The 57,671-nt window shown below is 71.5% G+C and carries 46 protein-coding genes and 1 tRNA gene (1 of these 47 running past the window's edge); 31 read left to right on the forward strand and 16 right to left on the reverse strand.

Translation table 11 applies throughout. From position 1 onward, the window contains the following. Nucleotides 1-103 precede the first annotated feature (103 nt). The 3 genes from dapC (at nt 104) to FM119_RS05950 (ending at nt 3,440) form a co-directional block, all read left to right on the forward strand. Nucleotides 104-1,219 (forward strand): succinyldiaminopimelate transaminase, encoded by a 1,116-nt coding sequence (gene dapC / locus FM119_RS05940; RefSeq protein ID WP_087136773.1) that lies wholly within the window; start codon nt 104-106, stop codon nt 1,217-1,219. A gap of 211 nt (nt 1,220-1,430) precedes the next feature. Then, complete coding sequence (locus FM119_RS05945) at nt 1,431-1,865, forward strand: DoxX family protein (RefSeq protein WP_087136774.1); 435 nt, start codon at nt 1,431-1,433, stop codon at nt 1,863-1,865. 270 nt (nt 1,866-2,135) lie between these two features. Then, nucleotides 2,136-3,440, forward strand: a complete 1,305-nt coding sequence (locus FM119_RS05950; protein ID WP_087136985.1) for a citrate synthase — start codon at nt 2,136-2,138, stop codon at nt 3,438-3,440. A gap of 100 nt (nt 3,441-3,540) precedes the next feature. Here the strand turns inward: FM119_RS05950 and dapD are convergent, their stop codons facing one another. Beyond that, nucleotides 3,541-4,503, reverse strand: a complete 963-nt coding sequence (dapD, locus tag FM119_RS05955) for a 2,3,4,5-tetrahydropyridine-2,6-dicarboxylate N-succinyltransferase (RefSeq protein ID WP_087136775.1) — start codon at nt 4,501-4,503, stop codon at nt 3,541-3,543. A 58-nt stretch (nt 4,504-4,561) separates the two neighbouring features. On the opposite strand from dapD, the gene dapE reads away from it, so the two are divergent. From dapE to FM119_RS05975, 4 genes are all read left to right on the forward strand, one after another. Further along, nucleotides 4,562-5,671 carry a succinyl-diaminopimelate desuccinylase gene (dapE, locus tag FM119_RS05960; RefSeq protein WP_087136776.1) on the forward strand — a complete coding sequence of 370 codons (1,110 nt, stop codon included), beginning with the start codon at nt 4,562-4,564 and terminating at the stop codon, nt 5,669-5,671. A 28-nt stretch (nt 5,672-5,699) separates the two neighbouring features. Then, a complete protein-coding gene (locus FM119_RS05965; protein ID WP_245827313.1) occupies nt 5,700-6,935 on the forward strand; it encodes a hypothetical protein in 1,236 nt (411 codons plus the stop codon). Nucleotides 6,936-7,059: 124 nt separating this feature from the next. Beyond that, entirely contained in the window at nt 7,060-7,233 is a 174-nt protein-coding gene (locus FM119_RS05970) for a DUF3117 domain-containing protein (RefSeq protein WP_087136777.1), read from the forward strand. Between the two features lie 233 nt (nt 7,234-7,466). Then, complete coding sequence (locus FM119_RS05975) at nt 7,467-7,733, forward strand: GlsB/YeaQ/YmgE family stress response membrane protein (RefSeq protein WP_087136778.1); 267 nt, start codon at nt 7,467-7,469, stop codon at nt 7,731-7,733. Nucleotides 7,734-7,946: 213 nt separating this feature from the next. Here FM119_RS05975 and FM119_RS05980 read toward each other — a convergent pair whose 3' ends face one another. Continuing rightward, nucleotides 7,947-8,579: an O-methyltransferase gene (locus FM119_RS05980; RefSeq protein WP_087136779.1), complete on the reverse strand. Its 633-nt coding sequence runs from the start codon at nt 8,577-8,579 to the stop codon at nt 7,947-7,949. Nucleotides 8,580-8,659: 80 nt separating this feature from the next. Between FM119_RS05980 and FM119_RS05985 the strand changes: the two genes are divergently transcribed. After that, nucleotides 8,660-9,100, forward strand: a complete 441-nt coding sequence (locus FM119_RS05985; protein WP_087136780.1) for a twin-arginine translocase TatA/TatE family subunit — start codon at nt 8,660-8,662, stop codon at nt 9,098-9,100. Between the two features lie 5 nt (nt 9,101-9,105). On the opposite strand, the gene FM119_RS05990 is transcribed toward FM119_RS05985, so the two are convergent. Continuing rightward, a complete protein-coding gene (locus tag FM119_RS05990; RefSeq protein WP_245827315.1) occupies nt 9,106-10,269 on the reverse strand; it encodes an Mrp/NBP35 family ATP-binding protein in 1,164 nt (387 codons plus the stop codon). Then, nucleotides 10,266-11,537, reverse strand: a complete 1,272-nt coding sequence (locus tag FM119_RS05995) for a magnesium transporter MgtE N-terminal domain-containing protein (RefSeq protein ID WP_087136782.1) — start codon at nt 11,535-11,537, stop codon at nt 10,266-10,268. The genes FM119_RS05990 and FM119_RS05995 overlap by 4 nt, the downstream gene beginning before the upstream one ends. A 115-nt stretch (nt 11,538-11,652) precedes the next feature. Here FM119_RS05995 and FM119_RS06000 point away from each other — a divergent pair, with 115 nt between their 5' ends. Then, on the forward strand, nt 11,653-12,168 hold the full coding sequence (locus FM119_RS06000; protein ID WP_179205233.1) for a YflT domain-containing protein: 516 nt from the start codon (nt 11,653-11,655) through the stop codon (nt 12,166-12,168). Between the two features lie 66 nt (nt 12,169-12,234). On the opposite strand, the gene FM119_RS06005 is transcribed toward FM119_RS06000, so the two are convergent. Next, nucleotides 12,235-13,641 (reverse strand): aminopeptidase P family protein, encoded by a 1,407-nt coding sequence (locus tag FM119_RS06005; protein ID WP_087136783.1) that lies wholly within the window; start codon nt 13,639-13,641, stop codon nt 12,235-12,237. A 94-nt stretch (nt 13,642-13,735) separates the two neighbouring features. Here FM119_RS06005 and FM119_RS06010 point away from each other — a divergent pair, with 94 nt between their 5' ends. Beyond that, nucleotides 13,736-14,614, forward strand: a complete 879-nt coding sequence (locus FM119_RS06010) for a PHP domain-containing protein (RefSeq protein WP_087136784.1) — start codon at nt 13,736-13,738, stop codon at nt 14,612-14,614. Between the two features lie 207 nt (nt 14,615-14,821). Here FM119_RS06010 and FM119_RS06015 read toward each other — a convergent pair whose 3' ends face one another. Further along, a complete protein-coding gene (locus FM119_RS06015) occupies nt 14,822-16,303 on the reverse strand; it encodes a DEAD/DEAH box helicase (protein WP_087136785.1) in 1,482 nt (493 codons plus the stop codon). Between the two features lie 153 nt (nt 16,304-16,456). Between FM119_RS06015 and FM119_RS06020 the strand changes: the two genes are divergently transcribed. Further along, complete coding sequence (locus FM119_RS06020; protein ID WP_087136786.1) at nt 16,457-17,296, forward strand: ferritin-like fold-containing protein; 840 nt, start codon at nt 16,457-16,459, stop codon at nt 17,294-17,296. Here FM119_RS06020 and FM119_RS06025 read toward each other — a convergent pair. Further along, a complete protein-coding gene (locus tag FM119_RS06025) occupies nt 17,277-17,564 on the reverse strand; it encodes a hypothetical protein (RefSeq protein WP_087136787.1) in 288 nt (95 codons plus the stop codon). The genes FM119_RS06020 and FM119_RS06025 overlap by 20 nt on opposite strands. A 1-nt stretch (nt 17,565) precedes the next feature. After that, a complete protein-coding gene (locus FM119_RS06030; protein ID WP_087136788.1) occupies nt 17,566-17,790 on the reverse strand; it encodes a DUF3107 domain-containing protein in 225 nt (74 codons plus the stop codon). A 120-nt stretch (nt 17,791-17,910) separates the two neighbouring features. Between FM119_RS06030 and FM119_RS06035 the strand changes: the two genes are divergently transcribed. Together FM119_RS06035 and FM119_RS06040 are read left to right on the forward strand one after the other, a co-directional pair. Further along, nucleotides 17,911-21,162 carry a UrvD/REP family ATP-dependent DNA helicase gene (locus FM119_RS06035; protein ID WP_087136789.1) on the forward strand — a complete coding sequence of 1,084 codons (3,252 nt, stop codon included), beginning with the start codon at nt 17,911-17,913 and terminating at the stop codon, nt 21,160-21,162. Further along, a complete protein-coding gene (locus FM119_RS06040; protein WP_179205235.1) occupies nt 21,159-24,398 on the forward strand; it encodes an ATP-dependent DNA helicase in 3,240 nt (1,079 codons plus the stop codon). The genes FM119_RS06035 and FM119_RS06040 overlap by 4 nt, the downstream gene beginning before the upstream one ends. Before the next feature lie 125 nt (nt 24,399-24,523). On the opposite strand, the gene ptsP is transcribed toward FM119_RS06040, so the two are convergent. Together ptsP and FM119_RS06050 are read right to left on the reverse strand one after the other, a co-directional pair. Next, nucleotides 24,524-26,260 carry a phosphoenolpyruvate--protein phosphotransferase gene (gene ptsP, locus FM119_RS06045; RefSeq protein WP_087136790.1) on the reverse strand — a complete coding sequence of 579 codons (1,737 nt, stop codon included), beginning with the start codon at nt 26,258-26,260 and terminating at the stop codon, nt 24,524-24,526. A gap of 227 nt (nt 26,261-26,487) precedes the next feature. Beyond that, nucleotides 26,488-27,792, reverse strand: a complete 1,305-nt coding sequence (locus FM119_RS06050) for a protein kinase family protein (RefSeq protein ID WP_087136791.1) — start codon at nt 27,790-27,792, stop codon at nt 26,488-26,490. A gap of 58 nt (nt 27,793-27,850) precedes the next feature. On the opposite strand from FM119_RS06050, the gene nudC reads away from it, so the two are divergent. Continuing rightward, entirely contained in the window at nt 27,851-28,825 is a 975-nt protein-coding gene (gene nudC, locus FM119_RS06055) for an NAD(+) diphosphatase (protein WP_087136792.1), read from the forward strand. Then, entirely contained in the window at nt 28,822-30,546 is a 1,725-nt protein-coding gene (locus FM119_RS06060) for an ATP-dependent helicase (protein WP_087136793.1), read from the forward strand. The genes nudC and FM119_RS06060 overlap by 4 nt, the downstream gene beginning before the upstream one ends. Before the next feature lie 826 nt (nt 30,547-31,372). Here FM119_RS06060 and FM119_RS06070 read toward each other — a convergent pair. After that, on the reverse strand, nt 31,373-32,794 hold the full coding sequence (locus FM119_RS06070) for a zinc-dependent metalloprotease (RefSeq protein ID WP_245827316.1): 1,422 nt from the start codon (nt 32,792-32,794) through the stop codon (nt 31,373-31,375). Between the two features lie 137 nt (nt 32,795-32,931). On the opposite strand from FM119_RS06070, the gene FM119_RS06075 reads away from it, so the two are divergent. The 7 genes from FM119_RS06075 (at nt 32,932) to FM119_RS06105 (ending at nt 42,883) form a co-directional block, all read left to right on the forward strand. After that, nucleotides 32,932-34,089: a YlbL family protein gene (locus tag FM119_RS06075; RefSeq protein ID WP_087136795.1), complete on the forward strand. Its 1,158-nt coding sequence runs from the start codon at nt 32,932-32,934 to the stop codon at nt 34,087-34,089. A gap of 74 nt (nt 34,090-34,163) precedes the next feature. Next, nucleotides 34,164-37,121: a UPF0182 family membrane protein gene (locus tag FM119_RS06080; protein ID WP_179205236.1), complete on the forward strand. Its 2,958-nt coding sequence runs from the start codon at nt 34,164-34,166 to the stop codon at nt 37,119-37,121. A 38-nt stretch (nt 37,122-37,159) separates the two neighbouring features. Beyond that, nucleotides 37,160-37,921, forward strand: coding sequence for a class I SAM-dependent methyltransferase (locus FM119_RS06085; RefSeq protein ID WP_087136796.1), 762 nt, complete (start codon nt 37,160-37,162; stop codon nt 37,919-37,921). A gap of 110 nt (nt 37,922-38,031) precedes the next feature. Beyond that, a tRNA-Met gene (locus tag FM119_RS06090) sits at nt 38,032-38,108 on the forward strand. 244 nt (nt 38,109-38,352) lie between these two features. Further along, the gene (locus FM119_RS06095) at nt 38,353-40,083 is read left to right on the forward strand and encodes an ABC transporter ATP-binding protein (RefSeq protein ID WP_087136797.1); all 1,731 of its coding nucleotides are present in this window, start codon (nt 38,353-38,355) and stop codon (nt 40,081-40,083) included. A gap of 2 nt (nt 40,084-40,085) precedes the next feature. After that, nucleotides 40,086-42,053, forward strand: coding sequence for an ABC transporter ATP-binding protein (locus FM119_RS06100; protein WP_087136798.1), 1,968 nt, complete (start codon nt 40,086-40,088; stop codon nt 42,051-42,053). A 20-nt stretch (nt 42,054-42,073) separates the two neighbouring features. Next, nucleotides 42,074-42,883, forward strand: coding sequence for a nitrilase-related carbon-nitrogen hydrolase (locus FM119_RS06105; RefSeq protein ID WP_087136799.1), 810 nt, complete (start codon nt 42,074-42,076; stop codon nt 42,881-42,883). Here the strand turns inward: FM119_RS06105 and FM119_RS06110 are convergent. Beyond that, on the reverse strand, nt 42,880-44,094 hold the full coding sequence (locus FM119_RS06110) for an aminotransferase class I/II-fold pyridoxal phosphate-dependent enzyme (RefSeq protein ID WP_087136800.1): 1,215 nt from the start codon (nt 44,092-44,094) through the stop codon (nt 42,880-42,882). The two genes, FM119_RS06105 and FM119_RS06110, sit on opposite strands and share 4 nt — an antisense overlap. A gap of 228 nt (nt 44,095-44,322) precedes the next feature. Here FM119_RS06110 and FM119_RS06115 point away from each other — a divergent pair, with 228 nt between their 5' ends. The 4 genes from FM119_RS06115 (at nt 44,323) to FM119_RS06130 (ending at nt 48,975) form a co-directional block, all read left to right on the forward strand. Next, a complete protein-coding gene (locus FM119_RS06115) occupies nt 44,323-46,086 on the forward strand; it encodes a S1C family serine protease (RefSeq protein WP_087136801.1) in 1,764 nt (587 codons plus the stop codon). 117 nt (nt 46,087-46,203) lie between these two features. Next, nucleotides 46,204-47,274 (forward strand): glycosyltransferase family 2 protein, encoded by a 1,071-nt coding sequence (locus FM119_RS06120; RefSeq protein WP_245827317.1) that lies wholly within the window; start codon nt 46,204-46,206, stop codon nt 47,272-47,274. Next, on the forward strand, nt 47,271-48,086 hold the full coding sequence (locus FM119_RS06125) for a CDP-alcohol phosphatidyltransferase family protein (protein ID WP_087136802.1): 816 nt from the start codon (nt 47,271-47,273) through the stop codon (nt 48,084-48,086). The genes FM119_RS06120 and FM119_RS06125 overlap by 4 nt, the downstream gene beginning before the upstream one ends. Beyond that, on the forward strand, nt 48,079-48,975 hold the full coding sequence (locus FM119_RS06130) for a glycosyltransferase family 2 protein (RefSeq protein ID WP_245827319.1): 897 nt from the start codon (nt 48,079-48,081) through the stop codon (nt 48,973-48,975). Before FM119_RS06125 ends, FM119_RS06130 begins: the two co-directional genes overlap by 8 nt. Nucleotides 48,976-49,020: 45 nt before the next feature. Here FM119_RS06130 and FM119_RS06135 read toward each other — a convergent pair whose 3' ends face one another. The 3 genes from FM119_RS06135 to FM119_RS06145 form a co-directional block, all read right to left on the reverse strand. Beyond that, nucleotides 49,021-49,851, reverse strand: coding sequence for a hypothetical protein (locus tag FM119_RS06135; protein WP_087136803.1), 831 nt, complete (start codon nt 49,849-49,851; stop codon nt 49,021-49,023). 106 nt (nt 49,852-49,957) lie between these two features. Beyond that, nucleotides 49,958-50,650, reverse strand: coding sequence for a phosphocholine cytidylyltransferase family protein (locus FM119_RS06140; RefSeq protein WP_087136804.1), 693 nt, complete (start codon nt 50,648-50,650; stop codon nt 49,958-49,960). Between the two features lie 185 nt (nt 50,651-50,835). Next, nucleotides 50,836-51,864 (reverse strand): hypothetical protein, encoded by a 1,029-nt coding sequence (locus tag FM119_RS06145; RefSeq protein WP_179205237.1) that lies wholly within the window; start codon nt 51,862-51,864, stop codon nt 50,836-50,838. A gap of 13 nt (nt 51,865-51,877) precedes the next feature. Here FM119_RS06145 and FM119_RS06150 point away from each other — a divergent pair, with 13 nt between their 5' ends. Genes FM119_RS06150 through FM119_RS06160 form a run of 3 tightly spaced genes read left to right on the forward strand, consistent with a single transcriptional unit; the run spans nt 51,878 to nt 54,903 of the window. After that, entirely contained in the window at nt 51,878-53,020 is a 1,143-nt protein-coding gene (locus tag FM119_RS06150; RefSeq protein ID WP_245827320.1) for an ABC transporter ATP-binding protein, read from the forward strand. After that, on the forward strand, nt 52,996-54,564 hold the full coding sequence (locus FM119_RS06155; protein WP_143822636.1) for a hypothetical protein: 1,569 nt from the start codon (nt 52,996-52,998) through the stop codon (nt 54,562-54,564). The genes FM119_RS06150 and FM119_RS06155 overlap by 25 nt, the downstream gene beginning before the upstream one ends. Nucleotides 54,565-54,615: 51 nt before the next feature. Then, the gene (locus FM119_RS06160; RefSeq protein WP_087136807.1) at nt 54,616-54,903 is read left to right on the forward strand and encodes a DUF3039 domain-containing protein; all 288 of its coding nucleotides are present in this window, start codon (nt 54,616-54,618) and stop codon (nt 54,901-54,903) included. A gap of 134 nt (nt 54,904-55,037) precedes the next feature. On the opposite strand, the gene FM119_RS06165 is transcribed toward FM119_RS06160, so the two are convergent. Next, nucleotides 55,038-56,348: a nicotinate phosphoribosyltransferase gene (locus tag FM119_RS06165; protein ID WP_087136808.1), complete on the reverse strand. Its 1,311-nt coding sequence runs from the start codon at nt 56,346-56,348 to the stop codon at nt 55,038-55,040. Between the two features lie 58 nt (nt 56,349-56,406). Here FM119_RS06165 and murI point away from each other — a divergent pair, with 58 nt between their 5' ends. Beyond that, nucleotides 56,407-57,249 (forward strand): glutamate racemase, encoded by an 843-nt coding sequence (murI, locus tag FM119_RS06170; protein WP_087136809.1) that lies wholly within the window; start codon nt 56,407-56,409, stop codon nt 57,247-57,249. A 10-nt stretch (nt 57,250-57,259) separates the two neighbouring features. Beyond that, nucleotides 57,260-57,671: the 5' portion of a ribonuclease PH gene (rph, locus tag FM119_RS06175; protein ID WP_087136810.1), read on the forward strand. Its footprint extends 317 nt past the window's final position; only the first 412 of its 729 coding nucleotides appear in the window; its start codon is at nt 57,260-57,262; the stop codon falls past the right edge of the window.

Raw genomic sequence — 57,671 nt, forward strand, 5'->3', positions numbered from 1 at the left:
CTGCCACCCCAGACGGCACACTGACCCCCACCCGCTTCCCGCCGTTCGTCGGGAGGCCAACGCCGACGGTCGATGGCCGTCCCGAACCGTCCGGAGGATGTGCATGGCACTCGGAGCTCTCCCCGACTACCCCTGGGACACGATCGCGCCGTACCGCGCCCGGGCCGCCGCGCATCCCGGCGCGCTGATCGACCTCTCGATCGGCTCGCCGGTCGACCCGACCCCCGAGCTCATCCGGCGCGCCCTCGCCGAGGCGACGGACGCCCACGCCTACCCGAGCACGGTGGGCACTCCCGAGCTGCGGCGGGCGATCGTCGACTGGTTCGCCCGACGTCGCGGTGTGCCGGGGCTCTCCGTCGACGAGGTGCTGCCGACGATCGGGTCCAAGGAGCTCGTCGCGCTCCTGCCGTTCATGCTCGGGCTGGGGGAGGGCGACATCGTCGTGCACCCGGCGGCCGCCTACCCCAGCTACGCGATGGGGGCGGCGCTGTGCGGCGCGAGCGCCGTCGGCGTCGACGACCCGGCGGACTGGCCGGAGGGCACCCGCCTGGTGTGGATCAACTCGCCCGGCAACCCGGACGGTCGTGTGTGGAGCGTCGACGAGCTGTCGGTCGCCGTCCGCAGGGCGAGGGAGCTCGGGGCCGTCATCGTGGGCGACGAGTGCTACGCGGAGCTCGGCTGGGTCGAGCCGTGGACGGGGGAGGCAACGCCGAGCGTGCTGGACCCGCGGGTCGTGGGCGACTCGCGCACGGGCGTGCTCGCCGCCTACTCGCTGAGCAAGCAGTCCAACCTGGCGGGCTACCGCGCGGCGTTCGTGGCCGGCGACCCCGCCATCGTCGAGCGTCTGACGACGGTGCGCAAGCATGCGGGTCTCATGCTGCCGCAGCCCCTGCAGCACGCGATGACCGTCGCCCTCGGCGACGACGGGCATGTCGCCGAGCAGCGCGAGCGCTACCGTCGACGGCGCGAGGTGCTCGTTCCGGCGGTCGAGGCGGCCGGCTTCCGGATCGATCGCAGCGAGGCGGGGCTGTACCTGTGGGTGAGCGACGGCTCGGACTGCTGGGAGACCATGGGCTGGCTTGCCGACCACGGCATCCTCGCCGGGCCCGGCGTCTTCTACGGCGAGGCGGGCGCGCGGCATGCGCGGTTGTCGCTGACCGCGACCGACGAGCACATCGCGGCGGCCGCCGCGCGGCTGACGGAGTCGCCCCGGGACTGATCGGCCGGCCCCGAATCGGTCGCCCTCGACGGGCCGGTGCGATCGTCCGGTGCGGTCGTCGGGCGCTGATCGTCGGGCGCTGGTCGGCGTGGAAGCTGGGAATGTCCGCAGGGCTCGGGCCTCTGAACGGCCGTTCGGATGACGGCGGGCGTGGAGCGTGGTTAACCTCGAAGACCATCCCTCCCGACGACCCCGCAAGGAGCGCATCCGTATGTCTTCATCAGGCCACGCGACCTCACCCGGCCACGCGACCTCCGCAGGTCTCCTCCTGCTCCGTCTCGCCCTTGCCGGCGTCATGCTGGCCCACGGCCTGCAGAAGCTGTTCACCTGGGGCGTCCCGGGCACGCAGGAGTCCTTCGCGGCGATGGGTGTCCCGGCCGCGGAGACGGCGGCGATCGTGGTCATCGCGATCGAGACGGTCGGGGCGGTGCTGCTCGTCCTCGGCCTGGGCACCCGTGTCGTCGGTGTGCTCGCCGCGATCAACATGGCCGTCGCCGTCGTGCTGGTCCACCTCGCCGCCGGCTTCTTCGTCGCGGACGGCGGCTACGAGTTCGCCCTCCTGCTCGCCGTGCTCGGTGTCGTTGTGGCGCTCACGGGGCCGGGGCGCTACTCGCTCGACGCCGTCATCTCCGCACGTCGGCGCTGATCGGGTCCCCTCCCTCCCGGCGCGGCCGGACCGCGAGGGCGGCCCCGCCCGGACGACTGGCCGTGCGGCGGCGGTGGGCTCCACCGCCGCCGCCGGCGGCGAGGCGACTGTGGTCTCCGCCAGCGGGGGACGGCGATCCTTGGCGGGTTTCACGATGGGCCTGATCGGGGTCTAGGCTGTATCCGACGACTCAATGACGGTCACCTCCGTCAGGTCGCCGTCCGTCACAAGGAGAGTCGAGGAGGCGCCGTGGGCGACGCCGGGCAGAACATGCACCAGAAGACAGCCGGATCAACCGAGCCTCAGACGGCGCGACTGAGCTATCCAGGGGGAGAAGCCGAGTTCCCGATCGTGACGGCGGTCGACGGTGCCGACAGCATCGACATCTCGACGTTGACGAGGAAGACCGGCCTGACCGCGCTCGACTACGGCTTCGTCAACACCGCCGCGACCGCGTCGAAGGTCACCTACATCGACGGCGACGAGGGGATTCTGCGCTACCGCGGCTACCCCATCGAGCAGCTGGCGGAGAACTCCACCTTCCTCGAGGTCGCCTGGCTCCTCATCTACGGCGAGCTGCCGAGCGCGGACGAGCTGGCCGCCTTCGACGAGCGGATCCGCCGGCACACGCTGCTGCACGAGGACCTCAAGCACTTCTTCTCCGCCCTCCCGCACACGGCGCACCCGATGGCGGTGATCTCCTCGGCGCTCTCGGCGCTGTCGACCTACTACGAGAACGGCTCCTCGAGCAACGATCCCGAACAGGTCGAGCTGACGACGATCCGGCTGCTGGCCAAGCTGCCCGTCATCGCCGCCTACGCGCACAAGAAGTCGCTCGGCCAGGCCTTCCTGTACCCGGACAACCGGCTCGGCTTCGTCGACAACTTCCTCCGGCTCAACTTCGGCACCATGGCCGAGCCCTACGAGTCGAACCCCGTCCTCACCCGCGCGCTCGACCGGCTGCTGATCCTTCACGAGGACCACGAGCAGAACGCCTCGACCTCGACGGTGCGGCTGGTCGGCTCGACCAAGGCCAACCTGTACGCCTCCGTCTCGGCGGGGATCAACGCCCTCTCGGGTCCGCTGCACGGTGGCGCGAACGAAGCCGTCCTCCAGATGCTGGCGCAGATCCGTGACTCCGGCGAGAGCGTGCAGCGCTTCGTGGAGCGCGTCAAGAACAAGGAGGACGGGGTGAAGCTCATGGGCTTCGGGCACCGCGTCTACAAGAACTACGACCCGCGCGCCAAGCTGGTCAAGGACAGCGCCGACGAGGTGCTCAAGGACCTCGGCATCTCCGACCCGATGCTCGACCTCGCCAAGGAGCTCGAGCAGATCGCCCTCGAGGACGACTACTTCAAGGAGCGGCGCCTGTACCCCAACGTCGACTTCTACACCGGCGTCATCTACAAGGCGATGGGCTTCCCGACGCGGATGTTCACCGTCCTGTTCGCCATCGGACGGCTCCCCGGCTGGATCGCCCACTGGCGTGAGATGAACGCCGACCCGCAGACCAAGATCGGTCGCCCGCAGCAGCTCTACACGGGCTCGGCGGTCAGGGACTTCCCCCGCCGCTGACCGCTCGCACGCCGCGCCGGGGGCGGACGAGGCCCGGAACGAAAGCGAAACGGGCGGGGAGGGAGAGCATCGCTCTCCCTCCCCGCCCGTTCGGCATTGCCTAGGCGTGCAGCGCGGCGTTGAGCGTGATGCCGGTGCCGCTGCGGGGCAGCACCTCCACTGCACCGGTGAGCGAGTTGCGGCGGAACAGCAGGTTGGCGACGCCGGAGAGGTCGCGCGCCTTCGCCGTGCGGGCCTCGCCGCCGTCGATGATCGACACCTTGGTTCCCGCGGTCACGTACAGACCGGCCTCGACCACGGTGTCGTCGCCGATGGAGATCCCGATCCCGGCGTTCGCACCGAGCAGGGCCCTCGCACCGATCGTGACGCGCTCCGTGCCCCCGCCCGACAGCGTTCCCATGATCGACGCGCCCCCGCCGATGTCGCTGCCCTCGCCGACGACGACGCCCTGCGAGATGCGCCCCTCGACCATGGAGTTGCCGAGCGTCCCCGCGTTGAAGTTGACGAAGCCCTCGTGCATGACGGTGGTGCCGGGCGCCAGGTGCGCACCGAGTCGGACACGGGAGGCGTCGGCGATGCGCACCCGCTCGGGCGTGACGTAGTCGAGCAGCCGCGGGAACTTGTCGATGCCCGTCACCTGGATGCCGTGGCGCTGCAGGCTCGGCCGCAGCCGGGTCGTGTCGTCGGGGTGGACGGGGCCGGCGTTCGTCCACGCGACGATCGGCAGATGGCCGAAGATGCCGTCCAGGTTGATCGTGTTCGGCGCGACGAGCAGGTGTGAGAGCAGGTGGAGGCGCAGGTAGGCGTCGGAGGTGGAGGCCGGTGCCTCGTCGAGCGCGATCTCGACGGTGACGACGTCGACCGTCACGGCACGCCGCTCGTCGGCCGCCGCGAGCGCCTCGATCTCGGCGGGGGCGATCCAGCGGTCACGGCCCTCCGGGATCCGGCCGAGCACGGGCTCGGGGAACCAGGTGTCGAGGACGGTGCCGTCGGACGCGACGGTGGCCAGGCCGTAGCCCCACGCGTGCGTGGGCGTGCCGGAGGATGCGGTGGTGGTGGTCATGCCTCAAGGGTAGCCAGTGGCGGAGGGCCCGCGCGTGCCGCGGTCGTAGACTGTCGTCATGGCCGATCCTGCGTTCACCGCCCTCGACCCCCTCGCCGACTCCGTGGAGCTGACGCGAGCGCTGTGCGACATCCCCTCCGTGTCGGGCGACGAACGGACCGTCGCCGACGCGATCGAGGAGTTCCTGCGGGGCAGCGCCCACCTCGAGGTCGTCCGGCACGGGAACTCTGTCGTCGCCAGGACACGGCTGGGGCGTGAGCGGCGCGTGGTGATCGCCGGCCACATCGACACGGTCCCGATCAACGACAACGTGCCCAGCAGACTGATCCCTGCCGACGTCTCCGACGAGGGCATCGAGATGCTCTGGGGCCGCGGGACGGTCGACATGAAGGGCGGCGTCGCCGTGCAGCTTCGTCTCGCCCGCGACCTCGTGGACCCGAGCGCCGACATCACCTGGATCTGGTACGACAACGAGGAGGTGTCCGCCGAGCTCAACGGTCTCGGCGTGCTCGCCGCGGCGCACCCGGAGCTCGTCGTCGGCGACTTCGCGATCCTCGGTGAGCCGAGCAACTCGACCATCGAGGGAGGCTGCAACGGCAGCGTGCGGATCGAGGTGCGCACCTTCGGACGGCGCGCGCACTCCGCGCGGGCCTGGATGGGCGAGAACGCGATCCACGCGATCGCCCCGGTCCTGCAGCGCCTCGCCGAGTTCGAGCCCGCCACCGTCACCGTCGAGGGGCTGGACTACCGTGAGGGGCTCAACGCGGTCGGCATCTCGGGCGGGGTCGCCGGCAACGTCATCCCCGACGAGTGCATGGTGCACATCAACTACCGCTTCGCGCCGAACCGGTCCAGCGAGCAGGCGATCGCGTGGCTGCGCGAGTACTTCGACGGCTTCGACGTGACGGTCGTGGACCGTTCGGAGGGCGCGAGGCCCGGCCTCGACGCGGCGCTGGCACGCGAGTTCGTCGCTGCGGTCGGCACCGAGCCCGCCCCCAAGTACGGCTGGACCGATGTGGCCCGCTTCTCCGCGCTCGGCATCCCCGCCGTCAACTTCGGCCCCGGAGACCCGAGCCTGGCCCACGCCGACGATGAGCGCGTCTCGACCGCCCAGATCCGCGAGTGCGAGCGGAGCCTGCGTGCGTGGCTGAGCCACGACGATGGCTGAGCCGGTTCCGGCACCGACGCGTCGTCCCGTGAGCCCCGCCACCGGCGGCTCCGCCCGTCGCGGTCCGGTCTCGCGTGCCGTCGCGGCCGTCGCCCTGTGGCCGTGGTGGGTGCAGCTCGGCCTGATCTGGCTGGGCTCGCGCGTGCTGACCACGGTGATGCTGCTCGGATTCGCCCGCGACCAGGAGGTCAACCCCTGGACGGGGGCCTCCCCGTCGTACGCCGACTTCGCCGCGATGTGGGATTCGCGGTGGTACCAGATCGTCGCCGCCAGCGGGTACCCCTCGGAGCTGCCGATCACCGACGACGGCCACGTCGGCGAGAATGCCTGGGCGTTCATGCCGGTGTATCCGATGGTGGTCAGGGCGCTGACGGGTCTCACCGGGCTGGGCTGGGCCGCCGCGGCGGTGGTCGTCTCCGTGGCCTGCGCCACAGCTGCGGTGTTCGTGCTGTACCGCCTGCTCCGGCTCCGCCTCGACCACGGCACCGCCCTGGTGGGCGCCACACTGTTCTCGGTCGCCCCGGTGTCGCCCATCCTGCAGCTCGGCTACGCCGAATCGCTGCATGCGCTGCTGCTGGTCTGCTCGCTTCTCCTCGTCATGCGGCGGAATTACCTCGCCGCGGCGCCGCTCATCGTCGTCGCCTCGTTCACCCGTCCGACCGGTCTCGCGTTCTCGCTGTTCCTGCTCCTGCTGTGGATCGTACGGATGGTCAGGAGGGCGAGGGCCGGCTTCCCCGTCAGGGAACGGTGGACCCTGGCGGTCACGGCGGCGCTCAGCGGTGTCGCGGGACTGGCCTGGCCGGCGATCGCCTGGGCCGTCACGGGGTCCGTCACGGCCTACACGGACACGGAGTTGGCCTGGCGCAGCGTGTACATCGGCCACCAGCACCTGGTCCCCTTCGCCGCCTGGTTCCAGGGGCTGGACTGGTGGACGCAGCGCTGGGTCGGCGTTCCGCTGGGCTGGCTCGTGGTCCCGGCGCTGGTCGCGCTCGGCGTCTGGGGGCTCCGCTCGCGGGCCGGCGCCCGGATGGGCATCGAGGTCCGGCTCTGGCTGCTCAGCTACGGCGTGTACCTGCTCGCGGTGTTCTTCCCCCAGTCGTCGACCTTCCGGCTGCTGCTGCCGCTGTTCCCTGTCGTGGGGATGCTGGCCGTGCCCCGCTCCGCCGCCTATCGCACGGCGTTGATCGCCGCGTGCATCGTCCTGCAGTGGTGGTGGATCGATGCGTGCTGGCGCGTCGACGGCGCCGATTGGACGCCGCCGTGATCGACCCGACCCGTCGCTCGGGCGTCGGCGCCCCGACGCGGCGTCGCGCGTCATCTGGGCGTCTCGGCCGGGTCGCGGCCCGGTTTTCCGATACCATGGGAGGACAGCCAGAAAGGGGAGCCGCATGGCAGCGATGAAGCCAAGGACCGTCGACGGACCGATGGAGGCCGTGAAGGAGGGCCGGCTCATTATCGTTCGGGTCCCACTCGAGGGTGGGGGCCGTCTGGTCGTCTCCGTGAGTGACGACGAGGCGAAGGAATTGCACGAGGTACTCGGTGCGGTGGTCGCGGCGGGCTAGTCCGACCGCGATCCGGTGAACGGGCCGGACGGGAGATCATTCTCCCGTCCGGCCCGTCTCTCGTTGTCGGGGGAGCGCACCTCGACGGCGTGCCACGCCCGGGACGCCCGGGTACCCCGGATGTCGAGGGGGCACGGCATACTGGGAGAACCAGGCGGGGTGCCTGCGAAAACACCGCAGTGTCGCTTCGTCACCGTGTCCTGAGTTGGGGACCTTGCACGAGAGGAACGAACATGGGATTTTTTGCATTTCTGATCCTGGGGCTGATTGCCGGAGCGATCGCGAAGGCGATTCTGCCGGGTAAGCAGGGCGGCGGCATCATCGTCACCCTGATTCTCGGTGTCGTCGGCGCGATGCTCGGAGGCTGGATCGGCGGAATCGTGTTCAACGCAAACCTGAACGAGTTCTGGTCGTTGAGCACCTGGGCCCTCGCCATCGGCGGGGCGATCATCGTCCTGCTGATCTATGGGGCGATCACGGGGCGCAAGTCCACCAAGTGAGATGACGCAGCAGGAGGCGGGCGGGGACATGGTCCCCGCCCGCCTTCGTCGTCCTCGGGGCCGCGAGTGCCCTCGGGCGCCGTCCGCCCGCGGAACACGCAGCATCATTCTTGGCGCGTTGGCGCGTTGGCGCGTTGGCGCGTTGGCGCGTTGGTGGGCCCGGGCAGGGATGAGGCCGCTCCCGCGCCGACACGGCACGGCGCGACGCGCGACTCAGTCGGCGCGCGTGCTGATCTGCAGCAGACCGTCGCCCGCGGGGGAGAGCGCGCCGATGACCGCGTCCGATGCAGCGATCTCCTCCACCAGGACCCGGTACTGCACGGTGAGCTCATCCCGCTGGGCGGGGTCGGCGACGCGTCCGTGGCGCAGCACATGGGGGACGAGGACGAGGCCGCCCGGCCTGATCAGGCGCAGGCCGTGCTCGACGTACTCGATGACGTGCTCCGGGTCGGCGTCGACGAGGACGAGGTCGTAGGAGTCGTCGTTCATGCGGGGCAGCACCTCGAGGGCCCTGCCATTGATCAGTCGGGTCCTGCTCGCGGCGATGCCGGCCGAGACGAAGGTCTGCCTCGCCAGCTGGAGGTGCTCGGGCTCGTTGTCGATGCTCGTCAGCACTGAACGCTCGGACACCGCTGTGAGGTACAGCCCCGACACGCCCGTCCCCGTGCCGATCTCGACGACGCTCCTGGCCTGCCCGGCGGCCGCGAGGACGGAGATCTGCGCCCCGAGCGACGGCGACACCGCCTCGATGCCGAGCTCGAGCGCGTGCTGGCGCGCGTTCCGGTACACCTCCGACTCGTCGACGACGTCGTTGATGTAGCGCCAATTGGCGTCGTGTTCGCTCACCCAAGCTCCTCCGTGTGTCCCTCCAGATTAGTGGGGTGACGCGCAGACGCCGTGCGGCGCACGGCCTGTATCCTTGCGGGGTGGGCCTCACCTTCGACAAGCTGCTGATCATCGGCGTGATCGCCGCGTTCCTGATCGGCCCGGAGAAGCTCCCCGGTTACGCCGCCAAGCTCGCGGAGCTGGTCAAGTCGGTCAGACGGATGGCGCGCGGCGCGCAGGACCGGATGAAGGACGAGATGGGTCCTGAGTTCACCGACATCAACTGGAAGCAGATGGACCCGCGCCAGTACGATCCCCGCAGGATCATCAGGGATGCGCTGCTCGAGGAGGACGGTGCCACCCCGGCGCGCGAGCCCGCGGCGGGTGCGAACGGCATCGGGTCCAGCGGTGCGGCGGGGGCGGCGGCCGCGGTGGCCGGCAGCGCGGGCAGGGCGCTCGACGAGGACTACCTCGCCCGGGTGCGACGGCGACGCGCGGGCCAGGCGACGGGGCCCGTGCCGTTCGACGACGAAGCCAGCTGAGCAGATCAGCGCGGCGACAGACCGAGCGATCGCCCGCTCAGACCGCGTCCCCGCCTCGAGAGGCGCTCGGCGATCGCCCTGAGCGCGCGCGCAGCGGGATCGGCGGGGGCGCCCAGCACGACGGGGGAGCCGGTGTCGCCGCCCTCGCGAAGTACGGAGCTGAGCGGAACGCTGCCGAGCAGCGCGACCGGCTCGGTGCCGGGCGATGCGCTGCTCAGCCTCTCGGCGACCCGCGCACCGCCGCCGGAACCGAACAGCTCGAGGGTGCTGCCGTCGGCGAGGACCACGGGGGACATCGTCTCGACCACGCCGACGACCGTCTGGCCGCTCTGCCTGGCCACGGTCCCGCTGCGCACCGCGACGTCGGAGGCGGCGTGCTGCGGCGTGGTCACGACGACGACCTCGGCGTTGGGCAGCAGCTGACCGAGCGAGATGGCGACATCGCCCGTGCCCGGCGGCAGGTCGATGAGCAGGACGTCGAGGTCGCCGAAGTGCACGTCGCCCAAGAACTGCTCGATCGTGCGGTGCAGCATCGGGCCGCGCCACGCCACGGCGGCGGCCGGGTCCTCGAGGAACATGCCGATCGAGATGACGGCGACGCCGTGAGCGCGTGGAGGCACGATCATGTCACCGACCCGGGTCGGCGGGGTCGCCCGTCCCGACGCGTCGACGAGGCCGAGCAGCCCGGGGATGGAGAAGCCGTGCACGTCGGCGTCCACCAGGCCGACGTTGAGGCCGTCAGAGGCGAGGGCCGCGGCGAGGTTGGCCGTCACGGTGGACTTCCCGACGCCGCCCTTGCCGCTGGTGACCGCGATCACGCGCGTCAGGCTTCCGGGGCCGAACGGCATCCGCCGTGTGGCCCCGCGCAGGCGCTCGGTCAGGGCGGTCCTCTGCTCCGGGGTCATCACGCCCACCTGGATGACGGCGTTGCCCTCACCGACGACCCCCTCGACGGCTGAGGTGACGGCGCGCTCGATCGTCGTCGCCGCGGGACAGCCCACGATGGTGAGCCGGATCTCGACGGTGACCGCGCCGTCCCGTGCCGTCACCTCGCCCACCATGCCCAGTTCGGGGAGCGGGCGGCGCAGCTCCGGGTCGATGACCGTGCCGAGCGCCGCCGTGACCCGCTCGACGAGCTCGGCGTCCGAGGGCTGCCGCGTGTCCGTCACGGGGCGGGGTTGCGCGGCGGACGGGACCCCGGCGCGGGTTCGGCGTTGCGCCAGTCCTCCGGCAGCAGGAAGTCGAGGACGTCGTCCACAGTGACCAGCCCGATCAGCCGTCCCACCGTGTCGACAACGGGGACGGAGACGAGGTTGTAGCTGGCCAGCACCCGCGCCACCTCCGCGGCGGGCGCCGTCGGCAGCACGGGGGCGACGTCGGTGACGACGAGGCTCGACAGCCGCTCGTGCGGTGCGTAGCGCAGCATCTGCTGGAAGTGCACGATGCCGAGGAAGCGGCCCGTCGGCGTCTCGTACGGCGGAAGCGTGACACAGACCGCCGCGCCCAGTGCGGGGGCGAGCTCCTGACGCCGGATGACGGCGAGACCCTCGGCGACGGTGGCGTCGCCGGAGAGGATGATCGGGTCGGTGGTCATCAGACCGCCGGCCGTGTCCGGCTCGTAGCTGAGCAGGATGCGCACGTCCTCGGCCTCGTCGGGCTCCATCAGGCCAAGCAGACGCTCGGTCCGGGTCTCGGGGAGCTGCCCGAGCAGGTCGGCGGCGTCGTCCGGCTGCATCCTGTTCATCACCTCGGCGGTCCGCTCGTCGCTCAGCCCGGCGACGACGCGCAGCTGGTCGGCCTCCTCCATCTCCTCGAGCGCGTCGGCGAGGCGCTCGTCCGGCAGCTGCGCCGCCGCCTCGCGCATGCGCCGCTCGGGCAGATCAAGCAACGCATGGGCGAGGTCGGCCGCGCGCAGGTCGCTGAAGGTCGCGACCAGCCGCTCGGCCGACTGCGCCTCCGACTGCCCGGAGCGCTCCCTGATCTCCGACCAGTCGGCGAAGCCGGTGCTGCCGCGGCCGAAGCGCGCGCCGCCCGTGCGGGGCCGGCGGACGAAATACTGCGAGACCTCCCACGCGCCCGGCGTGCTCGGCTCGATCGCGATGTCCTCGATGACGCCCTCGCCGCTGCCGTCGACGAAGTCGACCTTGCGGCCGAGCAGCTCGGCGATCGCCCTGACCTCGCCGCCTCGCTGCTGGAACCGCCGCAGGTTGACCATGCCGGTGGTGATGACCTGGCCACCGGCGATGGAGATGATGCGGCCGATCGGGACGAACACCTGACGACGGCCGGGGATCTCGACGATGAGGCCGAGGACGCTCGGCGGCGCCGAACGGCGGTTGATCAGCAGGACGTCCCTGACCTTGCCGACGCGGTCGCCCGCCGGGTCGAAGACGTTGCATCCGACGAGACGGGCGAGGAAGACCTTGGGAGAGCTCACCCGTCCACGCTACAGCGCTTACCCGCTCCCCGCCTGGCGGGGCCGCGGGGCCGTGGCCCCGGGTCAGCCGCGACACCGGGGGTGCGATCGCGGCGCGGAGTGGGATGATGGGGGAGTGAGCACACCGCAGAACACCCGACGCCTTCGCGGCCTGGATGCCCAGCGTCTGCCCGAGGGCGAGACCGTTGCCAGCTTCGCCACCTACTCCGACGCCCTCCAGGCGGTCGACCGGCTGGCCAAGGCCGAGCTCCCCGTCGCAGGGCTGAGCATCGTCGGCGACGGGTTGAAGAGCGTCGAGCGGGTGACGGGGGCGCTGAGCTACGGCAAGGCCGCGGCCGGAGGTGCGCTGTCCGGCGCATGGCTGGGACTGTTCCTCGGGCTGATGCTCATCATCATCAACCCCGCGACCAACCTCGTCTACCTGGGCGCGGCCGTCGCGATCGGCGCCGCATTCGGCATCCTCTTCGCGCTGGTCAACTACTCGATCAGCCGTCGTCGGCGCGACTTCACCTCGACGATGCAGGTCGTCGCCAGCAGCTACGTGATCATCGCCGAACGTGGCGTCGGCGAGCAGGTGCGCCGTGCTCTCGCCGCCGACGCGGGCAACACGCTGGAGCGCCCCGCGCTCTGAACGTCCCCGGCCCCGGCATCTCGATGATGCCGGGGCCGAACGCTGTGCTCAGGACGGGCGTCGTCCTCAGCGGGACAGCCAGTCCTCGATCTCGGCGACGGTGCGGGGGATCGCTGCGGAGAGGTTCTCCGCCCCGGTCGCGGTCACGAGGATGTCGTCCTCGATGCGGACGCCGATGCCGCGGAGCTCCTCGGGGACCGTGAGGTCGTCCGGCTGGAAGTACAGCCCCGGCTCGATCGTGAAGACCATGCCCTCCTCGACGACGCCGTCGTAGTACATCTCCCGCCGGGCCTGGGCGCAGTCGTGGACGTCGAGCCCGAGGTGGTGGCTCGTCCCGTGCACCATGTACCTGCGGTGGTACTGCAGCTCCGGCAGGAGCGACTCCTCCGCGCTCACCGGCAGCAGCCCCCACTCCGCCGTGCGTGCGGCGATAATGCGCATCGCGGCCTCGTGCACCTCGTGGAAGCGGATGCCGGGCCGGACGATCGCCAGCGCCGCGTCCGCGGCCTCGAGGACCGCCTCGTACACGCGGCGCTGCACGTCGCTGAACCGCCCCGAGACGGGGAGCGTGCGGGTGATGTCCGCGGTGTAGAGGCTGTCGACCTCGACGCCCGCGTCGAGAAGGACGAGATCGCCGGCGTCGACCCGTCCGTCGTTGCGGGTCCAGTGCAGGATGCAGGCGTGGTCGCCGGCGGCGGCGATCGTGTCGTAGCCGGTCTGGTTGCCCTCCAGCCGGGCGCGGCTCGCGAAGGCGCCCTCGATGACGCGCTCGCCGCGCGCGCGGCCGATCGCGTCGTCGACCGTTGCGACGACGTCGCCGAACCCCGCCGCGGTCGCCGCGACGGCGGCACGGAGCTCGTCGATCTCGAAAGCGTCCTTGACCAGGCGCAGCTCGGAGGTGACGCGGGCGAGCGCTCCGTCGGCGTCGTCGAGCGTCACGTCGCCGCGCTCCGGGGTGAACTCGGCCAGCTCCCGCGTCTGCACGCCCAGCTCGGTCGCGACCTGCGCCAGGCTCGGCCGGGGACCGATCCAGAATTCGCCGACCGTGGCGTTGGCGTAGAACTCGGTGGAGTCCCTGCCCGCCGGGCCGCGGAAGTAGAGAACGTCGGAGCGTCCCCCGTCGCGGCTGTCGATCACGAGCACGGAGTCCGGCTCGCTGGCAGAGCCCCAGCCGGTGAGGTGGGCGAACGACGAGTGCGCCCGGAACGGGTAGTCGCAGTCGTTGTTGCGGGGCTTCAGTGCCCCGGCCTCGACGACGACGCGAACGCCGGGGAACGCCGCCGCCACCGCGTCACGGCGGGCGAGGGAGAACGCCGCGACGGGGTTCGCCTCGGCGGACACAGCCTCCCGGTCGGCCCAGCCGGAGCCGATGAACTCCTGGAAGGCGGTGGAGGAGGGGGTGGTGGAGCGGTTGCGGTTCTCCGCAGCGGTGTCGTCGCTCGTGCTGGTCTGGTCTCGTGTCGCCTCGGTCATGCCTCCATTGTCTCACCGTCGGGCCGCGCCGATGTCGCGGGAGGAGGGCGAGGCCGCGCACCGCCTCGGCCGGGCGCAGATCTAAGATGAGGGGATGCGCACAGGGTCACCGGCGGGCGTTCCCGCCGATCTGCACACCCACTCGGTGGTGTCCGACGGTACCGAGAGCCCCGATCGGCTCGTCGAGTCGGCGGCGGCGGCCGGTCTGGCGACCGTGGCGCTCACCGACCACGACTCCACCGCCGGCTGGGCGGAGGCGGCCGCCGCGGCGCAGCGCACCGGGCTGACGCTCATCCCCGGCATGGAGCTGAGCACCGCCGACGGTCCCGCGAGCGTCCATCTGCTCGCCTACCTGTTCGACCCGGCGGACCCCGACCTGGTCGCCGAGACCTCCCGTATCCGGGACGCCCGGCTGCACCGGGCGGAGACGATCGTGCACCGGCTGGGGAAGGACTACGCGCTCAGCTGGGAGGACGTCCTCGCCCAGACCACGCCGGGCGCGACGGTGGGGCGGCCGCACATCGCCGACGCGCTCGTCGCCCGCGGCTTCGTCCCCACGCGCAGCGACGCCTTCGCGAGCATCCTCCACCCGCGTGCGGGGTATTACATCCCCCACTACGCGCCCCCGATCGAGCAGGGCATCGAGCTCGTGCGGGCGGCGGGGGGCGTACCCGTCATCGCCCACCCCGCCACTCACGGACGTAGCAGGATGACGGACGAGCGGCGGCTGGGCGCGCTCGTCGACAGGGGCCTGGCCGGCGTCGAGGTCGATCACAGGGAGAACACCCCCTCCGGCAGGCTCCGGCTCATCGAGCTCGCCCAGCGGTTCGGGCTGATCATGACCGGGTCGAGCGACTACCACGGCGAGGGCAAGCCCAACCGGCTGGGCGAGAACACCACCTCGGCCGCGGCCCTCGCGGAGATCATCGTGCAGGGGACGGGGTCCTCGCCCGTGTTCCCCCCGCTTGGCTGATCAGCGCTGACCGCTGCTGGCCGGCGTTGACCGGTACGGACCGGCACTGTTCGGCGCGGCCCGCCGCGCGGCCGGCGCCCCGGCCGGCCAGAGGACAGGAACCGCGCGCCGCGCGCGAGTGCTCGTGGGCGGAAGCGACGACGAACGCCCGCCGACCGGCGGAACCGGACGGCGGGCGTCGTGACTGGGGGCGTAGTCCCCGATGGGTTAGGCCTGGGTCTGCTCGCCCTGCGTGCTCGTCCCGCCGACCTGGGTCTGCTCGCCCTGCTGGCCCCCGCGGCGCCGGGTGCGGCTGCGGCGACGGCGGGAGGAGGACGAGGACGAGCCGTGCGGCGCCTCGCCACCGTCCGTGGCCGCTGAGGAGGACCGGGCGCCGGTGGGGGCGTCGTTCCTCGCCGTCTCGGAGCCGGTCGTGCGGCCACCGGAGTGGTTCCGCGAGCGTGAGGCACCGTCCGACCCGCGCGAGCCCTGGCTGCGCGACCCGGTCCCCGCCGTCGCCGACCGGCTGGGGATCAGCCGGCCCTTCGTCCCCTCGGGGATGTTGAGGTCGGTGTACAGGTGCGGCGACGACGAGTAGGTCTCCGTCGGCTCCGGCTGTCCGAAGTCCAGCGCCTTGTTGATCAGGGCCCACTTGTGCAGGTCCTCCCAATCGACGAAGGTCACCGCGATGCCCGTCTTGCCGGCGCGGCCGGTGCGGCCGACACGGTGCAGGTAGGTCTTCTCGTCGTCGGGGATGGTGTGGTTGATCACGTGCGTGACGTCGTCGACGTCGATGCCGCGCGCGGCCACGTCCGTCGCGATGAGCACGTCCTTCTTGCCCGCCTTGAACGCCGCCATCGCGCGCTCGCGCTGCTCCTGGCCGAGGTCGCCGTGGACGGCCGCCGCGTTGAAGCCCCTGTCGCCGAGTTCCTCGACGAGGCGGGCGGCGGCGCGCTTGGTCCGGGTGAAGATGACCGTCTTGCCCCTGTCCTCGGCCTGGAGGATGCGGGAGATGACCTCGTCCTTGTCCAAGGAGTGGGCACGGTAGATGAGGTGGTTGATGTTCGCCTGCGTGAGCCCCTCGTCGGGGTCACTCGCCCTGATGTGCACGGGGCGCGTCATGAAGCGCCGCGCGAGCGTCACGATCGGGCCGGGCATGGTCGCCGAGAACAGCATGGTGTGCCGAACGGCCGGAACCTTGGCGAACAGCGTCTCGATGTCCGACAGGAAGCCCAGATCGAGCATCTTGTCCGCCTCGTCGAGCACCATCTCGGTGACGTGGCTGAGGTCGAGCAGGCGCTGACGCATGAGGTCGATGAGGCGCCCCGGCGTTCCGACGACGACCTGCGCACCGGCCTTCAGCTGCTCGATCTGACCCTCGTAGGCCTTGCCGCCGTAGATCGAGGCGATCGCCGTGGAGCGATTCGACGCCGCCAGCTCGATGTCCTCGGTCACCTGGACGGCGAGCTCGCGGGTCGGCACGACGATCAGCGCGACGACGCCGGGGGCCGGGTCGGCGCCGATCCGCTGGAGCAGCGGGATGCCGAAGCCGAAGGTCTTGCCTGTGCCGGTCTTGGCCTGGCCGATGATGTCCTGCCCGGTGAGGGCGAGGGGGATGGTCTGTTCCTGGATGGGGAAGGGCTCGATGATGCCCTTGTCTGCGAGCGCGTCGACGATGTCGGCGTCGACCCCGAGATCACGGAAAGTCACGGTGATGTACTGCCTGTCTGGAAAGAAGCGGCCTACGCCTTGCTTCGTTCCTCCGGCGTAGCACCCCGATCCGTCGCCGGGGCTGGCTGCAACACTAGCGCAGCACGCGGTGCATTCCCTGGAGGCGGGCCGGGGTGCACGTAGACTGACGCCGTGAAATCCTGGTTTCGGCGCGCCACGCGTCAGAGCACTCCCCGTCTCCCCGGCGTGAATACGCCGACGACACGGGTCGACGTCGCCGAGCTCGCGCCGGACACGGGCGCGTACCTCGGCCAGCTCGCCTACGCGCAGCTGGCGTTCTACCAGTTCGTCACCGAGACGGCCAGGCGGACGGAGCCTCTCCTCGACACCCAGATCATCTCGAGCGCCGCGGCGAGGGCGCTGCGCATCCACCAGGACATCTGCGCCGAGATCACGTCGCGCGGGGACGACCCCGTCGAGCAGATGGCGCCCTTCGTGGCCAGAACGGACGCGTTCCTTGACATCCTCAGGGGCAGCAGGGGGATCGAGGGAGTGCTCACGGCGTACATCGTCTTCGGCTTCCTCAACGACGTCTTCGTCGCCGTCGCCGAGGGCATGGGCACGGCGCCCGGCCGGCGCTATGCGGCCGCGATCACCTCGAACAGGGACGACGGTGAGCTCGCGGACGTGCTCATCCGCCGCATCGACGCCGAAGAGCGCAGGGCCCACATCCTGGCGCTGTGGGGGCGCAGGGTGCTGGGGGACACGATCTTGTTCGCGCACGCGATCGTCCGCGACCCCGGCGACGTCGCCGGGGGCGGGTCGAGCCGGTGTTCACCGAGATCATCGCGCGCCACTCCCGCCGGATGGACGTGCTCGGCCTCACCGCCTGAACGTCAGGGGGCTGCCGGCGCCGGTTCTCCGGTGCGGGCTCCGCGACCCGGTTGCCGCGCACGACGACGCGGGCGGGACGATCGCTCGTCCCGCCCGCGTCAGCGCCGTCGATGGTGCCCTAACCGGCGACGGTGCTGAGCAGCGCCGCGTACTCGCGTTCACGTCGACGCGAGAGGGCCAGGGCGATCCCCGCCGGGACCGCGACGGAGAGCACGAGTGCGATGATCCAGAGCAGCGGGTTGTCCCAGCGCAGCCCCGCCAGCTCGAGCACGGCCGCCGACAGCGTCGCCGCGGCCGTCCCCGTCGCGACCGTGACCGTGACGCCGTAGTTCTCCCTGAGCGGGAGCACGTACCGCACCGCCGCGCCGAGGACGGCGCCGATCACCGCGACGAAGAACAGCTCCATGTCAGGCGACGAAGCCGACGCGGCGCGACTCCTCGCCGCCGAGCTCGACGTAGGCGAGGGCGGCCGTGGGGACGAGGAAGCTGCGGCCCTTGACGTCGCTCAGGGTGAAGTAGGAGCTGCCCTCTCCCAGTGCACGGGCGACGGTCTCCTCGACGTCCTTCTTGGACTGCTGCGACTCGAAGGCCAGTTCGCGAGCGCTGTTGGTGATGCCGATCCGAATATCCACGGTGGGTGCCCTTCTGTTGACTACCCCAAGCCTAGGGGAGCGGCCTCGGCGCACGCGCACCCGGCCGCCTCGCCCTCAGCGAACAGCGGCGCTGTCGGCGCCGGCCGCTAGCGTGGGGACGTGGCCCAGATCCTCTTCTCCTCACCCTCGGCGGAGGCCGAGGCGCTTCCCGCGGCCGACGAGGCCCAGCGCAGGGTGCTCGCGCTCGCCGCGGGCGGCGGCTCCGTCGCCGTGCAGGGTGCCCCCGGCTCGGGCAAGACGGCGCTCGTGCTCATGCTGGCCCGTCAGCTGGTGACCGAGCAGGGCATCGCCCCCGACGACCTCGTCGTCATCGGCGCGAACCGCCGGTCGGCCACGCGGCTGCGCGACCGCGTGGCCCGGATCGTCGCCGTGCCCACCTCGGGCCCCCTGGCGCGCACCGTCGCCTCGTTCGCCCACCGTCTCGTCGCCCAGAACGCGGACGGGGCCGGGCGCGAGGCGCCCCGGCTTCTGACCGGGGCGGAGCAGGACGGGATCATCGCGGAGATCCTCGCGGGGCACGCGCTCGACGGCAGCGGACCGCAGTGGCCCGAGCCGCTCGACGCCGCCGTGCGCTCGCTCACCGGGTTCCGCACGGAGCTTCGCGAGCTCATGATGCGGGTGACGGAGGAGGGGCTGCGTCCCGACGACCTCCGCCGGCTCGCCGCCGTGCATCGCCGCCCCGAGTGGTCCGCCGCGGCCGAGCTGATCGAGGAGTACGAGGAGATCGTCGACAGCTATCCTGTGCGCTTCCTCGATTCGGCTGAGCTGGTGAGCGAGGCGACACGGACGGTCAGGGACGGCGAGGGTCCGCTGCCGCGCGTCGTCCTCGTCGACGATCTGCACGAGCAGGGGCCGGCATCCCTGCGCCTGCTCGCCGCGCTCGCGGGACGCGGCGTGCAGATCATCGCCACCGGCGACCCCGACGTGGCCGCGGCCACCTTCCGGGGCTCGGAGCCGGGCGCGATCGCCCGACTGAGCCAGGTGCTCGGCGTCAGGGCCACCGGTGTCGTCCTCGGGACCGTCTACCGGCACGGACCCGAGATCCGTGCCCTCGTGCGCGAGGCGAGCGAACGGGTGGGCGCCTCCGGCGGTGTCGCGCACCGCGCGGCCGAGTCGTCCCGTTCCGCGTCAGCCGAGGCGAAGCGGTCACCGCTGGAGCGGCTCATCGCCCCGACCACGGCGCGACTGCAGCGCTCGCTCGCCCGTGCGCTCAGGGAACGTCACGTCCGCGACGGAGTGCCCTGGTCCCGCATGGCCGTCGTCGTCCGTTCGGGCGCCCAGGTGGCATCGCTCGAGCGCGCACTGGCCCTGTCGGAGGTGCCGACGGCGGCGACCGCCGCGGTGTCGCCCGCCGAGCGCGCGCTGCCGGCCGAGCTTCTGCGCCTGGCGGCTGTCGCGCTCGGCAGGGAGAGCCTCAGCGGGGACGAGGCGAGCACCGTGCTCACCGGTCCACTCGGTGGCCTCGACCGGCTCGGGCTCCGTCGGCTGCGTCTCGCGCTCCGGCACGAGGAGCTCGCCGGAGGGGGGACACGGCTGGCCGACGAGCTGCTCCGCGACGCCATCGCGCACCCCGCCGGCTTCGACACGCTCGACCTCGCCCCGGCCCGCAGAGCCCGCCGCGTCGCCCGAGCGATCGCCGCGGCGACGGATCTCGCGGCGGAGGGGGCCAGCATCGAGGAGCTGCTCTGGCAGCTGTGGGAGTCGCTCGTCGACGCGGAGGCGCTGCGCACGCAGGCGCTGGGGACCGGTGTGCTCGCCGAGGACAGCAACAGGCAGCTCGACGGGGTGATGGCGCTGTTCACCTCCGCCCGCCGCTTCGTGGAGCGCGAGCCCGATGCGCCAGCGGGCGAGTTCATCGACGAGCAGCGCGGGGCCGTGATCGCCGAGGACACCCTGGCGCCCGCCGCCGCCGCCGAGTCGGTGTGGGTCGGACCGCCGAGCGCGCTCGTCGGAACGGAGTGGGACACGGTGGCCGTGCTGGGACTCCAGGACGGCGCCTGGCCGAACCCCCAGATCCGCGGCTCGCTGCTGGGCGCCCAGGACCTCAGCACGGTGACGTCCGGCCTGCCGTTGGCCGACATCGACCGCAGGGCCGAGGTGCTCTCCGACGAGCTGCGGCTGTTCGTGCTCGCCTGCTCCCGGGCGAGCGACCGCCTGCTGCTCGCCGCGGTCGAGGGCGAGGACGACCAGCCCTCTCCGTTCCTGCGGTTCCGGAGCATTCCGGCGGCGCGGCCGTCCACCTCCCGGTATCCGCTCAACCTGCGGACGATGACCGCGATGCTGCGCCGCGACCTCGTCGCCTCGATGGAACGGCACGCGGACGGCGGGGACGGCCGTGTCCATGGGGAGGACCTCGCCGAGGCGGGGGCAGGCGCCGACGGCGACGACCGCGTGAGCGCCGACGAGCTCTCCTCGGCGATCGCCCGGCTCGCGGACGCCGGTGTCCCCGGCGCCAGGCCCGAGGACTGGTACGGGGTCCGGCCGGAGAGCACCACGGCGCCGCTGGCCGAGCTGAACGACCCGGAGACGCGCGTGTCCGTCTCCCCGTCCCGGATCGAGACGTTCGAGGCCTCGCCGCTGATGTGGTTCGTCGACCGCGTCGCGCCGGAGCCGTCCCAGACCGCGAACGCCGTGGGCACCCTCGTGCACGCCGCGATGGAGGACGCCGCGCTGTCCGACGACCCCGAGGACCGTAGCGCCAGGGCCATGGGCGAGCACGTCGGCCGGCGCTGGGACGAGCTTCGCTTCGAGTCGGACTGGCTCGAGCAGCGCCAGCGGCGGCGCGTGTCCGCGATGCTCACCGGCGTCGCCGACTACCTCAGCGACAGGGACGCGGCCGGAACCGAGCTGATCGCGGCGGAGGGCGACTTCGCCCTCGACCTCGCGCCCGCACGGCTGAGAGGGCAGATCGACCGGGTGGAGCGCGACGCGGACGGCACCATCAGCATCGTCGACCTGAAGACAGGGCGGCGGGCGCCGACCGGGGCCGAGCTCGCCGGGCACGCGCAGTTGATCGCGTATCAGCTCGCCGCACGCAGCGGACAGGTGCCCGGCGTGCCGGAGGGGGCGGTCGCCGGAGGGGCCCTGCTGTTCGTCGGCGAGGGGCACGCGGTGCGCGGTCGCAGCTATCGGCTGCTGGTCCAGGCCCCCCTGTCGTCCGAGGATCTCGACGGCTTCATCGCCCGCGTCAGGGCGGCGGCGGAGGGGATGGCCGGATCCCGGTTCCGCGGCGCGCCGGACGCCGACGAGCGCAGCCTCGAGGCCCAGCGCCGCTACCGCATCCAGACCGTCCCCGCCGTCTCCGGCGGGCGAGAGCACGACGACGAGCAGAACAGGCAGGAGACGCCGTGACCGAACCCGAGGACCGTCGTCCCGGATACAGCGCGCTCGACATCGCCGACGCCCTCGGCCTGCCGTCGCCGACACCGCAGCAACGCCGGGTCATCGAGGCGCCACTCACCCCCGCCCTCGTCGTCGCCGGGGCGGGGAGCGGCAAGACCGAGACCATGGCGAACCGCATCGTCTGGCTGCTGGCCAACGGCCACGTGCGCGTGCCCGAGGTCCTCGGCCTCACCTTCACACGCAAGGCGGCGGGCGAGCTGCAGGAGCGGGTGATCCGGCGCGTCGAGCAGCTCGGTGCGCGCCTCGGCGGCGACGACGACGTCCTCGCCACCGCGACGATCTCCACCTACAACTCCTTCGCCAGCGGGCTCTACCGGGAGTACGCCCGGACCATCGGCAGAGAGCCCGATGCGACCGTCATCACCGAGGCGTCGGCCTGGCGCCTGGCGAGGGACGTCGTCGTCGCGGGCGACGACCCGCTGCTGGTCGAGCTCGACGCGGGCATCGACTCGATCACCGACGCCGTGCTCCGGCTGGCGCACCACCTCAGCGACAACGACGTGCTCGAGCGGGCGGACGATGTCGTCGCCTACGCCGAGCGGTTTGCAACCGTGGCCTCGCTGCCGATCGACAACCCGCGCAAACGCACTGACTACGCCTCGGTCGTGTCGGCGGCGAGGGACGTCGGGGCGCTCCCCATGCTCGTCCGCATGGCCGAGGAGTTCCACCGCCGCAAGCTCCGCAGGGGGCTGCTGGAGTTCAGCGACCAGATCGCCCTGGCACAGCGGATCGTGCGGCGCTTCCCGCGGGCGAGGGCCGAGTACCGGTCCCGCTACCGCGTCGTCATCCTCGACGAGTACCAGGACACCTCGGTCGTGCAGACCCGGCTCCTGTCGGAGCTGTTCCATGCGCACCCGGTCATGGCCGTCGGGGACCCCAACCAGTCCATCTACGGCTGGCGCGGTGCGAGCGCGAGCAACATCTCCCGGTTCCCCGGCGACTTCGGCGGGGACGCCGGGGCGAACGCCTTCGCGCTGTCCGTGAGCTGGCGCAACTCCTCCGACGTGCTCGACGTCGCCAACGCCATCGTCGACGGGCTTCCCGCGATCCCCGGAATCCCCGTCGAAGCTCTGGAGCCCTCGCCGCTCGCCGCGGCCGGCCGCATCGACATCGCCTACCCGGAGACCGTGCAGGAGGAGGCGGACGCCGTCGCCCGCTGGTTCGCGGGGGAGCTCGCGCGGCCCTCCGCCTCGGGGGGGCAACGGACGGCCGCGCTGCTGTGCCGCTCGGTGAAGCGCTCCCGTCTGTTCACGGAGGCGCTCGCGCGCGCAGGGGTGCCCACCCACGTCCTCGGCCTGACCGGGCTGCTCGAGCACCCTGCCGTCGTCGACGCGGTCGCCGCTCTGCGCGTCATGCACGACCCGACGGCCGGTGCCGACCTCGTGCGGCTGCTCACGGGTGCCCGCTGGCGGCTCGGGGTGGCGGACGTCGACGCCCTCGCCGCGACGGCCCGCTGGCTCGGCGGGCGGGACGCCGCCCAGCAGCCGCTGCCGGAGTCGTCGACACAGGCACTGCGCCGCTCGACGGCGAGCGATGACGGCAGCTCGCTCGTCGACGCCCTGGACGCGCTCCTCGTGCTGCCGGACGACCACGTCGCCGTCCGGGCGATCACGGCGGAGGGCAGGGAGCGCATGCGTGACCTCGCCCGCGTGCTCCAGGGGCTCCGTCGCCGCACCGGGTCCGAACTCGTCGACACGGTGACGAGCGTCATCGCCGAGCTGCGCCTCGACATCGAGGTCCTCGCCAACGCCGAGGACACCGCGGGCCAGGAGAGCCTCGACGCCTTCGTGGAGCTGGCCGACGGCTTCCGGCTCATCGCGGAACAGGCCACGCTCGGCCCCTTCCTCGCCTGGCTCGATGACGCGGAGCGGCGCGAACGGCTGAGCCCGGCCGGGGAGCCGGCTGAGCCGGGCACCGTCCAGGTGCTCACCATCCACGGCGCCAAGGGGCTGGAGTGGGACAGCGTCGCCGTCCCCCGCTTGGTGACGGACGAGCTGCCCTCGCCGTTGAGGAGCGCGAGAGGCTGGACGGCCCTCGGCGAGTTGCCCTACGACTTCGCGGGCGATCGCGAGGACCTGCCCGTACTGGACTGGGCGGACGCCGTCTCCCAGCGCGAGTTCGACGAGGCCATGCAGCGCTTCGGCGACGGCCTCGCCGAGCGCAACGGCCAGGAGCAGCGTCGGCTGGCGTACGTGGCCGTGACGAGGGCGCGCGACGCCCTGCTGCTCAGCGGCTCGTTCTGGTCCAGTCAGAAGACACCGCGGTCCCCGAGCCGGTACCTCGTCGAGGCGGCCGAGGCACTCGGTCGCGGGGGCGAGCTGCCCGCCGAGAGCTCATCCGCGAGCCACCCCGCACCGCTGGAGGGGCGGAGCGTGCTGTGGCCGACGGATCCGCTCGGGGGGAGGGGCACCGCGGTGCGCTCCGCCGCCCAGGCGGTGTCCGCGGCGCGCGGTTCCGGGGCGCGCAGCCGCTGGGACGAGGACATCGAGCTGCTGTTGGCCGAGCGCAGCCTTCGGCACGCGGGGGAGCAGCTCGTCCCCGTCCCCGAGCGCATCGCCGCGTCGCGGTTCAAGGACTTCGTCGCCGACACCGAGGCGACCGCCCGCGCGCTCCGCCGCCCGTTGCCGGAGAAGCCGTACCGGCAGACGCGGCTGGGAACGCTCTTCCACAGCTGGGTCGAGGAGCGCTCGACGGCACGGCCGGGGGGCATGTCCGACCTGCTCGACCTCGCCGAGATCGAGCGGGACGACGCCGAGGAGGCGACGGGGACGCTCGTTCCGATGGCTGAGGCGGACAGGCGGCGGCTGGAGGAGCTCCAGCGCACCTTCGAGCGCTCCGAGTGGGCGGAGCTGGCGCCGCTGCACGTGGAGCTCGAGATCAACGTCGTCTTCGACGGACGGGTCGTGATCTGCAAGCTCGACGCGGTCTACCGGCGGCAGGGACGCATCCAGATCGTCGACTGGAAGACCGGGGCGGTGCCGAAGGACGCGGAGCAGCTCCACGAGCGCCAGCTGCAGCTGGCGCTGTACCGCCTGGCCTACGCACGCTGGTCGGGGGAGGACGCCGACGACATCGACGCGGTGTTCTACTACGTCGCCGACGACGTGGTGATCCGGCCGGATCGGATCGACGGCGAGGAGGAGCTGCTCGTGCTCTGGCGAGGGATCGGGGCCGCGCGCGGCTGACGGCGACCCGCCGCGCGGTCGGCGGTGCGGTGCGGCATGCCCGACCGCCTGGCCCGGCTGACCGTCGGGGCTGCGAGCGGCATGAGTGAGGGGGCCGACCGCGGACGGTCGGCCCCCTCAGACGATCAGAGACCCAGCTCCTCCAGGACGGGCAGCTCGGCGCGGACGGCGGCGCGCGCGGCCTCGGCGTCCTCGCTGTCCAGGGCGAGGGCGGCCAGCCGTCGGCAGTCGTCGGCGGAGACGGTCCGGAGGACCGTCGCGACGCGCGGCAGCGCCCGTGCGGTCATGGACAGGCTCGTCACGCCGAGGCCGAGGAGCACGACCGCGAGGGCCGGGTCCGCCGCGGCCTCGCCGCAGACGCCCACGGGGGCCGGCCCTCCGACGGACTCCGGGCGCTCCGCTCCGGCACGTGCGGTCTCCGCGACGAGGCGGAGCACCGCGTGCTGCCACGGGTCGTTCAGACCGCTGAGGGCGCCGAGCTGGCGGTCGGCGGCCATCGTGTACTGGGTGAGGTCGTTCGTGCCGATCGAGAGGAAGTCGACCCGGCGCAGGATCGCCGGAGCGCTGAGCGCCGCCGAGGGCACCTCGACCATCACGCCCGCGGTCTCGAGCCCCGCCTCGCGGCAGACGGTGGCGAAGCGCTCCGCCTCCGCCGGCGTGGAGATCATCGGGGCCATGACCCTGACGTGGGCCTCGCTGTCGGCGGCCGCCCTGGCGATCGCCTCGAGCTGGTGGACGAGGACCTCGGGCGAGGACAGAGTGGTGCGGAACCCGCGAACGCCGAGCGCGGGGTTCGGCTCGTCGGTGTCGGTGACGAACGGCAGCGGCTTGTCCGCCCCGGCGTCGAGGGTGCGCACGACGACCTTGCGACCGGCGAAGGCGTCGAAGACCGGGCGATACTGGGCGTACTGCTCGTCGACGCTCGGCTCGTGGTCGGAGCCGAGGAAGCTGAACTCGGTGCGGAACAGGCCGACGCCCGCCGCACCGGCCTCGGCCGCTGCGGTCGCGTCCGCCCCTCCGCCCACGTTGGCGAGGAGCTCGACCGGTGTCCCGTCGGAGAGCGTAGCGTCGCCGGTGAAGGACTGCTGGGCGAGCTGCTGTTGCTGCCACCGGACGACGCCAGCCCTGTCCGCCTCGCTCGGCGGGGCCGTGATGGTGCCGGTGCCGCCGTCGACGGCGACCTCGGTGCCGTCGACGAGGGCGTCCGCTCCGCGTGCCGCGACGACGGCGGGGAGGCCGGCGGCTCGGGCGATGATGGCGGTGTGCGACTGGGGGCCCCCGTCGCTGGTGACCAGCGCGAGCACCAGGTCGGGGCGCAGCGTCGCCGTGTCGGCGGGGGCGAGGTCGACGGCGACGAGGACGTAGGGCGTGTCCGAGTCGGGAACGCCGGGAGCGGGGAGGCCCCTGAGCTCGGCGACCGTCCTGCTCCGCACGTCGAGCACGTCGGTGACCCGCTCGGCCATGTAACCGCCGAGCTCCTCGAGCTGGGACGCGATCGCCCCGGCCGCCTGCCAGATCGCGCGCTCCGCGCTGGCGCCGTCGTCGATCAGTGTCCCGGCCTGGGCGGTGAGCGTGGGGTCGGCCGCCATCATGGCCGTGGTGGAGAGGACCGCGGCGGCGTCGGGTGCCGCGTGCTCCGCGCGCCGGCCGAGCTCGGCCACGACGCTGTCTACGGCGCCCGCGAGCCTGGCCTTCTCGTCGTCGGCGCTGCGACCGGGGTCGCGCTGCTCGGATTCGGCGGGGGCCGCCACCGGCTCCGCCATGCGTCGGACCGGTCCGATCACGCGTCCGGGGCTGACCCCGACGCCGGTGATCGTCGTCGGCGGCTGGGCCGCGTCGACCGAGCCAGGAACCTCACTCATGCTGTGTCCTCATCGTCTGGAGATGTGTGGAGGGGACGTCGACTCCGACGCTACCACCGCTGTCCGACGCCGAGGTGCGCAGCGAGCCCGGCACCCGCGTCCGGGCGATGGCGCCTCGAGTGCCCGCGCCCGTGACGCGTGAGCGGCAACCCGGCGGCGCGGTTCCCGAGGCGCAGCGGCGTGGTACCAGCGTCGCGGCGTGCGGTGCCCGTCGGCTTCCCGCCCGCTCAGCGGTCGTCGCGTGCGGCGGAATCCCGAGGCGCGCCGTCCGCCGGGGTCCCTGAGTTCTCGAACTCGTTGTCGTGCCCTCCCTCGGCATCGGTCGCCGCGGGGGCGCCGGCCGCCGAGGCGGAGGTCGAGGGGGCGTCGCCGCCGCGCCGCTCGACGTCGCGGGGGAGCTGCGCGTCGCCGGGGAGCTGCCCGTCCCGGGCCGGTGGTGCATCCGTGAGCGCGGCGATGTCCAGCTCCTCCGACCGGCCCTCCCAGTCGTCGAACGCCGAGGCGTCGTAGCTCCGATCGACCGGCGACGGTGTGGTGGGCGTCCGCGTGAGAAGCTCCTCGACGTCGGCGACGGCCAATGCGGGGCCGTCGGCCTCGACCAGCGGCTGCACCCGGCGCGCCAGGACGGTGTCGACGAGGCCGTCGAGCATCGCCACGGCGTCCTCCACGATCGCGTCGTCGTGGACGTCCGTGCCGTGCAGCAACCAGCGGGCGAGCTCCAGCTCGGCGTGCAGCAGCGCCCGACGCCGCAGCGCGCCGTCGGGGTGGCGCTGGCAGTTCTGCTCGTACGCGGCGAGAACGCTCGTCGCGGCATCGCCCGCCCCCGCGAGCCAGCTGAGGTCGCGTGCCGGGTCGGAGACCTTCAACGCACCCCAGCCGATCACGCCGCCGACGATGGTGCCGACCTCGTGGTCGGTGAGGACGAAGGAGTCGGCCCCGAGCGAGCCGTTGACCACGGTCGGCTGGAACTGCCACAACTCGTCGTCCTCGACCGCCTCGCGCCAGCGCTCACGCACCGCGGTGGGGACCGAGCGGGTGGAGATGGCCCTGTCGATCACGTTGCGGGCCTCGTTACGGGCCTCGATCGCCGTGAGGACCGGCAGACCGGACTCTCCCACGAAGCCGCCGGGGAGCGAGTGGATCGCCGCGATCGCCGCGCCGATCGAGGAGGCCACGCCATCGCCGGCGGGAATCTGCTCGGCGTCGACGCCGTAGCCGGGCAGGAAGTCGTAGACCACAGCCCGTCCCTCCCTGGTGGCCGCCTGGCCGCGGACCGTCGGAACCCGGAACGGCAGGAGGCTGCGCGTGCCGGGGGTCAGCGCTCCGAGCGCGATCACCTCGATCGCCTGCTCCGTCGCCGCCTGGTCGGTCGCCGGCACCCTGATCGTGACCTCGTCACCGTCCGCGAGGCGGAGCAGGGCCGAGTCGAAGTTGCCCGCGGTCCCGCGGCCGAGCGGGCCGCTGCCGACGACCTCGAGACCGTCGACGGCGGTCGTCGCGAGCGCGGCTAGAGTGAAGTGGGACCTGGCCATGGGTCTAGCGTAGGTCGCCGTCCCCCGGCGCTGGCGATCGCCACGCCCTGTCCGTCGATTGAGGAAGAAGTCCGCCCTGTCCGCCACCATCCAGCCCCCGCTCTCCCGCAGTGACATCGACCGTGACGACGCCAGGCGCCTCGACCCCGGCGCGCTCGGCGAGCTGATCGCGGACCCCTCGACCCGCGCGGTCCTGCTCCGCGACGGACGCTTCGCCGTCTCGGGTGACGCGCTCGTCCTTGTCCCCGCGGACCGGCTGGACGGCGCGAGCACGCTCGCCTACCTCGGCCGGTCGACAGCGGCGGGGGAGGACGGGCAGCGCACGGGGTTTGTCCTCCAGACGGTCGACGACGATGCCGCCGAGGCCGTGGCCCTCGCCGGGGACGCCGACGCCCGCTGGCTCGCTCTCCGCGACGTCGCGACGATCCTCGACGACAGGGATGCCGGGCTGGCGACGGAGGCGAGCGCGCTGTCGAACTGGCACACGTCCTCCGGGTACTGCCCCCGCTGCGGCAGCGCGACGACCGTGGTCAAGGCCGGCTGGGCCAGGGACTGCCCGTCCTGCGGCAACGAGATCTTCCCCCGGACCGACCCGGCGGTGATCGTGGCCGTCCACGACGACGAGGACCGCATCCTGCTCGGCTCGAATGCGCTCTGGGAGCACAACCGCTACTCGGTGCTCGCCGGGTTCGTCGAGGCGGGCGAGTCGCTCGAGGCGGCCGTGATCCGCGAGATCAGCGAGGAGGCGGGCGTTCCCGTGGTCGACCCGGTGTACCTCGGCTCGCAGCCGTGGCCGTTCCCGCGCTCGCTCATGCTCGGCTATCGCGCCAGGGTCGCCGACGGCGTGGACCCGGACGGTGCTCGCGCCGACGGGGAGGAGATCCTCGACCTGCGCTGGTTCACGAGGGAGCAGCTGCGCGCCATCGGTGACGAGATCATCCTGCCGGGAGCGAGCTCGATCGCCCACTGGCTCATCGAGTCGTGGCTGACGGCCGACGGCGGACCGGGGCAGGGAACCCCCGTCTCCCCGTGAGCGGCGTCGGTCTGCTCGACGGACTGGACGACGCGCAGCGCGAGGCCGTGGTCGAACTGCGCGGCCCCGTCCGCATCCTCGCCGGTGCGGGGACAGGAAAGACCCGGACGATCACCCACCGCATCGCGCACGGTGTGGCGACGGGGACCTACGCACCGAACCGCGTCCTCGCGCTGACGTTCACCTCCCGTGCCGCGGCCGAGCTGAGGGCGCGGCTGCGCGCGCTCGGCGCTCCCGGCGTGGCTGCGAGGACGTTTCACGCGGCCGCCCTGAGTCAGCTGAACTACTTCTGGCCGAACACCATCGGTGGCGCGACGCCCGGCCTGGTCGACAACAAGGCCCGGCTGCTCGGGCACGCCGCTGAACGTCTCAAGCTCAAGCTCGACACCGCGACGCTGCGCGACACGGCCGCCGCCATCGAGTGGCGCAAGGTGTCCGGCGTCGCGATCGACGCGATGGGCCGCAGCGGCCGCGCCGTCCCGGAGGGGCTCACGCTCGAGCAGCTGCAGGAGCTGATGCGCGGCTACGAGACGCTGAAGGACGAGCGGCGCCAGATGGACTTCGAGGACGTCATCGTCGCGTGCACGGGGATGATCCTGCAGGAGGCGTCGGTGGCCTTCCAGGTGCGGGAGCAGTTCCGCTTCTTCGTCGTCGACGAGTACCAGGACGTGTCCCCGATCCAGCAGGCCCTGCTCGAGGCCTGGCTGGGGGAGCGCAGGGACCTCTGCGTCGTCGGTGACGCCAGCCAGACGATCTACTCCTTCACCGGGGCGCGCAGCGACTACCTGCTCGGCTTCGGGCAGCGCTTCCCCGATGCGCAGCAGATCAGGCTCGAGACGAACTACCGGTCGACGCCGCAGATATCGGAGGCGGCCAACGCGCTCATGCACGGTCGCCCGGGAGCCCTCAGCCTGCACCCCCCTGTCGGGGCGCCGGCGGGCCCGACTCCGATCCTGCGCAGCTTCAGTTCGGACAGGGCGGAGGCGACGGCGATCGCCACCCGGATCGCGTCGCTGCTGGAGCTCGGCGAACAGCCGGAGTCGATCGCCGTCCTCTACCGGGTGCACGCGCAGTCGGCGGAACTCGAGGCGGCCCTCGGGGACGCGGGGGTGCCGTACACCGTCCACGGTGCGTCGCGGTTCTTCGAGCGCGCCGAGGTGAAGCAGGCGATGATGTCGATCCGTGCCGCCGCGGTCGCCGGCACGGAAGAGCCGTTGTTCAAGGTGGTCAGCGACGTCCTCCGTTCGCTCGGCTGGACCGTGCAGGCCCCGGAGGCGCCGGGGGCCGCGCGGGATCGCTGGGAGTCGTGGAACACGATCCTCGACCTGGTCGACAGGGCAGCGGAGGGCACGACCGTCGCGGAGTTCGCTGCGGAGCTCGCCCACAGGCAGAGCACGCAGCACGAGCCGACGCTGAGGGCGGTGACGCTCGGCACGATCCACTCGGTGAAGGGGCTGGAGTGGGACAGGGTGTTCGTGGTCGGCGTCGCAGAGGGGCTGCTGCCGATCAGCTACGCGACGGGATTCGATGCGGTCGACGAGGAGCGCCGGCTCCTGTACGTGGCGATCACGCGGGCCCGCCGTGCCCTGGCGCTCAGCTGGGCACGGACGAGCTCGCAGCGCCGTCAGCGGGAGGCGTCGCGCTTTCTGGCCGAGCTCGGCACCCGCATCGAGGGTGCGACTTCGCCGGAGCGAGTTCCCGGATCTCGCCGTCGCGCGTGAGCCGGACATCGGGAGTGTCTGTCAGGGAACGCAGCCGTCGGAGGGCCAGGACGACCGCCGCCGCTCGCTCCGACACAGGCACTGCGCCCGCCACCGCCCCGCTCAGCTGGCTCGCCATCGCGGGGAATCCGGGGTCGTCGTCGCTCCGATGCAGCTGACGGCACCTCGCGCACGCGGTGACACCCGGCAGGATCGGCCCGCTCAAACGGATGCCGTCATCGTCGAACTCGACGGTGACGTGCGGGAAACCGGCGGACATCCACGCCGAGATCCGATCGGGCCGGAGCACGTAGTCCGCGGTGAGGACACCCGCCATCGCGGGGCCGCCCTGCGGGACGGGGCCCGCCTCGGCCCCGATCGCACGAAGCGTCTCGAGCAGCGCCGGTGCCCCCTCGACGGCGAGAGGGACGCCGGGCTCATCGTGCTCCTCTGCGGCCAGGTGCGGACGCAGGCGCTCGAGCAACTCCCCGATCTCGACCGGAGCCGACCCGCTCCGCGCGGCGATGCTCTGTAAGGCCTTCGTGCTCGCGCCCGCCGTGAGGGCGCCGATCAGACGCTCGAGCGTCGGGGTCGTCTCATCGAGCACGAGCGGATCGCGGTTCAGCCCGATCTGCAGACTCGTGGGGCCCCGCCAGATGACGGGAATGTGCGGGTCGAGACGATGGATCATCCCCGCATGATGCAGCAGGGGCATGGGCGGAGCGTGCGATTTCCACAGCGCACGCGGCGCACGCCGAGTGGCGTCGCCCGCGTCGGCGATCGACGCGTCGCGCCGGGGCGAGCCCGGTGCGAGAACCGACGGACCGTTCCGGGCGAGTCCTGCGGGTCAGCGCCCAGGGCGGTCGTCGCCGTCCGTGTCGTCGCTGCCGGGGTCGTCGACCGATCCGTCGGAGGCGTTCTCCCGGGGCCCCGCGCTCAGCGTGCCGTCCAGCAGTGCGGCGAGGCCCTGATCGATGTCGTCCGGCTCCGGCGACTCGCCACGGGCCTCGGCCTCCAGCCGCGCCACGAGAGAGGACGGGTCGTCGATGTCCGAGCCCTGGGGGACGAGGTCGGGGTGGGACCACAACGCCTCACGGGCGGCCGCGCCGACAGCCGAGCCGACACGGCGCCACATCTCGGCCGCCTCGCGCAGCCTGCGCGGGCGGAGCTCGAGGCCGACGAGCGTCGAGAAGGCGCTCTCCGCCGGACCACCGGTCGCGCGCCGCCGCCGCACCGTCTCGGCGATCGCGTCGGCCTTGGGCAGCCGGGCGGTCGCCTCGGCGGTGACGACGTCGACCCACCCCTCGATGAGGGCGAGGGTCGCCTCGAGTCGCGCGAGGACGGCGAGCTGCTCGTCCGACTTGGGCGGGATGAGCGAACCGTCGCTGAGCGCCGCGCGGAGGTCCTCGGGGTTGGACGGATCGAAGTCCTGGGCGAGCGTTTCCAGCCGCTCCGTGTCGATACGGATGCCGCGCGCGTACTCGGTGATCGCGCTGATCAGGTCGAGCCGCAGCCACTTCGCATGCCGGAACAGCCGGGAGTGGGCAAGCTCCCTCACGGCCAGGTACAGCCGGATCTGGTCGTCGGGGATGTCGAGCTCGTCACCGAAGGCCGCGATGTTCTGCGGGACCAGGGCGCTCCGGCCCGCTTCGAGCAGCGGGATGCCGACGTCGCCGCCGGAGACCACCTCGGCCGAGAGCTGGCCGACGACCTGCCCGAGCTGCATCGCGAACAGCGCGCCGCCGAGGTTGCGGATCATGCCGCTGGCGCCGCGGACCATCTCCTGCATCTCCTCGGGGGTCTGTTCGGCCATGACGCGGGTCAGGGCGTCGGCGATGCTCGTCGCGACCGGCTCGGACAGCTGCGTCCACACGGGCATCGTCTCCTCCGTCCAGGCGGCGCGCGTCAGCAGCTCGGTCGGCTGACCGCCGTCGGCGAAGGCGGTGGCCTCGCCCAGCCACAGCTGCGCGAGCTCGATGGCCCTGGAGTGCGCCTCGCGGTCGGCGGGGGTGATTGCGTCCTGACCGTTGGAGGCGATGGCCGCGGCCTGGCGGCGTGAGACCGACCAGTCGATGCCGTCGTCGCCGCCCCGGTTCATGGCGCTCTGCAGCTGGGCGAACAGCGCCTGCAGCGCCGCGGGGTCGGACGGCAGGCCCGCCGCTCCGGCGAGCTGGCTCGGGTCGATCCCGCCCTGGCCGGACAGGAACTGTCGCATCATGTCGGCGAAGTCGCCGGGATCGCCGGATTCGTCGGGAGTTCGATCGGTCATGTCAGCCGCCTTTCAGACCGCCAGGAGGGGGCGGTTCTACGCTACTTGCTCACCCTGGGATAATCGTTCCCGGCGGCGTCAGGAGCTGTCCGCCTGCCGCGAACAGTGCGAGCCGCCACCAGTGCGAAAGGCCTTGCGTGACACTCTTCACCCCCGACGACCCCTCAGCCGAACCCGAGCGTGCGGGCGGGTCCGGCCGCCCGCGCCCCCTCAGCCGTCCGCAACGGGCCGGCTGGGCGGCGCTCGTCGTCTCGCTCGTCCTGCTCCTCGTGCTCGCGCTCTTGCCTGCGCCCTACGTGATCCAGCAGCCGGGGCCGGTGTTCAACACCCTGGGCACGAGCGAGCACGACGGCGAGGACCGTCCGCTGATCAGCATCGAGGGGACCACGACGTACCCGGCCGAGGGGACGCTGGACATGCTCACCGTCTCCGTGCTCGGCACACCGGATCAGCGTCCCAGCTGGTTCCAGATCGTGCAGGCGTGGTTCGACCCCTCGCGTGCGGTGATCCCCATCGACGAGGTGTTCGCGCCCGACCAGACGGCTGACCAGCGCGAGGAGGAGAACCAGACGCTCATGGTCGACTCGCAGCAGGACGCCATCGCCGCGGCGCTCCAGCACCTCGACATCGACGTGGAGGCGTCGTTGAGCGTCGGCTACGTCGATCCGGAGGGCCCGTCCTCCGGGCTGCTCGCGGAGGGCGACACGATCGTCGGCGTCGACGGAACGCATCCGAGCGACCTCGCCGGCCTGCGCTCGCTCATCGCCGACGCCGGGGCGGGGACCGCCATCACGATCACCGTCGAGCGCGACGGGACGGAGCGCGACGTCGAGGTGACCCCCGTCGAGGGCCCGGACGAGGCTCCGGCCCCCGCCATCGGTATCGGGGTAACGACGAGCTACGAGTTCCCCTTTACCGTCGACATCCAGCTCGACGACGTCGGCGGCCCCAGCGCGGGCATGATGTTCGCGCTCGGGATCGTCGACACGCTCACCCCCGGCGAGCTCACCGGTGGCAAGGACATCGCCGGAACGGGAACCATCACGGCCGACGGCGAGGTCGGCGTGATCGGAGGGATCAGGCAGAAGATGTTCGGTGCGCGGGATGCCGGGGCCGACTACTTCCTCGCACCGGAGGGGAACTGCGACGAGGTCGTCGGCCACATCCCCGACGGCATCGAGGTGTTCGCGGTGTCGTCGCTCGACGGTGCGGAGAGCGCGGTCGAGGCGATCGCCTCCGGTGACGGCGTCGTCGAGCTGCCGCGCTGCGAGGCCGGTGCCGCGACCGCGGGGTAGGCAGGTCCGGCTGGACCCGGCGGGCGAATCATTTAGGATGTTGCTAACGACTCCGACCCGATGAGGCCAGCACAGTGACACAAACCGCAGCATCGTCCGACGCCCCGCAGAAGAACAGAGCCCCCCTGGCGATCAGCCTCGGCGTGGTGGGGGCGCTGATCGTCCTGTTCTTCATCTTCTCGGGGTTCTACACCGACTTCCTCTGGTTCGACCAGCTCGGCTTCAGCTCCGTGCTGGTGACGCAGTGGCTGGCCACCGCGGGGATGTTCCTCATCGGCTTCGTCGCGATCGGCCTGCCCGTCGCCGTGTCGCTGCAGCTGGCCTACCGGCTCCGCCCCGTGTACGCGCGGCTGTCCAGCGAGCTGGACCGCTACCAGGAGATGATCGAGCCGCTTCGCCGCTTCGCGATGTGGGGGATCCCCGCGCTGCTCGGGCTGTTCGGCGGCTTCGCCAGCGCGAGCAACTGGCAGACCGCGCTGCTGTGGTGGAACAGGACGGAGACCGGCCAGGCCGACCCGCAGTTCGGGCTCGACACCTCGTTCTACCTCTTCGAGCTGCCGTTCTACCAGTCTGTCGTCGCCTTCGCCTCGGCGGCGGTGCTCTTCTCCGCGATCCTCGCTGTCGCCGTCGGCTACCTGTACGGAGCGATCAGGGTCTCGGGGCGCGAGCTGCGCATCTCCAAGGCCGCTCGCATCCAGATCGCCGTCACCGCGGGCATCTACCTGCTGCTGCAGGCGGTCAGCCTGTGGCTCGACCGCTTCGCGACGCTGACCAGCCCGAGCGGTCTGATCACCGGAGCGAACTACACCGACGTCACCGCGACGATCCCCGGCCACACCATCCTCGCAGGGATCGCCATCGTCGTCGCCCTGCTGTTCTTCGTCACCGCGGTCATCGGCCGCTGGCGCATGCCCATCGTCGGAACGGCGCTGCTTGTCGTCTCCGCCCTCCTGATCGGCACCGCCTACCCCTGGGCCGTGCAGCGCTTCCAGGTCGTGCCGAACCAGCGCAGCCTCGAGGCGGAGTACATCCAGCGCAACATCGACATGACTCGCGAGGCCTACGGCGTCGACGAGATGGAGGAGATCGACTACGACGCCCGCACCGACGCCGAGCCCGGCGCGCTCAGGGCCGACGCGGAGACGACGGCGAACATCCGCATCATCGACCCGAGCCAGGTCGGACCCTCGGTGTCCCAGCTGCAGCAGTTCCGCGCCTACTACCGCTTCCCCTCGGTGCTCGACGTCGATCGCTACGAGATCGACGGGCAGATCCAGGACACCGTCGTCGCCGTGCGCGACATCAACCAGTCCGGGCTCGACGACGCACAGAGCTGGGACAACACCTCGGTCGTGTACACGCACGGCTTCGGCATGGTCGCGGCGTACGGGAACCAGCGGTCGGCCGACGGCCAGCCCGTGTTCCTGGAGTCGGGCATCCCCTCCAGCGGCGAGCTCGGCGAGTTCGAGCCGCGGATCTACTTCGGCGAGAACTCTCCCGCGTACTCGATCGTCGGAGCGCCGGAGGGCACGACGCCCATCGAGATGGACTACCCCTCGGGTGAGGCGGAGGGCGACCACGCCAGCTACACCTTCAGCGGCGACGGCGGTCCCACGCTCGACAACATCTTCAAGAAGGTCATCTACGCGCTGAAGTTCCAGTCCGAGCAGATCGTCCTCTCCGACGCGGTCAACGACGAGTCGCAGATCCTCTACGACCGCAAGCCGCTCGACAGGGTGAAGAAGGTCGCGCCGTACCTGACGCTCGACAAGGACCCGTACCCCAGCGTGGTCGACGGCGAGATCGTGTGGATCGTCGACGGGTACACCACCTCGGCGACGCACCCGTACTCCCGGGTCACCAACCTCACCGACACCCTCTCGGAGGAGTCCTCCACGACGCAGGGCTTCGCGATCGACGACATCAACTACATCCGCAACTCGGTCAAGGCCACGGTCAACGCGTACGACGGCTCCGTCACGCTGTACGCCTGGGACACCGAGGACCCGGTGCTGCAGTCGTGGCAGAAGATCTTCCCGAGCACGACGAAGCCGATCTCGGAGATGTCGGGCGACCTGCTCAGTCACGTGCGCTACCCCACGGACATGTTCAAGGTCCAGCGCTCCATCCTCGGTCAGTACCACGTCACCGAGGCAGGGCAGTTCTACTCCAGGACCGACGCCTGGGTGACCCCCGACGACCCGCAGAACACCCAGAACCAGAAGAACCTGCAGGCGCCGTACTACCTGTCCATGCAGATGCCCGGCCAGGACAAGCCGAGCTACTCGCTGTACTCGACGTACATCCCGGCCACGTCGGGCGATGACAGCCGCAACGTGCTCACCGGGTATCTCGCGGCGGACGCGAACGCGGGCAGCACCGACGGCGAGAAGGCGGAGGGCTACGGCAAGCTCCGGCTGCTCACCCTGACGTCGGATACGACGGTCCCCGGGCCGGGACAGGTGCAGAACAACTTCAACTCCGACCCGACGATCTCGGCCCAGGTCAACATCCTCAAGCAGGGCCAGTCCGAGGTGATCAACGGAAACCTGCTCACCCTGCCGGTCGGTGGCGGTCTGCTCTACGTTCAGCCCGTGTACGTCAAGTCCTCGGGGAACACGAGCTATCCGCTGCTGCAAAAGGTGCTGGTCGCGTTCGGTGACGACCTGGCGTTCGAGGACACCCTCGACGAGGCGCTCGACACGCTCTTCGGCGGAGACTCCGGTGCGAACGCCGGCGATGACACCGTGCCGGACACCCCGGGTGCGGACGGCGTCGACGGCGGAGAGGTGCCGAGCGACGTCGATGACGAGAGCGGCTCCAGCGGGGACAGCGGGTCCGGTGAGAGCGGGTCCGGCGACACGGCGACGGCCGAGCCCTCCTCGGAGCTGACCCAGGCGCTCAACGACGCCAAGAAGGCCATGTCTGAGAAGGACGCCGCCATGGCTGACGGCGACTGGGCCGCGTACGGCGAGGCGGACAAGCGCCTGAACGACGCTCTGACGAAGGCCCTGGAGCTGTCCGGCGAGTAGCGCCTCGGCGCGGACGCGCTGAGGATACGGTGGGGGTCATGGCAGATTCATCTGGTGTGGCCCCCCTCGTCGATCTCCGGGCGGGCGAGTGGGTGGTCGGGGCGCGCGAGCTCTGGGACGCCCGCTGGCGCGACCGTCTCGACGGCTCCGCTGCGGGGGCGGGCGACGGGGCGCTCGGCGCGCGCCGTCCCTGGCCGGGCGCCGGAACACCCTCGACCTTGACCTCGACGTCGGCCTCGACCGCCGGGAACCGGTCGGCGCCGGACGTGCTCGCGCCGTGGGTGGCCGCGTGGGGTGCGGATGCGCCGGAGTCCGGCGTCTCCGCCGCGGACTCCGGGGTGGCGACCCGCGTCCTCGCCCTGCAGTGCGGGGCGGGGGTGGAGGCCGTTGCGGCGATCGCGGCGGGGGTGCAGCTCGTCGGCCTCGACATCTCCTCCGTGGCCGTCGAGGCGGCCCGGCGCGCGCTCGAGGCCGTCCGCGACGCCGACGCCGAGACCACGGATGAGGCGTGGGGCAGTCGTTTCGTCGTGGCCAACGTCTACGCGGCGAGACACCTGCTCCCCGAGCCGGACTCCTTCGACGTCGTCGTGACGAGCAGGGCGGCGCTCGAGTCGCTGCCGGAGCTCGAGGAATGGGCGCGCGTCGTCGAGTGGTTCCTCGCGCCGTCCGGAGCGCTCGTGGTCGGTGGCCGGAGGCCGAGCGATCCGGCGTGGACGGATGCCGCGCTGGAGCGGGCGCTGGCGGCGGCGAGGCTGACCCCGACGGCTGACGGCGGAGCGGTCGTCGCCCGTCGTGCGTGAGCGACGGGGCTGCCGGCCGCTCGGGGCCAGCAGCGGACACGCCCGGGGGAGTGGCGGCGGGGGGTCGATTTCGCGTCGTCGCCGGGGCCGTGTTAGCCTTATTGACGTGCCGCGGGGTGGAGCAGTTCGGTAGCTCGCTGGGCTCATAACCCAGAGGTCGTAGGTTCAAATCCTGCCCCCGCAACCAAGACAGGCCCCGATCCGGATTCGTCCGGGTCGGGGCCTTCCGCTTGTGCAGGCTGCGCCTGTGGTGGCCCTGCCCCTGATGGCCGCGTCCGGGGTCGCGCGCCCGGTGCTCGGCGATGTCGGCGGCACAGGGTAGTGTCTGATTCCGGCCGGATCATTGACGACGGACAACGCCCCCTCCTGCCGTCGCTCTCCGATCGTCCAGCCACAGATCGCCCAGCTCAGATCACCGACCGGGGAACCCCATGCTGACCAGAATCATCGCGCGCTACACCCGTCCCTACACGGTGGGGGTGATCTGCGTCATCGTCCTCCAGCTCGTCGCCACGCTCGCGGCCCTCTACCTGCCCAGCCTGAACGCGCAGATCATCGACAGGGGGGTCTCCCGCGGCGACACCGACGTGATCTGGAGCATCGGCGGCGTGATGCTCCTGATCTGCCTGGTCCAGGCCGCTGCGGCGATCTGCGCGGTGTACTTCGGCTCGCGGGTGTCGATGTCGCTCGGACGCGATCTGCGGCGCGACGTGTTCGCGAGGGTGAGCGGGTTCAGCGCGACGCAGCTCGGCCGTTTCGGGGCGCCGACGCTGATCACCCGGGGGACGAACGATGTCCAGCAGGTCCAGATCCTCACCCTCATGCTGCTCAACATGATGGTCTCGACGCCGATCATGTGCATCGGCGGAATCGTCATGGCGCTGCGTGAGGACGTCGGCCTGTCCTGGCTCGTCTGGGTCTCGGTCGCCGTGCTCGGTGTCGTCGTCGGGCTGCTCGTGTCCCTCCTCATCCCGCTGTTCCGGACCATGCAGGAGCGCATCGACGGCATCAACGGGATCCTGAGGGAGCAGCTGATCGGCGTGCGGGTCATCCGCGCCTTCGTCAGGGAGCGTTACGAGCGCGCGCGCTTCGCCGACGCGAACACCTCGCTCACCGGGGTCTCCGTGCGGGTGGGCAACGTCTTCGTGCTGATGTTCCCCATCATCATGATGATCCTGCACCTGGCCACGGCGGCGGTCCTGTGGTTCGGCGCGCACCGCATCGACACGGGCGAGATGCAGGTCGGCGCCCTCACCGCGTTCCTGCAGTACCTGCTCCAGATCCTCGTCGCCGTCATGATGGCGACATTCATGGCGATGATGGTGCCGCGCGCGGTGGTGTCGGCCGAGCGCGTCAGCGAGGTCCTCGCGGTCGGGACCGACGTGACGAGCGAGGGCACGGGCGTCGACGTCCCCGTCCGGGGCCGGCTCGAGTTCCACGATGTGGTGTTCGGCTACACGGGTGCAGAGAAGCCGGTCGTCCAGGGGGTCAGCTTCACCGCCGAGCCGGGGACGACGACGGCGATCATCGGCTCGACCGGCGCGGGGAAGTCCACCCTGCTCAAGCTCGCGGACCGGCTCTACGCCCCGGACAGCGGCCGGATCCTGCTCGACGGCGCTCCGCTGGAGGCCTACACCCGTGAGCAGCTGGCGTCCCGGATCGGCTATGTGCCGCAGCGCCCGTACCTGTTCTCCGGGACGGTGGCGAGCAACCTCCGCTTCGGTGCGGCCGACGCGGACGACGATCGACTCTGGGCTGCGCTCCGCGTCGCGCAGGCCGACGACTTCGTCAGCGCCATGCCGGAGGGGGTGGACGGGCCCATCTCCCAGGGCGGGACGAACGTCTCCGGCGGTCAGCGCCAGCGGCTCAGCATCGCCAGGGCGCTGGTCGTCGAACCGGCCGTGTACCTCTTCGACGACTCCTTCTCGGCGCTCGACGTCGCCACGGACGCGCGGCTGCGCTCCGCGCTCGTCCCCGTGACGCGCTCGGCCGCCGTCATCATCGTCGCCCAGCGGATCTCGACCATCCGGGGAGCCGACCAGATCATCGTCGTCGATGACGGCCAGGTGGTCGGACGTGGCACCCACGAGGAGCTGCTGGAGTCCAACGCGACCTACCGTGAGATCCATACCTCGCAGCTGAGCGCCGAGGAGGTGGCGTGACCATGGCCGATCAGACCACTGCTCCGGACCAGTCCGAGCCCACACCCGCGGCGGACCCGATGATGGGCTCGGAGGCGCCCGCAGGCAAAGCGGCGCACTTCTGGCCCTCAGCGAAGCGCCTCGTCGGGCTCCTCGCACCGCACCGGCTGGGCATGACCGTCGTGATCGGCTTCGTCGTGCTGTCCGTCGTGCTCTCCGTCCTTGCGCCGAAGGTGCTCGGCTGGGCGATGGACGTCATCTTCAACGGCGTGGTCAGCCTCTCCCTCCCGCAGGGGCAGACGACGCAGGAGACGGTCGCCCAGCTCCGCGCCGAGGGCAACACCGACATGGCCGACATGATCGCGCGGCTCGACATCGTCCCGGGCCAGGGCATCGACTTCGTCGAGCTCAGCCGGCTGATCTTCCTCGTCCTGGGCATGTACCTCGTGTCCTCGATGTTCATGTGGGCGCAGGGCTTCGTCCTCAACCGTCTCGTCATGCGCGTCGTGTACCAGCTGCGCCGGGACGTCGAAGACAAGCTGAACCGTCTGCCGCTCAGCTACATGGACCGTCGGCAGCGCGGGGACCTGCTCTCGCGCGTGACCAACGACGTCGACAACATCCAGAACGCGCTGCAGCAGGCCTTCGCGCAGCTGGTCCAGGCCGCGCTGACGGTGATCGGCATCGCGGTGATGATGTTCATCGTGTCGTGGCAGCTCGCCCTGATCGCGCTGGTGGCGCTGCCGCTGTCCGCCGTCGTGGCCGGAGTGATCGGAACCCGATCGCAGAAGCTCTTCGCCGCCCAGTGGAAGAACACCGGCGAGCTCAACAGCCACATCGAGGAGTCGTTCACCGGGCACGAGCTCGTGACCGCCTTCGGCCGCGAGCAGGACATGCTGCAGGAGTTCGACGCCCGCAACGGCCGGCTCTTCCGTGCCTCCTTCGGCGCACAGTTCGTCTCGGGGATGATCATGCCGGCGATGCAGTTCGTGTCGTACCTGTCGTACGTCGGCATCGCCGTCGCCGGGGGGCTCCGCGTCGCCTCGGGCGGGATGACGCTGGGCGACGCGACCGCGTTCATCCAGTACTCCCGTGAGTTCACGCAGCCGCTGAGCGAGATCGCCGGCGTGGCGAACATGCTGCAGTCGGGCGTCGCCTCGGCCGAGCGGACGTTCGAGCTCCTCGACGCCGAGGAGCAGACCGCCGACGAGGACAGCGGGTCGCTGCCCGAGCCCACGCGCGGCGCGGTGCGCTTCGAGGACGTGGCGTTCTCCTACGTCGAGGACGAGCCGCTCATCGAGGGTCTCTCGCTCAGCGTCGAGGCGGGAAGCACCGTCGCGATCGTCGGGCCGACAGGGGCGGGCAAGACCACCCTGGTGAACCTGATCATGCGCTTCTACGACGTGGACTCCGGACGCATCCTCATCGACGGCGTCGACATCAACACGGTTCCCCGGGCGGAGCTCCGCTCCCGGATCGGGATGGTGCTGCAGGACACCTGGCTGTTCGACGGGACCATCAGGGAGAACATCCGCTACGGGCGACTCGAGGCGACGGACGACGAGGTGGTGGCGGCGGCGACCGCGACGTTCGTCGACCGCTTCGTGCGTCAGCTCCCCGACGGCTACGACACCGTGCTGGACGACGACGGCGGTGCCGTGTCGGCGGGGGAGAAGCAGCTCATCACGATCGCGCGGGCGTTCCTGGCGCGTCCGTCCGTGCTCATCCTCGACGAGGCGACCTCCTCGGTCGACACCAGGACCGAGCTCCTCGTGCAGAAGGCCATGGCCGCGCTGCGCAACGACAGGACCTCGTTCGTCATCGCTCATCGTCTGTCGACCATCCGCGACGCCGACACGATCCTCGTGATGGAGGCAGGGCGCATCGTCGAGCAGGGCACCCACGAGGAGCTGCTCGCCCGGGCAGGAGCCTACGACCGGCTGTACCGCTCCCAGTTCGCCGGCGCCTCGACGACGGACGACGAGTCGTGACCCGCGCGTAGGCTGTGCGCATGACCGACACCTCCCCGCTCCGCGTCGCCGCCGTCCAGTTCGCCCCCGGCCCGGACGCGGCCCGCAACGCGGCGGCGGTGCGCCACACGGTCGCGTCCGCCGCCGCGGACGGTGTGCAGCTGCTCGTGTTCCCCGAGTACACGAGCGTGTTCGACGGTGCACCCTCGGCGGCGGCCGTCGCGGCGGCGCAGCCGCTCGACGGGCCGTTCCTCGACGAGGTCCGCTCGGTCGCGGCAGCCGAGGGGGTCGCGGTCGTGCTCGGCCTGGTCGAGAGCGTCGAGGGGGGCGAGCGCTTCGCCAACACCCTCGTCGGGATCGCCGCCGACGGCTCGATCGGCGCCGTGTACCGCAAGGTGCACCTCTATGACGCCTTCGGTGCCGCCGAGTCCCGCTTCGTCCGCCCCGGCGAGCCGGGCGCCCCTGCGGTGTTCTCCGTCTCCGGCATCGTCGTGGGGCTGCAGACCTGCTACGATCTGCGCTTCCCCGAGTCGAGCAGGGTGCTCATCGACGCGGGCGCCGAACTGCTCGTTGTGCCGGCCCAGTGGGTCCCCGGCCCGGCGAAGGAGTCCCACTGGTCGACGCTGCTCGCCGCGCGGGCGATCGAGAACACGGCCTACGTGCTCGCCGCCGATCACCCGGCGCCGCACGGCGTGGGCCTCAGCGCCCTGTACGGTCCCGACGGCGTGCTCCTGGCCGGTGCCGGAGCCGCGGAGGCGGTCGTCTCCGGCGTCGTCGAACCCGACGAGCTCGCGCGCGTGCGCGCGGTCAACCCGGCGCTGGGGTCCCGGCGCTATCGCGTCGTCGTCTAGCGTCCGTCCGGGCCAGGAGGGAGCCGGGTCAGCCCGTCGACGGCCGCCTCGATCACCTCGGGCCGCTTGCAGAACGCGAAGCGGATGAGGCTCCGGTACGGCGCGCGGTTCTCCCGGCCCACGAACGCGGTGACGGGGATTCCCACGACGCCGGCCAGGCGCGGCAGCTCGTCGCAGAGCGCCTCGGCGTCCCGGTACCCCAGGGGTGCGGCGTCCGCGATGGCGAAGTAGCCTGCGGCCGGCGGGGTCACGGCGAACCCCGCCTCGCGCAGCCCCGTGACCAGAAGGTCCCTGCGGCTCTGCAGCCGGGCGGCCGCGTCGGCGAACACCCGGTCCGGCAGACCGAGCCCGACGGCGATGGCCGGCTGGAACGGCGAGCCGTTGACGTAGGTGAGGAACTGCTTGACGGTCAGCACCGCGTCGAGCAGCGCGGCCGGCGCGATCGCCCACCCGATCTTCCACCCCGTCGTGTTGAAGGTCTTGCCCGCGGAGGACACCGTGATCGTGCGCTCGCGCGCTCCGGGCACCGTGGAGATCGAGGTGTGGTCACGTCCGTCGAAGACGAGGTGCTCGTATACCTCGTCGGTGAGCAGGATGACGTCGTGCTTCTCGGCCAGCCGGACGATCTCGGCCCTCGCCGCGTCGTCGAGCAGGGTGCCGGTCGGGTTGTGCGGGTCGTTGACGATGATGACCCTGGTCCGGTCGCTGACCGCCGCCCGCAGCCGGTCGAGGTCGAGTCCGAACTCGGCGGATCCGAGCGGCACGGTGACCTGACGGCCGCCCGCCAGGGCGATGAGCGCGCCGTAGGCGTCGTAGGACGGCTCCCAGGTGACCACCTCGTCGCCCGGGCCGACGAGGGCGAGGAGCGACGCGGCGAGGGCCTCCGTCGCGCCCGCGGTGACGAGGACCTCCGTGTCGGGGTCCACCAGCTCGCCGGTGAAGCGCAGCCGGTGCGTAGCGATCGCCTCGCGCAGCTGCCGTGTGCCCCTGCCGGGCGGGTACTGGTTCTCGCCACGGGTGATCGCGGCAGCGGCCTCGGCGAGGACCTCGGCCGGACCGTCCTCGTCAGGGAACCCCTGCCCGAGGTTCACCGCTCCGGTCGTCGCCGCGAGTCCCGACATGCGCGCGAAGATCGACGGGGCGTAACCCTCGCCGTGCGGCGCGAGTCCCGCGCCCTCCGCAGTCCGGTGCCACGCTCCGGTCAGTTCCATGGGTGCCTCTCGACGACGGGGACGGGTGCGACAACCCTAGCGCGGGCCGCCTGCTGCCCCGCGGCGGCGCGACGACGGGCGTCATGTCGGGTCATTGGGGGTGCGCGTGTCGGGAAGGCGAGGGGACTGGGGGACAATGGAGTTCAAGACATAGCTGTGACATAGATTTCGGCAGGGCAAAGTCCAGGATCGCTGAGCAGAGTGATGACTGCTTGGAAGGAGCACACGATGACCACCACACCGCAGCAGCCCGAGGGAACCGAGCCGGACCCGCAGAACGGCTCCACCACGCCGGGCGAGGGAACGAGCCGGGCCCCCGAGGCCGATTCTGCGGCCCCGGCGCCCTCTGGCGGAACCCCCGACTCGATCGACGCCGCCCAGCAGGGGACGAACAGCGACGCCGTCCGCCGCGACGAGGCGTCCCCGTCCGGCTCGGCCTCAGCGGCAGCCGACGCGTCCCCGGTCTCCGTCACGGGTGCGAACGCAGCCGACGCGAACGCAGCGGCCGACGCCGTGGGCACCCCGGCAGAAACCCCCTCCGGGTCGTCGGACCACCAGCCGACCGTCCCCGTCGCGTCGGGTGCGTCCGAGCAGCCGACCGCTCCGGTTCCCCCCGCGGCGCACCCCGCCGTGGGCGCACCGTACAACACGCACGCGGCCCCGGCCCACGCCGGCGCGTACGGAGAGCCGGCCCCGTCGCCGTACGCCAGCGATGCCGCGGCGGACACCACGACCACGACCACCACGAAGCGCAGCGGCAAGGGGCGACTGCTCCTGGCGGGCCTGGCCATCGGCGCGCTCGTCGGCGGTGGTGCCGGAGCGGGCGTGAGCGCCCTCATCGGCGGGGCGACGGCGTCCGGGGGATCCGGGTCGTCCGTGCAGACGCAGAACCTCACGGTCAACGACACCGACAACGTGACCAGGGCCACCGCGATCGCCGCCGTCGCCTCTCCGTCGGTCGTCACCCTCTCGGTGCAGGGCGGGAGCACGAGCTCCGGCTCCAGCAGCGGCGGAAGCGGCTCGGGCATCGTCCTCAGCGAGGACGGCTACATCCTCACCAACAACCATGTCGTCACGCTCGACGGTCAGCTCTCCGACCCGACGATCCGTGTGACGGCCGCCGACGGCAAGATCTACAACGCGAGCATCGTCGGCACCGACCCTGTCTACGACCTCGCCGTTGTCAAGCTCGAGGACGCCAGCGGCCTCACGCCGATGACCTTCGCCGACTCCGACAAGCTCAACGTCGGGGACACGGCCGTCGCGATCGGCGCCCCGCTCGGGCTGGCCGGCACGGTCACCGACGGCATCGTCAGTGCGATCAACCGCTCGATCACGGTCGCCTCGTCCGCCGTCCCCGACTCGTCGAGCGACCAGGACTCCGACTCGGGCGACGGCAGCGAGGGCGAAAGCCCCTTCGACGGCTGGGGCTTCAACCTTCCCGGTCAGGAGCAGCAGACCCAGTCGGCGAGCCAGACCATTTCGCTCGCGGTCGTCCAGACGGACGCGGCCATCAACCCGGGCAACTCCGGTGGTGCGCTGGTGAACAGCGACGGTGAGCTGATCGGCGTGAACGTCGCGATCGCCAGCGCGGGCAGCTCCTCGTCCGAGTCGGAGTCCTCGAGCGGAAGCATCGGCGTGGGCTTCGCCATCCAGGCGAATGTCGCCAAGCGGGTCGCCGACGAGATCATCGCGGACGGCGCGGCCACCCACGGCCTGCTCGGCGCGACGGTGAGCGACGCGGCCAACTCCTCGACCAGCACGACGGTCGGAGCCGAGCTGCAGGAGGTCACCTCCGGCGGCGCAGCCGAGAAGGGCGGTCTGCGCGGGGGAGACGTCATCACCGCCTTCAACGGCCACCCGATCAGCAACGGCACCGACCTCACCGCGCAGGTGAGGGCACTCGCCGCGGGCGCCGAGGCCTCGGTCACCTACGTGCGCAACGGTTCGGAGGGTACCGCCGACGTCACCCTCGGCGAGCTGGATCTCTGAGCCCGGCCGGCACAACTCGCACGGGGCGGAAGCTGGGGCTTCCGCCCCGTCGTCGTGGCTGCGGCAGGGCACAGGGGCACTGATAGCATTCTCGATGGACGAGAACGAGCGGGAGCTATGACAGGAACTCTGGACGCCGACGGCGGGATCGAGGCCATCGGCGTCTCCTACGTCATGCCCGTCCTGAACGACGTGACGCACGTCGAGGCCGCCGTCGACAGCCTGCTCGCGCAGGACTTCGACGGCCCGATCGACGTGGCGATCGCCGTCGGCCCGAGCATCGACGGCACCACTGACCTCGTCAACGCGATGGCCGAGCGCGACGCCAGGATCCGCGTGATCGAGAACCCCGTCGGTTCCACGCCCGCGGGACTCAACATCGCCATCGCCGCGACCACGCACCCGATCGTCGTGCGGGTCGACGCCCACTCCGTCCTCCCTCGTGAGTACACGCGCATCGCCGTGGAGACGATCAGGCGCACGGGCGCGGCGAACGTCGGCGGCATCATGGACGCCCAGGGCACGACCCGGTTCGAGAGCGCCGTCGCGACCGCCTACGGCAGCAGGGTCGGCCTCGGCGGCACGCCCCACCACGTCGGCGGCGAGGAGGGGCCCGCGGACACCGTGTACCTCGGCGTCTTCCGCCGCGCCCCGCTTGTCGCGGCGGGCATGTTCGACGAGCGCATCAAGCGCGGTCAGGACTGGGAGCTTAACAAGCGCCTCAGGGACGCCGGTGAGGTCGTCTGGTTCACGCCGGAGCTGCGGGTCACCTACCGTCCCCGTCCGAGCCTGGGCCGCCTGGCGCGCCAGTTCCTGTTCACCGGTCTGTGGCGCGGCGAGCTGAGCAGGGCGTTCCCGAGTCGGAGGGGGCTTCGCTACGCGGTCCCGCCCGCGATGGTGGTTTCCGTGATCGCCGGTGTGGTTCTCGGCGTGTGGGGGAGCGTCTGGGGCCCCGAGGCACCCGCCGTGCTGCACTGGGCCTGGGCCGTGCCCGGCGTGTACGCGGCATTCGTCGTCGTCGCGGCGCTGGTCGTCCCGAACGGCGGCGGCGTGCGCGAGCGCGCGTGGCTGCTCATCGTGCTGCCAACCATCCATGTCTGTTGGGGGATCGGGTTCCTGCTGGGATACGTCTCCCTGGCGCGCGGCATCTCCGCGCTCCGTAACGGGAGGGAACCCACACGCCCGTGAGTGACGTCACACACGACCCCCTGCGCCCGCCGCGCAGCATCGCCGAGCAGAGGGCTGTCACCCAGCCGCCTGAGGTGCGGAGCCGGCGCAATGCCGAGCACTGGACGGCCTCGCTCTACCTGCGCGATCTCTCCCCGTATCTCAGCTGGCTGCTGCTTCGGACCTCCATCAGCGCCAACGGCGTGACGGTGCTGATGATCCTGACCGGGTGGCTGACCGCTGCGGCGCTGCTGATCCCCGGCATCTGGGGAGCGCTGCTCGCCCTGCTCCTCGGCCAGCTGCAGATGCTCGTCGACTGCTGTGACGGCGAGGTGGCCCGCTGGAGGCGGACCTCGTCCCCCGCGGGGGCGTTCCTCGACGCGGTCGGTCACTACAGCACCGAGACGCTCATCGCGCTGGCGATCGGCATCCGCGCAGCGGCGTACCCGTTCGAGGCGCCCGAGGACTACCTCTGGACGACGCTCGGAGCCTTGCTTGCCCTGGTGATCGTGCTCAACAAGGCGCTCAACGACATGGTTCGGGTCGCGAGGGCCAACTATGGCGCTCCGAAGCTCAACTACACCGAAAGCGAGTCGGCCCCGCGCGGCGGCGTGCTGGCCGTGGCGCGACGGATCGTCAAATTCTTCCCGTTCCAGCGGCTGTTCCACTCGGTCGAGCTGACCATGGTCGTGTTCGTCGTCGCCGTGCTCGGCCTCGTCGTCGGGCAGGACGTGGCCGCCAGGGCGACGCTGCTTGGGCTGTTGGGGCTGTCCGTGGTGACGATCGTCGGACACTTCGTCGCGATCGTGAGCTCGAGCAGGCTCCGTGCCTGAGCTGACCCGGTCCGGGCCGGCGGACGTGCCGTCCATCGGCGTCGTCGTCCTCACGCAGGGCACGCGGCCGGTGGAGCTGGCGGCCGCTCTGGCGAGCATCCACCGGCAGCGCGGCGTGACGACCAGGACGGCGGTCGTCGGCAACGGCTGGATGCCCGAGGGGCTGCCCCCCGGGGTGACGGGCGTCGGCCTGCCGGAGAACCTCGGCATCCCCGCCGGGAGGAACAGGGGAGCGGACGCCGTCGCCGGGGAGTTCGTCTTCTTCCTCGACGACGATGCGGAGCTCGGCTCGGACACCTTCCTGGCCGAGGCGGTCGAGCGCATCCGCGAGGACCCCTCGATCGGTTTGCTGCAGCCCCGGCTGAGCCCGCGCTCGGGCGAGCCGGCGCCGTCCCGGTGGATTCCTCGGATTCGCAAGGGGGAGGCGACGACCTCCGGCCGCGTCATGTCCTGCCTGGAGGCGGCCGTTCTGCTTCCGCGGCCCGTGTTCGACCGTGCGGGCGGGTGGGCCGAGCCGTTCTTCTACGCGCACGAGGGCATCGAGCTCGCGTGGCGGGTGTGGGACCAGGGGCTGGTCGCCTGGTACGACGGGAACCTGGTCGCTCACCACCCCGTCGTGCAGCCGACGCGGCACGCGAGCTACTACCGGATGAACGCCCGCAACCGTGTCTGGCTGGCGAAGCGAAACCTGCCCGCCGTCCTCGTCCCCCTCTACGTGGCGAGTTGGACGGGCATCCAGCTGCTGCGTTGGTGGCGCACCCCCGCCGTGCTGCGACCGTGGTTCGCTGGCTGGGCGGAGGGCTGGCGCGAGGCGCCGGGCGGGCGCCGCCCCCTTCGCTGGCGCACGGTCGCTCGCATGGCCGCCGCCGGGCGGCCGCCGGTCATCTGAGTCGGCCTCTGGCCCCGGTCGTCTGAGGCGGCGGAGCTCGTCGGTTCAGTCCGCCGGACTCGTCGAGTCGTCCGATTCGCTGACAGGCCGGCGGCGAGGAAGCCGCGGCAACGGCACGGGCAGAGCGCGACGTCGGCTCGCGGGCGGTCTCGGCTCACCGGGTGTGGGCTCGATGGCGAGGGGAACGGTCGTGGGCGGCGCCCCGAACGCCTCCCGTGCCGACGCCACGAGTCGCCGACCCGTCACGAGGTTGCCGGTTCCGCCGATCGCGGCTCCGACACCGAAGGGGATCGCCCTCGCGACGATTCCACCGCCCTGTGTGGCGAGGAGCCGGGGGAGGACCCGCGAGCGGAGCTGGTCGGTGAGGGGGCCGAGAGCAGCCGATGGCAGACCGGAGAGCAGGTAGCTTGCCCAGTGCACGCCCGGCCCCTGCCGGACGGAGGCGTCCGTGCGCTCGCCGTTGAGAGTGGGCATGACGGTTCGCAGCACCTGGTCCATCGCCGGGCCGAGGGCGAGCCCCAGGACCAGCGCCCTGGCGCGGTCAGGGTCGGTCACGCTGATGCCGTGCAGTTCGGCCATCGACTGCGCGAACAGCGTCGCCGCCTCCGCATACACGACCGCCTCGCTCGTGGACACGGCCAGGGCGATCCCCGTTCCGATGCCGGGAACCATCGCGACGGCGCCGACGGCGGCACCGCTGCCGGTCACCGAGGTGAGGAAGTGCCGTTCGAGCACGCGGGACAGCTGTTCGGGTGTCGCGCCGGGGTAGTGGCGTCGAAGGCGTTTTACGTGGGCGATCACAGCCGGGCGCTGGATCGCGAGTGCCCTGTCGATCGCGCGCACGGCCCGCGTGCGTTCCGCAGCGGTGTCGTTCATCCGCGGGGTGTCAGAATGCACAGCGCCCTCCCTGCTGAGTTCTCAGAATCCACAGAGATCCTGACACACTCCGCTGGGAGGGCTGCTGGACGAGGGTGATCAGCGATCAGACGAAGAGGTTCGCCCGGTCGAGGTCCTCGGCGAAGTCGACCTCGACCGCGTAGAGGTCCGAGATGTCGATGGGCTCGACGAGGAGGCCCGAGGCCTCGATGGCGAGCTCGATGCCGCGCTCGAAGTAGTCCTGGTCGTCGACCTTGCCGAGCTGGCGAATGAGCTGCGCCTTGTCGGACGAAGAGATGTAGTTGATCCCGACCGCCTCGCCGAGGCCGCCGACGACGGTCTTGGACAGCTCGGAGATGAATCCCTCGGCTGAGGTGCGGTACTTGACCTCTTCGTCGGAGACCGTCGCGGTGTTCACCGTGACGAAGGAGCGGTCCTCCGCGATGGTGCGGGCGACGCGCTCGAGGACCCGGGGGTCGAACACGACGTCGCCGTTCATCCAGAGGACTCCGCCGGTGCCGCTGGCGTTGAGCGCCCTGAGCAGGCTCTTCGAGGTGTTCGTCTGGTCGTACTGCTCGTTGTAGACGAAGTTGGCGTCGGGGAAGGCCTCGACGATGTGCTCGAGCTTGTACCCCACGACGATCGTGACGGAGGTCCGCGGGCCGAAGGCCCTGTGGATGTTGTCGAACTGCTGCTGCATGATGGTGCGGCCATCGCTGAGCTCGGTCAGCGGCTTGGGCAGGGTGCGGCCGAGTCGGCTGCCCATCCCTGCGGCGAGGATGACGACCTGGGGGGTCATGGAACACTCCTTCAGTCAGTGGGGCGTCGGTGTGTGACGCGTGTTCGGAGTTCACGTGTTGTTCGGCGGGCGGCAAGTCGGTCGCCCCCGTGCCGTGCGACACTCCGCGTAACAGGCTAACCCGCAGATCGCGAATTCGAGGGAGCTGGCGCGTCTCCGTTGCGGATTCGTGACTCCTCGGTGCGCTACGGGCCGCCGTCGAGTGTGCTCTGCGGAGGGTTCTTGATAGATTCGTCTCCGGGGCGGACTCTGTCGGGTCTTGCGGCGTACCGCCGGGGGACCCCGCTGCCGCCATCCTCTTGTGTACATCGACTCTCCGAGGGAGCCTCGGGCGGTAAGACGGGTGACGTGACTACGAGCAACGACACATCTAACGCGGACGACGGCTCATCGACCGGTTCCGCGCCGATTTCAGACGCATCGTCCGACGGGGATTCCGCCGCGGCGACTCCGTCGTCAACCACGACGCCCGCGAAGAAGCCGACGGCGGCGGCGAAGAAGCCGACGGCGGCGGCGAAGAAGCCGACGACGCGAACGTCGAGCTCGGCCGCGACGACGACGGCGTCCACGTCTGTCGGCGCCGCCGAGGACGCCGTGGATACGAGCGCCAAGCCGACCACCGGTGCCTCGCCGACTCCGAAGAAGACCCCGTCGAGAACGCGGACCACGGCGGCCTCTGGCCAGGCCGCCACCGGAACCCGCAAGCCGGCCGCCCGGAAGCCCGCGGCGAGGAAACCGGCCGGTACGGCGTCCGCGTCCTCGTCAGCGGGGGCCGCGAGCGATACCGAGAACGCAACGGCGACGACGCCGGACACAGCGACGTCGCCCACCGCCAAGCGGACACCGGCGGCCAGGTCGAAGAAACCGACCGGGGCGTCGACGACCGCAGCCGCTGCGTCACGACCGACCTCGGAGACGGCTGAGTCATCGGCGACGGCCGCGCCCGCGTCACAGGCGCGGCCGGCATCGAAAGCGGCGTCTGCGTCGAAGACTGCGTCTGCGTCGAAGACTGCGTCTGCGTCGAAGACTGCGGCGGCGTCCAAGACCGGGGCGGCGTCGAAGGCTAAGGCTGCGTCGAGGACTGCGGCGGCGTCGAAGACCACGTCGGCCTCGAAGCCGTCAGCCGCCCGCCGTCCTGCCCCGGCTCGACGGACCACCACGACCCCCGCACCTGCCGCTGCGGATGAGGCAACCGCACCCACGGGCTCCGCCACGGAGACGACCTCCGTGGCCGACGACGCAGCATCACCCGTGTCGTCGAGTCGGATCGAGTCCGCGGCCGCCCCCGCCTCCATCGTCGAGGACCCGGGCACCGGCTCAACGGAGACGGCGCCGGACCCGGCCGCGCGGCCGGCCTCCGCATCGCCGGCCGTGACCGCTCCGGAAGAGATGACCGTGCCCGCAGACGCGGATGCGGTCCTGCCGACGGAGGAGGCTCCGGGGTCGGGAGACGACGGTGGGCGCAGCCCCGCCCCAGACGCCCCGCCGACCGAGGACTCCCTGCCTGCCGCGGAGGCGCGACAGGGCAACTGGTTCACCCGCTTAATGGGTGTCGTCACCCGTCGTCCCGCGACCGCCGCGTCGACCGCAGCCGCGGCTGACTCTGCCGGGGATGACGTCATCGTCGTCACCGGCCTGCGGAAGAGCTTCGGGGAGACCACCGCGGTCGACGGCATCGACCTGACCGTCCGCCGAGGGACATTCGCCGGCATCGTCGGGCCGAACGGGGCCGGCAAGACGACCACGCTGTCGATGATGACCGGTCTGCTCCGGCCGGACGCGGGCGAGGTCGCCGTCAACGGTGTGGCGGTGTGGGACGACCCGGAACGGGCGAAGCGTATGCTCGGGGTCCTCCCCGACCGACTGCGGCTGTTCGACCGGCTGACCGGGGCCCAGCTGATCTACTACGCCGGCGTATTGCGCGGTGTCGACGCCGCAACCGTCCGGTCACGCATTCCCGAGCTTGCGCAGGCATTCGGCATCGTCGAGGCGATCAACCGCCCGGTGTCCGACTACTCGGTCGGAATGGCGAAGAAGGTGGCCCTCGCGTCGGCGATGATCCACTCCCCGCGGGTTCTCGTGCTCGACGAACCCTTCGAATCGATGGATCCGGTGTCGACCTCCACCGTCGTCGACGTGCTGAAGCGGTACGTGGAGCACGGGGGGACGGTGGTGCTGTCCAGCCACAGCATGGACCTCATTGCGCGGGTCTGCGACGACGTCGTGATCATCGTGGACGGCGATGTCCTCGCCGCCGGCACGGTCGCGGAGGTCAGCGAGGGCGGAAGCCTCGAGGAGCGCTTCCTCGCGCTCGTCGGCGGCGCACAGACGGCGGAGGGGATGGAATGGTTGCACACCTTCTCCGACTGAGCCTGCGACAGCACGTGGCCGCACTGCGGTCGCGGTCCGGACTCGTCTCCGTGCTCGCGTTGCTTCTCCTCGCGGGGGCCGCGGTGGTCCTGGTATCGATCGCCCTGACCCTGCGCGAGGCCTCCGTCGACGTGAGCCACTCGATCATCGTTGCCGTCGGCTCATTCGTCGTCCTCGGCGCCGCGGTGGTCCCGTTCCTGAACGCCGCCGACGACGACCTGGACCCCCGGCGCTTCGCTCCCTACGGGCTGAGGGGCCTGCCGCTGGCCGTCGGGCTCGCGCTCGCAGGGACGTGGAGCGTTCCGACCTTCCTCGGGCTGGCTCTGACGGCGGTGATGGTGATCGTCTGGGCGCCACTCGGCCCCGCGCTCGCCGCCGCGATCGTCGGGGGTCTGCTCGGCACCATCACCCTGACCCTGGTGAACCGGATCGCCGTCGCCGTCGCATCACGTCTGCTTCCGCCGCGGAGCGGCCGGTCGCTGGTCATCCCGCTCGCCGTAATCGGGGTCCTGCTCGTCGGACCCGCGCTTCTGCTGCTGGCCGGCATCCAGCGCGGCACAGGCGACGCCGGGGCATTCGGTGGCATCGCCCAGGTCGTCGCCTGGACGCCCTTCGGAGCCGCCTGGTCCCTGCCGGGGGACACCGCGCAGGGGATGATCGTCTCCCTTGTCGGTCAGCTGCTGCTGCAGCTGGTCACTCTCTTGGTGCTCTGGGGCGTCTGGGCGCTCGTCGTCATCCGTTCGACCGTCGACATCCGACGCGACGCCCCCGGGAGGACGGGCTCGGGGCTGGGCTGGTTCGATGTTCTCCCCGGCAACGGTTTCGGCGCGGTTGCGGCGCGCTCGCTCATCTACTGGACCACCGACCGCCGCTACTGGGTGCCGATCGTCGCCATCCCCCTGATCCCGCTCCTCATGGTGCCCCCGCTCGCGGTCGCGGGCGTTCCGCTCAACGTCGTCGCCCTCATCCCACTGCCGTTCATCGTGACGCTCATCGGGTGGCAGGTGCACAACGACCTCGCCCTGGACTCGTCCGCGCTGTGGCTGCACGTCTCGTCGGGGGTCTCCTCGGCGGCGGACCGCTGGGGACGTCACGTCCCCGTGATCCTGCTCGGGGCAGTCGTCGTCGGAGCGGGATCCGCGCTGACGACGTTCCTGTACGGCGACTGGTCCGTGATTCCGGCCGTCGTGGGCGTGTCATCGGGACTGTTCCTGATCGCGGTCGGCGTCGGCAGCGTGGCGAGCGTGCGCTATCCGTACCCCGCCGTGCAGCCGGGGGACAGCCCGTTCCAGCAGCCCCAGGATGCGGGATCGAACGCCGTGACCTCGCAAGCCGTGAGCCTGTTGGGCACCTTGCTGCTCGGGGCCCCGGCCGTGGTGCTCGCGATCATCGGACTGACGGGCGGGGGCGAGAGCTGGTACTGGCTGTCGTTCCTCGTCGGGCTCGGCGGCGGCCTGGTCGTGCTGCTGGTGGGGACGAGCGCCGCGGTGTTCTCCCTTGCGCGCCGCGGACCCGAGCTGATGACCTTCGCGACCCGTCGCTGACCGTTCTCCTCCGGCGCACGGCCGTGCGCCGCCCGGCGGTAGAATCGTCACATGCTTGATGTCTACGCGCGCACAGAGGACCCCGGAACGCTGAGCGGTGGCGGCACGGCCACGCTGGACCGCGAACTCGAGAAGCTGCTCGAGAACGAGACGATCGATCCGGGCGACCACGAGCGTTTCTCCCACTACGTGAAGAAGGAGAAAATCCTCCAGTCGGCGATGACCGGCAAGCCGGTGCGCGCGCTCTGCGGCAAGAAGTGGACACCGGGCCGTGACCCCGAGAAGTTCCCCGTGTGCCCGAGCTGCAAGGCGATCTACGAGAAGATGCGCGGCGAGTAGACGCCGATACGCCCGCTCGCCGACGCCGACGCCGCGTCCGTGGTGGATGCCGTGCGTGATCGCGGGGCCCACGCGACGCCGCGTGCGCGGCCGCGACGCGCGGGGCCGCGGAGGCGTGCGAGTGGCCGATCGGATCAGCTGAGCAGGGTGGGCAGCGCGGGGTCGCCCCGGCCGAGGCGGAAAGCATCGGCCGGCAGCTCCTCGATCGCACGGGCCCGATGCTCGCGGGCGGTCCGGACCCCATCGACCCCGATGGCCGTCTCGTCGAGCTCTCCCTCGGTGATCAGAGGGACGATCAGCGCACGCGCGGAGCGGTCGGGGATCCCGTCGGAGTGGTCCTCGCGGCTGACCTGCTCGGCCGTCGCCACACCGTGCTCGTCGAACAGCCGGTGCGCGGTCTTCCGGCCGCCGAGAGACGCCTTGCCGACGGAGCGCTTGGCCACGGGCGTCCAGTCCTCGTCCACGCCGTTCCTGTGGGCGACGAGCTTGTAGACCATCCCCGCGGCGGGGGAGCCCGACCCGGTGACCACGGAGGTGCCGACCCCGTAGGAGTCGACCGGCGCCGCGGCGAGGGCCGCGATCGCGTGTTCGTCGAGGTCGTTGGTGACGGTGATCTTCGTGTTCGGGGCGCCCAGCCGGTCGAGCTGCTCGCGCACCTGGCGTACGAGGATCCCCAGGTCGCCCGAGTCGAGGCGCACGGCACCCAGGCCCGGACCGGCGACACGCACCGCGGTCTCGACGCCGCTGCGCACGTCGTAGGTGTCGACCAGGAGCGTGGTGTCGACGCCGTTCGCCGCGATCTGCGCCCGGAACGCCTCCTCCTCGCTGTCGTGGAGGAGGGTGAACGCGTGTGCGGCGGTGCCCATGGTCGGAACTCCCCATCGGCGACCCGCCTCGAGATTGCTCGTGGCCGAGAAGCCGGCGATGTACGCCGCGCGCGCGGCGGCGACCGCCGCGTTCTCGTTGGCGCGGCGCGAGCCCATCTCCGCGAGGGGGCGCTCACCGGCCGCGCTGACCATGCGACTCGCCGCGGTGGCCACCGCGCTGTCGTAGTTGAGGACGCTGAGGATCAGCGTCTCCAGCAGGACGCCCTCGGCGAAGGACGATTCGACGGTCAGCAGCGGCGACTGGGGGAAGTACACCTCTCCCTCGCGGTAGCCCCTGATGGTGCCGCGGAAGCGGTAGTCGGCGAGCCAGTCCAGCGTTCCGGGGGAGACGACGTCGTTGTCCGCGAGCGAGCGCAGCTCCTCGTCCCCGAAGCGGAAGTCGCGGACGAGCTCGAGGAGTCGGCCGGTCCCCGCGACGACGCCGTAGCGGCGGGCGCCGGGCAGGCGTCGGGCGAACGCCTCGAACAGGCAGAGGCGGTCGGCCGTCCCGTTCTGACGCGCGGCGTCGATCATGGTGAGCTCGTAGCGATCGGTCAGCAGCGCGGTCGATGCGGTCATGATGAAAGCATATCGAGACGGCCCCCTGACGATCGGGGACAGCGTAGGCTGGGTGCCCGTGAACGATGCACCGATTGGGATCTTCGACTCCGGGGTGGGCGGACTGACCGTTGCACGGGCGATCCAGTCCCAACTGCCCAACGAGCGGATCCACTACATCGGGGACACAGCGCGATCGCCGTACGGTCCGAAGTCGATCGCGCAGGTCCGCAGCTATGCGCTCGAGATCATGGACGAGCTCGTCGAACGCGGCGTGAAAATGCTCGTGATCGCCTGCAACACGGCCTCGGCCGCCGTCCTCAGGGACGCGAGGGAGCGGTACGACGTTCCCGTGATCGAGGTGATCCAGCCCGCCGTCCGCTCCGCCGTGCGGGCCACCCGCAGCGGCAGGATCGGCGTCATCGGCACCGAGGGGACGATCGCCTCCCGTGCCTACCAGGACGCCTTCGCGGCGGCCCCCGATCTGGAGATCGTCGCGCAGGCGTGTCCGCGGTTCGTCGAGTTCGTCGAGGCGGGGGTGACCTCCGGCCCCGAGGTGCTCACGACGGCCGCCGCCTATCTGGAGCCGCTCCGCGCGGCCGACGTCGACACGCTCGTCCTCGGCTGCACGCACTACCCGTACCTACGCGGGGCGATCTCCTACGTCATGGGCCCCGACGTCGCGCTGGTCTCCAGCGACACAGAGACCGCGAACGACGTCTACCGCACGCTGGTGGCCAGTGACGCGGAACGCACGAGCACGACCCCTCCCGAGCACCACTACGAGGCGACGGGGGTGAGCGCGGAGGAGTTCCTCGGCCTCGCCCACCGTCTCATGGGGCGAGAGATCGCCCGCGTCGAGCTGGTGCAGACGGGAACCATCGATCTTCGGCGACTGCGCGAGCAGAACGCCGCACACTGAGGAGGAACATATGACCGACACCCGCATCGACGGACGCGCCGACGACGAGCTGCGATCCGTCACCATCGAACGCGGTTGGAGTGAGCAGGCGGAGGGGTCGGCACTGATCTCCTTCGGTCGGACCCGGGTGCTGTGCACCGCGTCGCTCACCGCCGGCGTCCCCCGCTGGCTGACCGGCAAGGGGAGGGGCTGGGTCACGGCGGAGTACGCCATGCTCCCCCGTGCGACCAATTCACGGTCCGATCGTGAGTCGGTCAAGGGCAAGATCGGCGGCCGCACACACGAGATCTCCCGCCTGATCGGGCGCAGCATGCGCGCAGTCGTCGATACGAAGGCGCTCGGCGAGAACACGATCGTCGTCGACTGCGACGTGCTGCAGGCGGACGGTGGCACCAGGACCGCCGCGATCACCGGGGCCTTCG

This window comes from Mycetocola reblochoni REB411 (assembly GCF_900163835.1).
Taxonomy (GTDB): domain Bacteria; phylum Actinomycetota; class Actinomycetes; order Actinomycetales; family Microbacteriaceae; genus Mycetocola_B; species Mycetocola_B reblochoni.

Bases quoted from the DNA above. Each gene is read 5' to 3' on its own strand.
- dapC (WP_087136773.1), top strand. From the start codon at position 104: ATGGCACTCGGAGCTCTCCCCGACTACCCCTGGGACACGATCGCGCCG.
- FM119_RS05945 (WP_087136774.1), top strand. From the start codon at position 1,431: ATGTCTTCATCAGGCCACGCGACCTCACCCGGCCACGCGACCTCCGCA.
- FM119_RS05950 (WP_087136985.1), top strand. From the start codon at position 2,136: ATGCACCAGAAGACAGCCGGATCAACCGAGCCTCAGACGGCGCGACTG.
- dapD (WP_087136775.1), bottom strand. From the start codon at position 4,503: ATGACCACCACCACCGCATCCTCCGGCACGCCCACGCACGCGTGGGGC.
- dapE (WP_087136776.1), top strand. From the start codon at position 4,562: ATGGCCGATCCTGCGTTCACCGCCCTCGACCCCCTCGCCGACTCCGTG.
- FM119_RS05970 (WP_087136777.1), top strand. From the start codon at position 7,060: ATGGCAGCGATGAAGCCAAGGACCGTCGACGGACCGATGGAGGCCGTG.
- FM119_RS05975 (WP_087136778.1), top strand. From the start codon at position 7,467: ATGGGATTTTTTGCATTTCTGATCCTGGGGCTGATTGCCGGAGCGATC.
- FM119_RS06005 (WP_087136783.1), bottom strand. From the start codon at position 13,641: ATGACCGAGGCGACACGAGACCAGACCAGCACGAGCGACGACACCGCT.
- FM119_RS06010 (WP_087136784.1), top strand. From the start codon at position 13,736: ATGCGCACAGGGTCACCGGCGGGCGTTCCCGCCGATCTGCACACCCAC.
- FM119_RS06025 (WP_087136787.1), bottom strand. From the start codon at position 17,564: ATGGAGCTGTTCTTCGTCGCGGTGATCGGCGCCGTCCTCGGCGCGGCG.
- ptsP (WP_087136790.1), bottom strand. From the start codon at position 26,260: ATGAGTGAGGTTCCTGGCTCGGTCGACGCGGCCCAGCCGCCGACGACG.
- FM119_RS06050 (WP_087136791.1), bottom strand. From the start codon at position 27,792: ATGGCCAGGTCCCACTTCACTCTAGCCGCGCTCGCGACGACCGCCGTC.
- FM119_RS06070 (WP_245827316.1), bottom strand. From the start codon at position 32,794: ATGACCGATCGAACTCCCGACGAATCCGGCGATCCCGGCGACTTCGCC.
- FM119_RS06085 (WP_087136796.1), top strand. From the start codon at position 37,160: ATGGCAGATTCATCTGGTGTGGCCCCCCTCGTCGATCTCCGGGCGGGC.
- FM119_RS06095 (WP_087136797.1), top strand. From the start codon at position 38,353: ATGCTGACCAGAATCATCGCGCGCTACACCCGTCCCTACACGGTGGGG.
- FM119_RS06100 (WP_087136798.1), top strand. From the start codon at position 40,086: ATGGCCGATCAGACCACTGCTCCGGACCAGTCCGAGCCCACACCCGCG.
- FM119_RS06105 (WP_087136799.1), top strand. From the start codon at position 42,074: ATGACCGACACCTCCCCGCTCCGCGTCGCCGCCGTCCAGTTCGCCCCC.
- FM119_RS06110 (WP_087136800.1), bottom strand. From the start codon at position 44,094: ATGGAACTGACCGGAGCGTGGCACCGGACTGCGGAGGGCGCGGGACTC.
- FM119_RS06115 (WP_087136801.1), top strand. From the start codon at position 44,323: ATGACCACCACACCGCAGCAGCCCGAGGGAACCGAGCCGGACCCGCAG.
- FM119_RS06120 (WP_245827317.1), top strand. From the start codon at position 46,204: ATGACAGGAACTCTGGACGCCGACGGCGGGATCGAGGCCATCGGCGTC.
- FM119_RS06135 (WP_087136803.1), bottom strand. From the start codon at position 49,851: ATGAACGACACCGCTGCGGAACGCACGCGGGCCGTGCGCGCGATCGAC.
- FM119_RS06140 (WP_087136804.1), bottom strand. From the start codon at position 50,650: ATGACCCCCCAGGTCGTCATCCTCGCCGCAGGGATGGGCAGCCGACTC.
- FM119_RS06155 (WP_143822636.1), top strand. From the start codon at position 52,996: ATGGTTGCACACCTTCTCCGACTGAGCCTGCGACAGCACGTGGCCGCA.
- FM119_RS06160 (WP_087136807.1), top strand. From the start codon at position 54,616: ATGCTTGATGTCTACGCGCGCACAGAGGACCCCGGAACGCTGAGCGGT.
- FM119_RS06165 (WP_087136808.1), bottom strand. From the start codon at position 56,348: ATGACCGCATCGACCGCGCTGCTGACCGATCGCTACGAGCTCACCATG.